This is a genomic window from Serratia sp. PL7, from assembly GCF_945957435.1.
In genome coordinates this window covers 1-53739 of record NZ_CAMFLB010000019.1, presented here as the reverse complement: position 1 = coordinate 53739, position 53739 = coordinate 1, and the positions used below count along the sequence as shown (strand labels likewise).

Annotated in this window: 67 protein-coding genes (1 of these 67 only partly in view); 44 read left to right on the top strand and 23 right to left on the bottom strand. The window is 56.1% G+C overall.

All coding sequences use genetic code 11. The features are described 5' to 3' along the window. The 6 genes from ugpB to N6G83_RS40485 all read left to right on the top strand — a co-directional run. Window positions 1–360 carry the final stretch of a sn-glycerol-3-phosphate ABC transporter substrate-binding protein UgpB gene (ugpB, locus tag N6G83_RS40510; protein WP_211136185.1) on the top strand. 960 nt of this gene lie to the left of the window's left edge, so the window shows 360 of its 1320 coding nt (coding positions 961–1320); the start codon falls outside the window, past its left edge; it ends in the stop codon at window positions 358–360. A 115-nt stretch (window positions 361–475) separates the two neighbouring features. Then, on the top strand, window positions 476–1363 hold the full coding sequence (gene ugpA / locus N6G83_RS40505) for a sn-glycerol-3-phosphate ABC transporter permease UgpA (protein ID WP_211136186.1): 888 nt from the start codon (window positions 476–478) through the stop codon (window positions 1361–1363). After that, complete coding sequence (gene ugpE, locus N6G83_RS40500; RefSeq protein WP_021181492.1) at window positions 1360–2205, top strand: sn-glycerol-3-phosphate ABC transporter permease UgpE; 846 nt, start codon at window positions 1360–1362, stop codon at window positions 2203–2205. The genes ugpA and ugpE overlap by 4 nt, the downstream gene beginning before the upstream one ends. Window positions 2206–2210: 5 nt before the next feature. Further along, window positions 2211–3284, top strand: a complete 1074-nt coding sequence (locus tag N6G83_RS40495) for a sn-glycerol-3-phosphate import ATP-binding protein UgpC (RefSeq protein ID WP_161712638.1) — start codon at window positions 2211–2213, stop codon at window positions 3282–3284. Next, window positions 3284–4021: a glycerophosphodiester phosphodiesterase gene (gene ugpQ, locus N6G83_RS40490; protein WP_024484626.1), complete on the top strand. Its 738-nt coding sequence runs from the start codon at window positions 3284–3286 to the stop codon at window positions 4019–4021. The genes N6G83_RS40495 and ugpQ overlap by 1 nt, the downstream gene beginning before the upstream one ends. Before the next feature lie 215 nt (window positions 4022–4236). Further along, window positions 4237–5193, top strand: coding sequence for an AEC family transporter (locus N6G83_RS40485; protein WP_211136187.1), 957 nt, complete (start codon window positions 4237–4239; stop codon window positions 5191–5193). Here N6G83_RS40485 and N6G83_RS40480 read toward each other — a convergent pair. Then, window positions 5183–5527 (bottom strand): hypothetical protein, encoded by a 345-nt coding sequence (locus tag N6G83_RS40480; protein WP_211136188.1) that lies wholly within the window; start codon window positions 5525–5527, stop codon window positions 5183–5185. The genes N6G83_RS40485 and N6G83_RS40480 overlap by 11 nt on opposite strands. Before the next feature lie 157 nt (window positions 5528–5684). On the opposite strand from N6G83_RS40480, the gene N6G83_RS40475 reads away from it, so the two are divergent. Further along, window positions 5685–6548 carry a carboxylate/amino acid/amine transporter gene (locus N6G83_RS40475; protein ID WP_024531204.1) on the top strand — a complete coding sequence of 288 codons (864 nt, stop codon included), beginning with the start codon at window positions 5685–5687 and terminating at the stop codon, window positions 6546–6548. Here N6G83_RS40475 and metR read toward each other — a convergent pair. Then, complete coding sequence (gene metR, locus N6G83_RS40470; RefSeq protein ID WP_024531203.1) at window positions 6545–7495, bottom strand: HTH-type transcriptional regulator MetR; 951 nt, start codon at window positions 7493–7495, stop codon at window positions 6545–6547. The two genes, N6G83_RS40475 and metR, sit on opposite strands and share 4 nt — an antisense overlap. Before the next feature lie 105 nt (window positions 7496–7600). Here metR and metE point away from each other — a divergent pair, with 105 nt between their 5' ends. Both metE and N6G83_RS40460 read left to right on the top strand, forming a co-directional pair. After that, a complete protein-coding gene (gene metE / locus N6G83_RS40465) occupies window positions 7601–9877 on the top strand; it encodes a 5-methyltetrahydropteroyltriglutamate--homocysteine S-methyltransferase (protein ID WP_199063216.1) in 2277 nt (758 codons plus the stop codon). Between the two features lie 124 nt (window positions 9878–10001). Further along, complete coding sequence (locus N6G83_RS40460; protein ID WP_211136190.1) at window positions 10002–10889, top strand: helix-turn-helix domain-containing protein; 888 nt, start codon at window positions 10002–10004, stop codon at window positions 10887–10889. A gap of 290 nt (window positions 10890–11179) precedes the next feature. Here the strand turns inward: N6G83_RS40460 and N6G83_RS40455 are convergent, their stop codons facing one another. From N6G83_RS40455 to N6G83_RS40385, 15 genes are all read right to left on the bottom strand, one after another. Then, window positions 11180–11524, bottom strand: coding sequence for a PTS fructose-like transporter subunit IIB (locus N6G83_RS40455; protein WP_021807973.1), 345 nt, complete (start codon window positions 11522–11524; stop codon window positions 11180–11182). 20 nt (window positions 11525–11544) lie between these two features. Next, window positions 11545–12399 (bottom strand): [formate-C-acetyltransferase]-activating enzyme, encoded by an 855-nt coding sequence (locus N6G83_RS40450; protein WP_260524154.1) that lies wholly within the window; start codon window positions 12397–12399, stop codon window positions 11545–11547. Window positions 12400–12539: 140 nt separating this feature from the next. Then, on the bottom strand, window positions 12540–12929 hold the full coding sequence (locus N6G83_RS40445; protein WP_032636363.1) for a Mor transcription activator family protein: 390 nt from the start codon (window positions 12927–12929) through the stop codon (window positions 12540–12542). After that, window positions 12926–13354 carry a gp16 family protein gene (locus tag N6G83_RS40440; protein ID WP_087816463.1) on the bottom strand — a complete coding sequence of 143 codons (429 nt, stop codon included), beginning with the start codon at window positions 13352–13354 and terminating at the stop codon, window positions 12926–12928. Before N6G83_RS40440 ends, N6G83_RS40445 begins: the two co-directional genes overlap by 4 nt. Further along, window positions 13344–13559: a hypothetical protein gene (locus tag N6G83_RS40435; RefSeq protein ID WP_087816464.1), complete on the bottom strand. Its 216-nt coding sequence runs from the start codon at window positions 13557–13559 to the stop codon at window positions 13344–13346. The genes N6G83_RS40440 and N6G83_RS40435 overlap by 11 nt, the downstream gene beginning before the upstream one ends. Beyond that, the gene (locus tag N6G83_RS40430; protein WP_087816465.1) at window positions 13556–14245 is read right to left on the bottom strand and encodes a DUF2786 domain-containing protein; all 690 of its coding nucleotides are present in this window, start codon (window positions 14243–14245) and stop codon (window positions 13556–13558) included. The genes N6G83_RS40435 and N6G83_RS40430 overlap by 4 nt, the downstream gene beginning before the upstream one ends. Then, window positions 14232–14528, bottom strand: a complete 297-nt coding sequence (locus N6G83_RS40425) for a hypothetical protein (protein WP_063924531.1) — start codon at window positions 14526–14528, stop codon at window positions 14232–14234. The genes N6G83_RS40430 and N6G83_RS40425 overlap by 14 nt, the downstream gene beginning before the upstream one ends. Then, on the bottom strand, window positions 14525–14713 hold the full coding sequence (locus N6G83_RS40420; RefSeq protein WP_087816466.1) for a hypothetical protein: 189 nt from the start codon (window positions 14711–14713) through the stop codon (window positions 14525–14527). Before N6G83_RS40420 ends, N6G83_RS40425 begins: the two co-directional genes overlap by 4 nt. Before the next feature lie 78 nt (window positions 14714–14791). Beyond that, window positions 14792–15403 carry a DUF3164 family protein gene (locus N6G83_RS40415; protein ID WP_087816467.1) on the bottom strand — a complete coding sequence of 204 codons (612 nt, stop codon included), beginning with the start codon at window positions 15401–15403 and terminating at the stop codon, window positions 14792–14794. 17 nt (window positions 15404–15420) lie between these two features. Further along, window positions 15421–15690: a hypothetical protein gene (locus N6G83_RS40410; RefSeq protein WP_063616857.1), complete on the bottom strand. Its 270-nt coding sequence runs from the start codon at window positions 15688–15690 to the stop codon at window positions 15421–15423. Between the two features lie 2 nt (window positions 15691–15692). Continuing rightward, window positions 15693–16859, bottom strand: coding sequence for an ExeA family protein (locus N6G83_RS40405; protein ID WP_087816468.1), 1167 nt, complete (start codon window positions 16857–16859; stop codon window positions 15693–15695). Window positions 16860–16869: 10 nt separating this feature from the next. Beyond that, entirely contained in the window at window positions 16870–18639 is a 1770-nt protein-coding gene (locus N6G83_RS40400; protein ID WP_087816469.1) for a DDE-type integrase/transposase/recombinase, read from the bottom strand. Window positions 18640–18643: 4 nt separating this feature from the next. Further along, window positions 18644–19555 carry a DUF3102 domain-containing protein gene (locus N6G83_RS40395; protein WP_087816470.1) on the bottom strand — a complete coding sequence of 304 codons (912 nt, stop codon included), beginning with the start codon at window positions 19553–19555 and terminating at the stop codon, window positions 18644–18646. Between the two features lie 9 nt (window positions 19556–19564). After that, window positions 19565–19870, bottom strand: coding sequence for a helix-turn-helix domain-containing protein (locus N6G83_RS40390; protein ID WP_087816471.1), 306 nt, complete (start codon window positions 19868–19870; stop codon window positions 19565–19567). Beyond that, a complete protein-coding gene (locus N6G83_RS40385) occupies window positions 19867–20091 on the bottom strand; it encodes a phage-associated protein, BcepMu gp16 family (RefSeq protein ID WP_032636378.1) in 225 nt (74 codons plus the stop codon). Before N6G83_RS40385 ends, N6G83_RS40390 begins: the two co-directional genes overlap by 4 nt. Window positions 20092–20179: 88 nt before the next feature. Between N6G83_RS40385 and N6G83_RS40380 the strand changes: the two genes are divergently transcribed. Together N6G83_RS40380 and N6G83_RS40375 are read left to right on the top strand one after the other, a co-directional pair. Then, on the top strand, window positions 20180–20590 hold the full coding sequence (locus N6G83_RS40380) for a helix-turn-helix domain-containing protein (RefSeq protein ID WP_087816472.1): 411 nt from the start codon (window positions 20180–20182) through the stop codon (window positions 20588–20590). A 41-nt stretch (window positions 20591–20631) separates the two neighbouring features. Further along, window positions 20632–21159, top strand: a complete 528-nt coding sequence (locus N6G83_RS40375) for a hypothetical protein (protein WP_244634486.1) — start codon at window positions 20632–20634, stop codon at window positions 21157–21159. A 49-nt stretch (window positions 21160–21208) separates the two neighbouring features. On the opposite strand, the gene N6G83_RS40370 is transcribed toward N6G83_RS40375, so the two are convergent. Then, entirely contained in the window at window positions 21209–21979 is a 771-nt protein-coding gene (locus N6G83_RS40370) for a DNA adenine methylase (RefSeq protein WP_087816474.1), read from the bottom strand. A gap of 238 nt (window positions 21980–22217) precedes the next feature. On the opposite strand from N6G83_RS40370, the gene N6G83_RS40365 reads away from it, so the two are divergent. After that, complete coding sequence (locus tag N6G83_RS40365) at window positions 22218–22790, top strand: DUF2441 domain-containing protein (protein WP_087816475.1); 573 nt, start codon at window positions 22218–22220, stop codon at window positions 22788–22790. 15 nt (window positions 22791–22805) lie between these two features. Here N6G83_RS40365 and N6G83_RS40360 read toward each other — a convergent pair whose 3' ends face one another. Beyond that, the gene (locus N6G83_RS40360) at window positions 22806–23063 is read right to left on the bottom strand and encodes a hypothetical protein (protein ID WP_087816476.1); all 258 of its coding nucleotides are present in this window, start codon (window positions 23061–23063) and stop codon (window positions 22806–22808) included. A 179-nt stretch (window positions 23064–23242) separates the two neighbouring features. Between N6G83_RS40360 and N6G83_RS40355 the strand changes: the two genes are divergently transcribed. The 30 genes from N6G83_RS40355 to N6G83_RS40205 all read left to right on the top strand — a co-directional run bounded on the left by N6G83_RS40355 (window position 23243) and on the right by N6G83_RS40205 (window position 46075). Next, window positions 23243–23593 (top strand): putative holin, encoded by a 351-nt coding sequence (locus N6G83_RS40355; RefSeq protein WP_087816477.1) that lies wholly within the window; start codon window positions 23243–23245, stop codon window positions 23591–23593. Between the two features lie 2 nt (window positions 23594–23595). Next, on the top strand, window positions 23596–24318 hold the full coding sequence (locus N6G83_RS40350; protein ID WP_087816478.1) for a transglycosylase SLT domain-containing protein: 723 nt from the start codon (window positions 23596–23598) through the stop codon (window positions 24316–24318). Next, a complete protein-coding gene (locus N6G83_RS40345) occupies window positions 24308–24961 on the top strand; it encodes a hypothetical protein (protein ID WP_087816479.1) in 654 nt (217 codons plus the stop codon). Before N6G83_RS40350 ends, N6G83_RS40345 begins: the two co-directional genes overlap by 11 nt. Then, entirely contained in the window at window positions 24958–25290 is a 333-nt protein-coding gene (locus N6G83_RS40340) for a hypothetical protein (RefSeq protein ID WP_087816480.1), read from the top strand. Before N6G83_RS40345 ends, N6G83_RS40340 begins: the two co-directional genes overlap by 4 nt. Continuing rightward, window positions 25283–25594, top strand: a complete 312-nt coding sequence (locus tag N6G83_RS40335; protein WP_032636386.1) for a hypothetical protein — start codon at window positions 25283–25285, stop codon at window positions 25592–25594. Before N6G83_RS40340 ends, N6G83_RS40335 begins: the two co-directional genes overlap by 8 nt. Continuing rightward, window positions 25594–26139, top strand: a complete 546-nt coding sequence (locus N6G83_RS40330) for a DUF3486 family protein (protein WP_032636387.1) — start codon at window positions 25594–25596, stop codon at window positions 26137–26139. Before N6G83_RS40335 ends, N6G83_RS40330 begins: the two co-directional genes overlap by 1 nt. Next, window positions 26136–27659: a hypothetical protein gene (locus N6G83_RS40325; RefSeq protein ID WP_260524148.1), complete on the top strand. Its 1524-nt coding sequence runs from the start codon at window positions 26136–26138 to the stop codon at window positions 27657–27659. The genes N6G83_RS40330 and N6G83_RS40325 overlap by 4 nt, the downstream gene beginning before the upstream one ends. Next, entirely contained in the window at window positions 27659–29158 is a 1500-nt protein-coding gene (locus N6G83_RS40320; RefSeq protein ID WP_087816482.1) for a DUF935 domain-containing protein, read from the top strand. The genes N6G83_RS40325 and N6G83_RS40320 overlap by 1 nt, the downstream gene beginning before the upstream one ends. After that, complete coding sequence (locus tag N6G83_RS40315; RefSeq protein WP_087816483.1) at window positions 29139–29960, top strand: phage minor head protein; 822 nt, start codon at window positions 29139–29141, stop codon at window positions 29958–29960. The genes N6G83_RS40320 and N6G83_RS40315 overlap by 20 nt, the downstream gene beginning before the upstream one ends. Before the next feature lie 2 nt (window positions 29961–29962). Beyond that, the gene (locus N6G83_RS40310; RefSeq protein WP_087816484.1) at window positions 29963–30421 is read left to right on the top strand and encodes a phage virion morphogenesis protein; all 459 of its coding nucleotides are present in this window, start codon (window positions 29963–29965) and stop codon (window positions 30419–30421) included. Between the two features lie 204 nt (window positions 30422–30625). Beyond that, on the top strand, window positions 30626–31723 hold the full coding sequence (locus N6G83_RS40305; RefSeq protein ID WP_087816485.1) for a peptidase: 1098 nt from the start codon (window positions 30626–30628) through the stop codon (window positions 31721–31723). 13 nt (window positions 31724–31736) lie between these two features. Continuing rightward, window positions 31737–32690 (top strand): hypothetical protein, encoded by a 954-nt coding sequence (locus tag N6G83_RS40300; protein WP_087816486.1) that lies wholly within the window; start codon window positions 31737–31739, stop codon window positions 32688–32690. Window positions 32691–32700: 10 nt separating this feature from the next. Next, entirely contained in the window at window positions 32701–33057 is a 357-nt protein-coding gene (locus tag N6G83_RS40295) for a DUF2190 family protein (protein WP_087816487.1), read from the top strand. A 1-nt stretch (window position 33058) separates the two neighbouring features. Then, a complete protein-coding gene (locus tag N6G83_RS40290; protein WP_039271488.1) occupies window positions 33059–33505 on the top strand; it encodes a gp436 family protein in 447 nt (148 codons plus the stop codon). Then, the gene (locus N6G83_RS40285; protein WP_087816488.1) at window positions 33505–33969 is read left to right on the top strand and encodes a Gp37 family protein; all 465 of its coding nucleotides are present in this window, start codon (window positions 33505–33507) and stop codon (window positions 33967–33969) included. Before N6G83_RS40290 ends, N6G83_RS40285 begins: the two co-directional genes overlap by 1 nt. After that, on the top strand, window positions 33969–34220 hold the full coding sequence (locus N6G83_RS40280; RefSeq protein WP_170930804.1) for a hypothetical protein: 252 nt from the start codon (window positions 33969–33971) through the stop codon (window positions 34218–34220). Before N6G83_RS40285 ends, N6G83_RS40280 begins: the two co-directional genes overlap by 1 nt. Next, entirely contained in the window at window positions 34210–35637 is a 1428-nt protein-coding gene (locus tag N6G83_RS40275; protein WP_087816490.1) for a phage tail sheath subtilisin-like domain-containing protein, read from the top strand. Before N6G83_RS40280 ends, N6G83_RS40275 begins: the two co-directional genes overlap by 11 nt. Then, the gene (locus tag N6G83_RS40270; RefSeq protein ID WP_164079462.1) at window positions 35634–36158 is read left to right on the top strand and encodes a phage major tail tube protein; all 525 of its coding nucleotides are present in this window, start codon (window positions 35634–35636) and stop codon (window positions 36156–36158) included. The genes N6G83_RS40275 and N6G83_RS40270 overlap by 4 nt, the downstream gene beginning before the upstream one ends. 2 nt (window positions 36159–36160) lie before the next feature. Continuing rightward, window positions 36161–36442, top strand: coding sequence for a hypothetical protein (locus N6G83_RS40265; protein ID WP_087816491.1), 282 nt, complete (start codon window positions 36161–36163; stop codon window positions 36440–36442). Window positions 36443–36540: 98 nt separating this feature from the next. Next, the gene (locus N6G83_RS40260) at window positions 36541–36861 is read left to right on the top strand and encodes a phage tail assembly protein (protein ID WP_063862466.1); all 321 of its coding nucleotides are present in this window, start codon (window positions 36541–36543) and stop codon (window positions 36859–36861) included. A 195-nt stretch (window positions 36862–37056) separates the two neighbouring features. Next, window positions 37057–39609: a phage tail tape measure protein gene (locus N6G83_RS40250; protein WP_087816493.1), complete on the top strand. Its 2553-nt coding sequence runs from the start codon at window positions 37057–37059 to the stop codon at window positions 39607–39609. After that, window positions 39609–40493, top strand: coding sequence for a phage tail protein (locus tag N6G83_RS40245; protein WP_087816494.1), 885 nt, complete (start codon window positions 39609–39611; stop codon window positions 40491–40493). The genes N6G83_RS40250 and N6G83_RS40245 overlap by 1 nt, the downstream gene beginning before the upstream one ends. After that, window positions 40493–40705, top strand: coding sequence for a tail protein X (locus tag N6G83_RS40240; RefSeq protein WP_170930805.1), 213 nt, complete (start codon window positions 40493–40495; stop codon window positions 40703–40705). Before N6G83_RS40245 ends, N6G83_RS40240 begins: the two co-directional genes overlap by 1 nt. Continuing rightward, a complete protein-coding gene (locus N6G83_RS40235) occupies window positions 40693–41865 on the top strand; it encodes a phage late control D family protein (RefSeq protein WP_087816496.1) in 1173 nt (390 codons plus the stop codon). The genes N6G83_RS40240 and N6G83_RS40235 overlap by 13 nt, the downstream gene beginning before the upstream one ends. Continuing rightward, window positions 41862–42458 (top strand): phage baseplate assembly protein V, encoded by a 597-nt coding sequence (locus tag N6G83_RS40230; protein ID WP_087816497.1) that lies wholly within the window; start codon window positions 41862–41864, stop codon window positions 42456–42458. The genes N6G83_RS40235 and N6G83_RS40230 overlap by 4 nt, the downstream gene beginning before the upstream one ends. A 55-nt stretch (window positions 42459–42513) precedes the next feature. Continuing rightward, window positions 42514–42861, top strand: coding sequence for a GPW/gp25 family protein (locus N6G83_RS40225; protein WP_063617137.1), 348 nt, complete (start codon window positions 42514–42516; stop codon window positions 42859–42861). Next, entirely contained in the window at window positions 42852–43955 is a 1104-nt protein-coding gene (locus tag N6G83_RS40220; protein WP_087816498.1) for a baseplate J/gp47 family protein, read from the top strand. Before N6G83_RS40225 ends, N6G83_RS40220 begins: the two co-directional genes overlap by 10 nt. Continuing rightward, a complete protein-coding gene (locus N6G83_RS40215; RefSeq protein ID WP_087816499.1) occupies window positions 43948–44526 on the top strand; it encodes a phage tail protein I in 579 nt (192 codons plus the stop codon). The genes N6G83_RS40220 and N6G83_RS40215 overlap by 8 nt, the downstream gene beginning before the upstream one ends. A 2-nt stretch (window positions 44527–44528) precedes the next feature. Continuing rightward, complete coding sequence (locus tag N6G83_RS40210; RefSeq protein WP_260524147.1) at window positions 44529–45674, top strand: phage tail protein; 1146 nt, start codon at window positions 44529–44531, stop codon at window positions 45672–45674. After that, window positions 45674–46075, top strand: coding sequence for a tail fiber assembly protein (locus tag N6G83_RS40205; protein ID WP_041866745.1), 402 nt, complete (start codon window positions 45674–45676; stop codon window positions 46073–46075). The genes N6G83_RS40210 and N6G83_RS40205 overlap by 1 nt, the downstream gene beginning before the upstream one ends. Before the next feature lie 15 nt (window positions 46076–46090). On the opposite strand, the gene N6G83_RS40200 is transcribed toward N6G83_RS40205, so the two are convergent. The 4 genes from N6G83_RS40200 to N6G83_RS40185 all read right to left on the bottom strand — a co-directional run bounded on the left by N6G83_RS40200 (window position 46091) and on the right by N6G83_RS40185 (window position 50057). Further along, window positions 46091–46267: a hypothetical protein gene (locus tag N6G83_RS40200; protein ID WP_260524146.1), complete on the bottom strand. Its 177-nt coding sequence runs from the start codon at window positions 46265–46267 to the stop codon at window positions 46091–46093. Continuing rightward, on the bottom strand, window positions 46233–48530 hold the full coding sequence (locus tag N6G83_RS40195; protein ID WP_211136780.1) for a formate C-acetyltransferase: 2298 nt from the start codon (window positions 48528–48530) through the stop codon (window positions 46233–46235). The genes N6G83_RS40200 and N6G83_RS40195 overlap by 35 nt, the downstream gene beginning before the upstream one ends. A gap of 68 nt (window positions 48531–48598) precedes the next feature. Then, complete coding sequence (locus N6G83_RS40190) at window positions 48599–48919, bottom strand: PTS fructose-like transporter subunit IIB (RefSeq protein WP_021181481.1); 321 nt, start codon at window positions 48917–48919, stop codon at window positions 48599–48601. A gap of 58 nt (window positions 48920–48977) precedes the next feature. Continuing rightward, entirely contained in the window at window positions 48978–50057 is a 1080-nt protein-coding gene (locus N6G83_RS40185) for a PTS fructose transporter subunit EIIC (protein ID WP_074032111.1), read from the bottom strand. Between the two features lie 360 nt (window positions 50058–50417). Here N6G83_RS40185 and ptsP point away from each other — a divergent pair, with 360 nt between their 5' ends. Further along, a complete protein-coding gene (ptsP, locus tag N6G83_RS40180) occupies window positions 50418–52919 on the top strand; it encodes a phosphoenolpyruvate--protein phosphotransferase (protein ID WP_074032112.1) in 2502 nt (833 codons plus the stop codon). Window positions 52920–52970: 51 nt separating this feature from the next. Further along, window positions 52971–53636, top strand: a complete 666-nt coding sequence (gene fsa, locus N6G83_RS40175) for a fructose-6-phosphate aldolase (protein ID WP_211136779.1) — start codon at window positions 52971–52973, stop codon at window positions 53634–53636. The last annotated feature ends 103 nt before the right edge of the window (window positions 53637–53739 follow it).

Genomic DNA, 53739 nt, shown 5'->3' with positions numbered 1-53739 from the left:
GCGACTTACAAAGGTGTGGCGGAATTCCTGCAATATCTGGCCCAGCCTGAGATTGCCGCCGAATGGCATCAAAAGACCGGCTACCTGCCGATCACCACTGCCGCCTATGAAATGACCAAGCAGCAGGGCTTCTACGACAAAAACCCAGGGGCCGATGTGGCCACCCGTCAGATGCTGAACAAGCCACCACTGGCGTTCACCAAAGGGCTGCGTCTGGGCAATATGCCGCAGATCCGTACCGTGGTGGATGAAGAACTGGAAAGCGTGTGGACCGACAAGAAAACCCCGCAGCAGGCGCTGGATGCCGCGGTACAGCGCGGTGACGTGTTGCTGCGCCGCTTCGAGGCTTCCACCAAGTAAGCGTCAGATTGGGCCATATTCGGCCAAACGACATCGATCCACTCCCTCTCCCTTTGGGCGAGGGTTGGGGTGAGGGGCTTATGCCGTCCCTCATCCCCATTTAACGGTTAACCCTATGTCATCATCCCGTCCCGGCTTCGCCTGTAGCTGGCTGCCCTATGTGTTGGTGCTGCCACAGTTGCTGATCACCGTCGTTTTCTTCCTGTGGCCTGCCGGCCAGGCGCTGTGGTACTCGGTACAAAGCGTCGATCCGTTCGGCCTTTCCAGCCAGTTTGTCGGGTTGGACAACTTTACACAGCTGTTCCAGGATCCGTATTACCTGGAGTCTTTCTACACCACGCTGTTGTTCAGCTTCCTGGTGGCCGGTGTTGGCCTGCTGGTATCGCTGTTCTTTGCCGCGCTGGTGGACTACGTGCTGCGCGGCAGCCGCTTCTATCAGACGTTGATGATCCTGCCTTATGCGGTTGCCCCTGCGGTAGCGGCGGTGCTGTGGATCTTCCTGTTCAGCCCCGGCATGGGTCTGATCACCCATGTGCTCGCCGGTTTCGGTTACGACTGGAACCATGCGCAAAACAGTGGCCAGGCGATGTTCCTGGTGGTGTTGGCATCGGTGTGGCAGCAGATCAGCTATAACTTCCTGTTTTTCCTGGCCGCATTGCAATCTATCCCGCGTTCCCTGGTGGAAGCGGCTGCGATCGACGGGGCAGGCCCGGTACGGCGTTTCTTCAACCTGGTGCTGCCGCTGATCACGCCGGTGAGCTTCTTCCTGCTGGTGGTCAACCTGGTGTATGCCTTCTTCGACACCTTCCCGGTGATCGACGCCGCTACCGGCGGTGGGCCGGTGCAGTCGACCACTACGCTGGTGTACAAAATCTATCGTGAAGGCTTTGCCGGTCTGGATCTGTCCAGCTCGGCGGCGCAGTCGGTGGTGCTGATGCTGTTGGTGATTGGCCTGACGGTGATCCAGTTCCGCTTTGTCGAACGTAAGGTGCGTTACCAATGATTGAGAACCGACGCGGGCTGGATATCTTCAGCCATACGATGCTGATTGTTGGCGTGCTGGTGGTGCTGTTTCCGCTGTATGTGGCCTTTGTGGCCGCCACGCTGGACGATCAGCAGGTGTTCCAGGTACCTATGACGCTGGTCCCTGGCGGACACTTGTGGGACAACATCCGCCATATCTGGCAGGGCGGTGTGGGCACCCTCAAGGTGCCGTTCTCGATGCTGCTGCTCAACAGCGTGATCATGGCGTTGGCGATCACCTGCGGCAAGATCGTGGTTTCGGTGCTGTCCGCCTATGCCATCGTCTATTTCCGTTTTCCGCTGCGCAGCCTGTTCTTCTGGCTGATATTCATGACGCTGATGCTGCCGGTCGAGGTGCGTATCTTCCCGACGGTGGAAGTGATCTCCAACCTCAACCTGTTGGACAGCTACACCGGCCTCACGCTGCCGCTGATGGCATCGGCCACGGCCACCTTCCTGCTGCGTCAGTTCTTTATGACCCTGCCGGATGAGCTGCTGGAGGCTGCCCGTATCGACGGTGCCGGGCCGATGCGCTTCTTTTGGGACATCGTACTGCCGCTGTCGAAAACCAATCTGGCGGCGCTGTTTGTCATCACCTTCATCTACGGCTGGAACCAGTACCTGTGGCCGATCCTGGTCACCAGTGACGCCTCGATGAGTACGGCGGTGGCAGGGATCCGCAGCATGATTTCCACCTCCGGGGCGCCGACCCAGTGGAATCAGGTGATGGCGGCAATGATGTTGACTTTGATCCCGCCGTTGGCGGTGGTTCTTCTGATGCAGCGCTGGTTTGTGCGCGGTCTGGTTGATAGCGAGAAGTAACGAATATGGCAGGTTTAAAACTACAGGCGGTCACCAAGTCTTACGACGGCAAAACGCCGGTGATCAAGCAGATCGATCTCGACGTGGCTGACGGTGAATTTATTGTGATGGTTGGCCCCTCCGGCTGTGGCAAATCGACGCTGCTGCGGATGGTGGCCGGACTGGAGCGCACCACCAGCGGTGATATCTATATTGATAGTCAGCGCGTGACCGATCTGGAACCGAAAGATCGCGGCATCGCCATGGTGTTCCAGAACTACGCGCTGTATCCGCATATGAGCGTGTACGACAATATGGCCTATGGCCTGAAAATCCGTGGTTTTGGCAAACAGCACATCCGTCAGCGGGTAGAAGAGGCGGCGCGTATTCTGGAGTTGGAACCACTGCTGCAACGCAAACCGCGTGAGCTTTCCGGCGGCCAGCGCCAGCGGGTGGCTATGGGGCGTGCGATTGTGCGCGAACCGGCGGTGTTTCTGTTTGATGAGCCGCTCTCCAATCTGGACGCTAAATTGCGTGTCCAGATGCGCCTGGAATTGCAGCAGCTGCATCGCCGGCTGAAAACCACCAGCCTGTATGTCACCCACGATCAGGTTGAAGCGATGACGCTGGCGCAGCGTGTGATCGTGATGAATAAAGGCGTAGCGGAGCAGATTGGTACGCCAAGTGAGGTTTATCAACGCCCGGCGACGCTGTTTGTCGCCAGCTTTATCGGCTCCCCGGCGATGAACTTGTTGCCTGGCACGCTGAGTGCGGACGGCAAACAACTGCAACTGGCCGGTGGTATGGCACTGGATCTGCCAGAGCCTCGGCCACAGTGGGGCGGACAGGAGTTGACGTTGGGTATCCGACCGGAGCATATTCAACTGAGTACGCGCGAGCAGGGCGGTATTCCGTTAGAGCTGCAAACGCTGGAGTTGCTCGGCGCCGATAACCTGGCACACGGGCAATGGGGGAGTTCAGGCGTGATCGTCCGCCTGAGCCATGAAACCCTGCCGCCTGCGGGCAGCATCCTGTATTTACAGCTGCCTGCGTCGGCGCTGCACTTTTTTGCTACCCATAGCGGAACACGGATGGATTGATGACTACAGCCTGGCCTTATCCCCATATTGTCGCCCATCGCGGCGGCGGTTCTCTGGCACCGGAAAATACCCTGGCCGCGATTGATGTCGGCGCGCGTCATGGCCACAAGATGATCGAGTTTGACGCCAAACTGGCGCAGGACGGGCAGATTTTCCTGCTGCATGATGACACGCTCGAACGCACTAGCAACGGCTGGGGCGTGGCGGGCGAACTGCCATGGGAAAAGCTGGTAGAACTGGATGCCGGCGACTGGTACAGCTCGGCCTTTAAAGGGGAGCGTTTGCCGCTGCTGTCGGACGTGGCGGAGCGCTGTAAGCAGCACGGCATGATGGCCAATATTGAAATCAAGCCAACCACCGGCAGCGACGAGGAAACCGGCCGGGTGGTGGCCTTTGCCGCCAGCATGTTGTGGCAAGGGCAAACCGATCCGCTGCTTTCTTCGTTCTCGGTGGAAGCCCTGGCGGCGGCACAGCAGACCGCCCCAGAACTGCCGCGCGGCCTTTTGCTGGACAAGTGGGATGACAATTGGCGTGAGCTGACCGAGCGCCTGGGCTGTGTCTCGCTGCATATTAATCATAAAGAACTGACCGCTGAACGTGTCGCGGCGCTAAAAGATGCCGGGCTGCGTATTCTGGTGTATACCGTCAATAAGCCGGAGCGGGCGCGTTTATTGTTGAATTGGGGCGTTGACTGTATTTGCACCGACCGGATAGATTTGATCGGCCCGGATTTTTAACCGGTTAATTGCTTGGATAAAGATCCTTAACCCCCTAAGGAGAGCGAACCGATCGAGTTCGCTGATATGCCCTACTTCCCGGAGGAGCAGAGGCTAGTCGAGTGCACGGGCTGGCCCCCTCGCCCTTTGGGAAAGGGCTGGGGTGAGGGGATATTTTACCAGACCAGAACATAGCGACGTCAGCCCGTTGCCGCCGCGCCATCGGAAGGGATACGATGCCTGCCTTTATTGTTTCGCTGTGGCACCAGATAGTGCTGTCTTTGCCGTTATTTGTGCTGATCGTGCTGGGATATGGCCTTATCCGCTGGGGAAAGTGGCCTGCTAGCATCACCGATGGCCTGACCCGCTTCGTGTTTTCCCTCGCCCTGCCCGCCATGCTGTTTCGCATGATGTGCGATTTCTCACAACGTCCGGCGGTGGATGCCCGCCTGCTGATCGCCTTCTTCGGCAGTTGCCTGATCGTCTTCGTGATCGGCCGCATTGCCGCACGGCGGCTCTTCAAGCTGGACGGCGTTTCGGGTTCGGTATTTGCTCTAGGCGGCATTTTCTCCAATAACGTCATGCTTGGCCTACCGATCGCCACGGTGATGCTGGGAGAGGAGGCCATCCCATCGGTGGCTCTGGTGCTGGTCTTTAACGGCCTGATTTTGTGGACGTTGGTGACCATCTCCATCGAATGGGCGCGTAATGGCTCCCCCACGCTGCAAGGATTTATCAAAACGGCGCGCAGCGTGCTGACCAATCCGCTGATTATCGGCATCCTGTCTGGCACGCTGTTCAGCCTGACCGGCCTGCCTCTGCCAGTGTTTGTCGATCAGCCGGTCAGCATGCTGGGTCAGGTGGCGGCTCCGCTGTCGCTAGTGGTACTCGGCATGGGGCTGGCGGAATACCGTATCAGCGAGGGCTGGCAACTGAGTAGCGGCATTTGCTTCCTCAAGCTGATCGTTCAGCCGATGGTGGTCTGGTTGCTGGCTTGGTCAATGGATTTACCCCCGATGGAGACCCGTGTGGTGGTACTGCTGGGATCAATGGCCGTGGGGGTAAATGTCTACCTGATGTCGCGGCAGTTCAACGTGCTGACCGGCCCTGCCGCTACCAGCCTGGTGATGTCCACCGCGCTGGCTGCGATCACCACCCCGTTAATCCTCACCATTATGGGGGTCAGGGTGTAGCCGGGAGCGGCGCCTGCGGTATTACCGGAGCAGTCTGGTTAAAGGGATTAACCGGCTGATTGCCGTTTTGCAGCATCTTGCCAGTGGTCATCTGTGGCTGCATCGGGTTGTTATTGCTGTTATAGGGCAGCATTTTGGGCTGGTTGGCCTTGAGTTGATAACTCTGCTGTTGGCGCTGCTCCATCTGCTGATTGTTCAGCATGCGCTGTTGTTGTGCCTGCTGGCTGCGCTGGTTAAGAAATTGCTGTTGCTGGCTGAGCGTAGTGACGCCGTTTTCTGCCACAGCCAACCAAGGCAGCCATAGCAGGGTGGTGATAATAAGGTGACGTTTCATATATATCTCCGGTTCTCTCCGTAGTCTTAAGCCTAACGTAGTCAGGCAAAATTGCTCGTTAGTTTATTTTGCACTCAGACGTAAACCTCCTTTGCGCCACATTGTTGTTCTGCTTCCGCTACAATCGCCCTTTCGGATCTTTTAGGGTGAACTTGTCGTGCTGCTTCTGGTTATTACCACCATTTTATGGGCATTTTCTTTTAGCCTGATCGGCGAATACCTGGCAGGCAATGTCGACAGCTGGTTCTCGGTGCTGATGCGCGTTGGGCTGGCGGCGCTGGTGTTTCTGCCGTTCCTGCGCTGGCGCAATATCAAGCTGAAAGTGATCCTGCTGTATATGCTGGTGGGCGCCTTCCAGCTTGGCATCATGTATCTGATCAGCTTCCGTGCCTTTATCTATCTGACCGTGTCGGAATTCCTGCTGTTTACGGTGCTTACGCCGCTGTATATCACGCTGATTTACGATCTGATCAGCGGCCGCCGTCTGCGTTGGGGCTATCTGTTCAGCGCGTTGCTGGCCGTGTTGGGGGCGGCGATTATCCGCTACCACCAATTGAGCGATCACTTCTGGTGGGGGTTGCTGCTGGTGCAGGCGGCGAATATCAGTTTCGCCATCGGCATGGTGGGTTACAAACGCCTGATGGAAGTGCACCCGCTGCCGCAGCATACCGCATTTTCCTGGTTCTATCTGGGCGCGGCGGCAGTAGCGGTGGTCGCCTGGTTCCTGTGGGGTAATCCGAACCAACTGCCAACCACCAACCTGCAATGGGGCATTTTGGTCTGGCTGGGCGTGGTGGCTTCCGGGCTGGGCTACTTTATGTGGAATTACGGGGCGACACAGGTGGATGCCGGTACGCTGGGCATCATGAACAATATGCATGTGCCCGCGGGCCTGCTGGTTAATTTTGCTGTTTGGCATCAGCAGCCGCACTGGGCCAGCTTTATTATCGGTGGCTCGGTGATTGTCGCTTCGCTATGGGTCCATCGCCGCTGGGTTGCGCCGAAAGCGGCTAGCCTCTAGCTCAAAGAGGCTAAGGATTGAGTGTCTGGCAGGCTGCCCATCGGCCTGGCGGCATCACGCACAAACGGGAGGTGATCGCAGGCGTGCTGACGTGCCGAACGGATAAAGGCTTCGGTGACCGTCTGGCGCTGCTCGCCGTCACGGGTGGCAGCATATAACCGGCTCCACAGGCCATCCCCGAGCGTCTTGGTGACCACCAGCCCCTGGCGCTCAAAACTCTCCACCACCCAGTGCGGTAACGCGGCGATCCCCATCCGGGCTGACACCATTTGAATCAATAACAGCGTGTTATCGACGTTTTTCAGCGCCGGGCTGACGCCTGCCGGTTGCAGGAAATGGCGCCAGATATCCAGCCGTTGGCGCTGCACCGGATAGATCATCAGCACTTCATCACTCAGGTCTGCCGGTTCAATGTGCGGCTTATTGGCCAGCGGGTGATCGGGGGCCAGGATCAGCCGGACTTCAAAGTCGAACATCGGCGAATAGTGCAGCCCGCTGCGCGGCAAGATATCCGAGGTCAACACCAGATCCAGTTCCCCTTGCTGCAAGGCAGGTTGCGGATCGAACGTCACGCCGGATTTGAAATCCATCACCACCTGCGGGAAATAGGAGCGGAAGTTGTCCAACGCCGGAGTCAGCCACTGAATACAGCTGTGGCATTCGATGGCGATGCGCAGCGTGGTTTGATGCGGCTCGTGGCAGGCTTGTAACGCCTGTTGGATCTGCGGCAATACCTGTTCTGCCAGTTGTAGCAGGATCTCCCCCTGAGCGGTAAAGCGCAGCGGCTGGCTTTTACGAACAAACAGCTTAAAGCCCAGACGCTGCTCCAGATCGCTGAACTGATGCGAAAGGGCTGACTGTGTCTGATGAAGCTGTGCGGCGGCGGCGGCCAGGGAGCCGGTATTACGCAGAGCCTGTAGGGTCCGTAAGTGTTTCAGTTCGATCATGAGAGTCCTTCACAGTGACAGTGAAAATATTGCGCTTGTGGATCATACAGTACCTGCGGATTATGGATGTGTAAACATCTGGACGGCTAAATGGGAAATATGACGATGACAATTCTAAATCACACACTGGGTTTTCCACGCGTTGGTCTGCGTCGTGAACTGAAAAAAGCGCAGGAAAGTTACTGGGCAGGTAATTCAACACAGGAAGAGCTGTTGGCGGTTGGCCGCGAGCTGCGCGCTCGTCACTGGCAACAACAACAGCAGGCCGGGGTGGATTTGGTGCCGGTTGGCGATTTCGCCTGGTACGATCACGTGCTGACCACCAGCCTGCTGCTGGGCAACGTCCCGGCGCGTCATCAAAACCAGGATGGCTCGATCGACCTCGATACCCTGTTCCGTATTGGCCGTGGCCGCGCACCCACCGGTGAACCTGCGGCGGCGGCGGAAATGACCAAATGGTTTAACACCAACTACCACTACATGGTGCCTGAGTTTACTCAAGGCCAGCAGTTCAAACTGGGCTGGACTCAATTGCTGGATGAAGTTGACGAAGCGTTAGCGCTGGGTCACAAAATCAAGCCGGTGCTGTTGGGCCCGGTAACCTATCTGTGGCTGGGCAAGGTGAAGGGTGAGCAGTTCGACCGCCTGTCGCTGCTGAACGATATCCTGCCGGTCTACCAGCAAGTGCTGGCTGAGCTGGCCAAACGCGGCATTGAGTGGGTACAGATCGACGAGCCTGCGCTGGTGCTGGAACTGCCTAACGCCTGGTTGGAGGCCTTTAAACCGGCTTATGCCGCGTTGCAAGGCCAGGTCAAACTGCTGCTGACCACCTATTTCGACAGCATTGGCCATAACCTAGACACCATCCGCGAACTGCCGGTGCAGGGGCTGCATGTGGATCTGGTCGCAGGCAAAGATGATGCCGCTGCCCTGAACAACGCGTTGCCGAAAGAGTGGGTACTGTCGCTTGGGGTGATCAATGGCCGTAACGTCTGGCGTGCCGATGTGAGCAGCTGGTTTGAACGCCTTCAGCCGCTGGTCGGTAGCCGCCCGCTGTGGATTGGCACCTCGTGCTCGCTGCTGCACAGCCCGATCGATCTGAGTGTGGAAAGCCGCCTGGACGAAGAAGTGAAAAGCTGGTTCGCCTTTGCACTGCAAAAATGTGCCGAGCTGGCGTTGTTGAGCTCAGCTCTGAATGCACCAGGGGCAGACAAACAAGCCAAACTGGATGCCTATAGCGCACCAATCCGCGCCCGCCGCCAATCCAGCCGTGTGCATAATGCACAGGTTGAAAAACGCTTGGCGGCTATCACTGCCAAAGACAGTGAACGTCAGCGCCCTTATGAGCAACGTGCCCAGGCTCAGCGCGATCGCTTTAATCTGCCTGCCTGGCCAACCACCACCATCGGCTCCTTCCCGCAGACCACCGAAATCCGCGGCCTGCGCCTGGACTTCAAGCAGGGCCGTCTGGATGGTAGCAACTACCGCACCAGCATCGGCGAACATATCAAGCAGGCTATCGCCGAGCAGGAACGCCTGGGGCTGGACGTGCTGGTGCACGGCGAAGCCGAGCGTAACGACATGGTGGAATACTTCGGCGAGAACCTGGACGGCTTCGTGTTTACCCAAAATGGTTGGGTACAGAGCTACGGTTCCCGCTGCGTGAAACCACCGGTGATTATTGGCGATATCAGCCGCCCGGAAGCCATCACCGTAGAGTGGGCCAAATTTGCTCAATCGCTGACCGACAAGCCGGTAAAAGGCATGTTGACCGGCCCGGTGACCATTCTTTGCTGGTCCTTCCCACGTGAAGATGTGACCCGTGAAGTGATCGCCAAGCAGATTGCGCTGGCACTGCGTGACGAAGTGGAAGACTTGGAGAAGGCCGGTATCGGTATCATCCAGATCGACGAGCCTGCACTGCGCGAAGGCCTGCCGTTACGCCAGTCCGATTGGGCCGCATACCTCGACTGGGCGGTGGATGCCTTCAAACTGAACGCCGCCGTGGCGCAGGACGATACCCAGATCCACACCCACATGTGTTATTGCGAGTTCAACGACATCATGGATTCTATCGCAGCGCTTGATGCCGACGTGATCACCATCGAAACCTCTCGTTCCGATATGGATCTGCTGGAAGCGTTCAAAGAGTTCGACTATCCGAACGAAATCGGGCCGGGCGTTTACGACATCCACTCGCCGAACGTGCCAAGCGTAGAATGGATCGAAGCGCTGCTGCGTAAAGCGGCGCAGAACATCCCGGCGGAACGCTTGTGGGTCAACCCAGACTGCGGCCTGAAAACCCGTGGCTGGCCAGAAACCCGCCAGTCGCTGGCTAACATGGTGCTGGCAGCTCAGCGTCTGCGTGACCAGGTTGTCTGATCCAAACACGATGTTTAACCAAGGGCGCTTCGGCGCCCTTTTCTTGTTCTACTCCCGCGTTTTCCTCGCCGCTATTGGTTATTATCAAGTTTCGTTGTCCACTTGGTTTGAAGGATTATTCCCGATGAAACACCCGCTGGTGGCCGTGTTGGCTCCGCTGCTCGATGATGGGCAGGGGATCCGGCAGGTTTATTTTGCCGGTAATCAACATCCGGCCCCGGAGCTGGCCTATCAGGTAGGCTTTCCACGTCTTGAGCTGGTGGTGGACGGGGAGCAGGAAATGGAGTGGGAGGGCAGCCAGGGAGCGCGGCAACAGCAGATACTGCTGCCGGGGGATGTGCTGTTTGTCCCGGCGCAAGGCTGGAACAGCCCGCGCTGGCAGCAACCGACGACTACGCTCAGCCTGCTGTTTGGCAAGCAGCAACTGGGCTATAGCCTGTTGGGCTGGGATGGGGAAAATACTCTACCGTTGGGTAAGGATAACGTGGCGCGCCGTGGCCCGCGCGTGGGGTCGTTTATGTTGCAGGCGCTTAACGAACTCTCCTGGCACCAGAGCGATCAGCCCACCGCGCGTTTCCTGGTGAAGGGCTTGCTTAGCCATGCGCTCGATCTGTTTGGCACCTCGGTGAGAACCGCCTCACGTAGTCAGGCGCTGTTTGATGCTGTGCGGAGTCACCTGGAGGAGCATTATCGCGAGCCGCTCACCCGTGAGTCGGTGGCCCAGGCATTTTATATCTCACCGAATTACCTTTCTCATCTGTTCCAGAAGGCCGGCGGCATCGGGTTTAACGAATATCTCAATCATGTGCGGCTGGAGCAGGCGAAGCACCTGCTTAAACGCTATGACATGAAGGTGAAAGAAGTGGCGCACGCCTGCGGGTTTGTCGACAGCAACTATTTCTGCCGCCTGTTTCGCAAGAACACCGAACGTTCCCCGTCGGAGTATCGCGGCCAGTATCACAGCGAGCTGTGCCCCTCACCCCAACCCTCTCCCACAGGGAGAGGGAGCTGATAGCCCCTGTTCTTTTGCAGGTAAAGAGGCCGTCTCAGCAAACGCAATCGTCCCCTCATCCAAGGTGAGCCACTATAATTTCAGAGATACTCGATCGGTCCCCGCATCCAAGGTGAATCACTATAATTTCAGAGATACTCGATCGGTCCCCGCATCCAAGGTGAATCACTATAATTTCAGAGATACTCGATGGGTCCCCGCATCCAAGGTGCATCACTATAATTTCAGAGATACTCGAACGGTTCCCTCTCCTTGGGGAGAGGGTTAGGGTGAGGGGGCTAACACAGCAGTTAAACCACGCGGATATGCGTTTCCTGGGGTGAAGCGGCGGCCTTGCGTACCGCACTGAGCGCCTTTTCTGGCGTGCGTAGAAAGGTGTTGATGCCGATCTGCACGCAGCGGTGATGTTCAAAACGCTCACTTTCCGCCAGCAGAATGTCGCTGATCAACAGCACCACGTCGGCCTGCGCCAGATCGTCCGCCGTCAGCGAATTTTCAATCCCCAATGCGCCCTGGGTTTCTACTTTGACCGGCCATTTCTCCTGCGCGCACAGTTTTTCCAGCCGCTCGGCAGCCATGTAGGTATGGGCGACCCCGCTGATACAGGCCGTTACCGCTACGAGTTTTATCGTCATGTCAGCCCCTTTGCTTCTGTTCAACCGCCAATGATCACTCGGTAACCTGCCTGTTGCGCCATCGCCTGCAAGGGAGCGATCTGTTGCTCTGTCGGGGCTGCTACGCCGCGCATGGCATATTCGCGCCCCAGCAGGGTATATTTCGCCTCGCCATACTGATGAAAAGGCAACAGGTGGATCTCTTGTAGCCCAAAAGGCGCCAGAAATGCCAGCACCTGCGCCATATTCTCCGTGCTCAAAGTGTAGCCGGGTATTAACGGCAGGCGTGGGATCAGGTTAACTCCGCGCTGCACCAGCGCAGTAAAGTTTGCCAGTACCCGTGGCAGATTGATGTTCAACTGATGTTTGGCGGCCTCGGCATCCATGATTTTCAGGTCGAACAGGATTTGATCGCAGTATTCTGCCAGGGCCAGCACTTGGGCCTGCGAGGCATCTCCGGCGGTTTCGACGGCGGTATTGATGCCCAACGCCTGCAAGCGCTGCAACAGCTGGGTGGCAAACTCGGCCTGCATCAGCACTTCTCCGCCGGAAAGCGTCACTCCGCCGCCGGAAGTGCGATAAAACACCTCATCCTTGAGGATTTGCTGTAACAACGCCTCCAGCGTGATGTTCTGCCCGATCAGTTCCATCGCCCCACTTGGGCACTCTTGTGCGTCGTTCAGGCAGGGCTGGCAGCGCAGGCATTTGGCCTCGCGGCGTACGCGGTGGATCTTGCCCGACATCGACTCCGGGTTGGCACACCAAGGGCAGCTATGTGGGCAGCCTTTGAAAAATACCACGGTGCGGATGCCGTGGCCGTCGTTCAGCGAATAACGCTGAATATTGAAGATCCGGGCCTGCGGCTCTGCGGGTGTTTGATTAGACTTGAGATAAATGACAGGGAGTTAGTGAGATAATTATGGGATGAACTGGGTCAACATGGGAAGAGACTGGATGGAATGTGCAATAACCTTACAGTATGTGAAAATCAGACCGGCCCGAAAAAAACAAGTTCGAACCAGCCTAGATTGTGATTTTACTCCCTTGTTCCGGCATCGTCATCAGGTTCACCATCAAACAGCTTACCCTGCATCCGATCCAGTTCTTCCCTTTTAACCCGTTTTACCACGCTGTAGATCCACTGTAGCGAAACGCCAAACTTGCGGGCCAGCTCGTGATGGTTGCGTCCGTCGAACTCCAGGAAGATTTCCCTGTCGCGCTGGCTGACCTTCCAGACCATGCCCATCGGGAAGTACACGTTCTGCCCGCCCCAGACCTGCATCATGCGGTTAGCGACTGCCTCGCCGATTTGGTCAGCCACTGCGATGTCAATTTCGATAATTTCACGCACCGTAGTAGCGGTATGCTGGGCAAGTTCAACCAGCAATTCAGGCCCTTTACTACGAAACTGGCTATGGTCGCTCATGTTCGTTTCCCCGTTGTCCGGTAATGCCACTTTTTGAGCTTCTCAATAACACTGCTGGCCTGTTCCGAGTTCAGCCAGCGCAACCCGTCAACACCGGTTTCCCGTTTCACCCAACGTGCCAGCGAGAGTTCAGAACTGTCACGGATAACGCCTGCAGCAGCCATATCCAGCCAGAGAGCGCGTATTTTGCGGGACTGTGGGTGGTCATCCAGCGCAATACCGGTTTTAGCGTTTCCGACAGGCTTAACCCTGAATCCTTTCTTTTTCATGGAATCCAGCACTTTGGTTAGCTGCGGAAGATCCATTCCTATGGTTGAAGCCGTACCGGTTAACCCCTGTAGCATCTGGCGGTAGGTATCTTCGTCCATCTTCAGGTCGCTGCGGGCAATATGGATGAGTTGAATAAGACGCTGTTTAGTCATCATCGCCACTCCCTCTACCTTCGCCACCGATATAATCGACATACAAAGGAAGCGCTACAGGCCAGCACAGGAACATAACGGCCCAACTAATCCAGTGCCTGGCACCGCTGTAGCGTGAGTAAAACCCTGAATGGCGGTGCAGCTCAGCAGTACACCACCCCACGAGCCCATACCAGAACAGGGCGCATACAATGGATTCAGCCATCATGAGCAACTCCTTAGCTTCCGCTGTTCCTGTCCGCTGACAGGCTGATGCAGGCGGACGTTTTCACCCTCTCTGTAACCGATGTGGCGGGACATGTCTGCGTCACGTGATTTCCCGGCCTCACGGCCCATGGTTGTACCTGATTCCGGGTATTTCTGCTCAAGCCAGATTTTCGCCAGCTCGCGTTCCTCTCGGGACATAGCAAATAAATGAACCTCGCTGCGCACGGCCAGTACCCAGCCTTCGGCAAATTTGTCACCACGGCTGGTTTTGGTTTTGTTCTTGATCCTTTTATTCTGCCGCCCGATATAGTTTTTACGTGCTGCTATTAATTGTCTGGCCAGTACCTCCCATGTGTATGAGGCCAGTTCCACGCGGTCTTTATTACCGTAAAAGCCAACGCTGGGTTTAAAACCAGAGTGAATAATAGACTTAACCCCAAATGCAACCTGGATAATATCCAGCAGGCCCAGCATATAGCGAGGGGGATTAACGCTGCCTGCGGCCCAGTAGCGACTGATGCTTTCATCGATATCACTGAGTGCAAGGTCATGCTGAGTAATATTGTATGCCTGCATCATCTTCTGGGCGCGTTGCAGGGCCAGTGCCGCTTCATGGGGGTTATCTGATTTGGCCAGCGCCAGCAGCTTTTTTAACTTCTCCAGTAACTTTTCATTATTCTGCGGCATAAGTCACCCCCAGACGTTCGGCGAGGCGTTCCAGCTTTTGCTGCTTATGATAGTCAATCATCAGGCCCATCCCGTTGAGGCGGAACTGTTCAATCATGATTTCAACGTCGGCCAGTTCGCCAGCCAGGTCAACTTCACTGCCCAGGCCATTCATGTTGCGGGCGGCAGCAGCGGCCAGTTCGGCGGCTTCTTCCATCAGCTTCAGCGCCTGTGCTTCAGGGCCGAAGGTTTTCAGGGCCAGGCTATAAATAGTGGAGCGGTTATATAATTTCATGCCTTTCATTTTTTCGCCTCGCAGGGGATGAACTCCATGGCAGGGACTTCCACGTAGTAATGCTGGCTGCAGTGAGGGCATACCAGCGTGACGAGAACCGTCGGGACACGGTATTTACCGGAGGTAATAACGCTGGCCTCGCTGAACTTCATGGTGGTGATACCTTTCTGGCAGTTGGTACATTTGATGGACATGTTTAATTCCTTAAAGCTGTTTTCGGCGTGCAGAAACCCACGACGCTGACGCCGAAATAAAAAGAAATTGAATTAAAATTAAATGGCAGCGATATCTAACGGGATATTAATTAGCTTCCCGTGTTTGTCTTTCTCCCGGAAATTAATATAGGTTTTGGACATAGCTACCTGCAGTGATTCCGATATCGCCTCCATCGCCCGGTTCCAGCGTTCGTCCTGAATTTTTACCCGGCGCAGGGAAAGAATACGCCCGGTATTAAGCTGGCCCTCTTTATCAACCTGGAAGGCGTCACCAATGATGGCCCGCAGGTTGGCGTTCGCGCCTTCAGACCACTCGGTAACGCACTCGTCAATCAGGTCTTTGGCGATCTGCAGCTCAGGCCCGAAAGTCAGGGTTTCCTGCACACGGATAGTGATTTGTTCACTGCCGTCAAAGCTGCTGAATGTTACGTTACCCTTAACCCCGCCACGTGTTCTGCCGTACTTCTCGGCCACGAGGTCAAGCCAGGCATAGCACTCATCAAAAGCACGCTGCTTGAAGTCGCTGAGGTCAGCACTTTTGACCTTAGCTGCCGCGACCTGCTCTTTGACAAAGGAATCCATCGCCAGATCGTAATCGGACACCTGCGTAACCGGCACCAGACGGCCTTTGCGGTCTTTCATATATTCGTCTTTGTTTATTTCGCTCATTTTTGTTCACCTTGTGGTTAATGTAATGATTCTGACCAGGTAATCCGGCAGCCATGCAACTCAAAGACGCCCTGACGAAAGCGGCCTGAACCGTCATGGCCAACATGGATATAACTTGCTTTCCCCTGTGCAAGCAGGCGGGCACAGTGGCCGTTTCTGGCGATGCGGATGACCGGCTTACTGCCTACAATCATGATGCTCTGAACGGTGCTGTTCATGGCGTTCAGCGCTGCGATGGCAGACTGCAAATGGTGCAGCTGCTGGTTGATGTCGGTGATGCATTTCATTGTTACACCCCTTTGACGACGTCGGCGTTAATCTGTGGAACCCCGATTTCAGCAGCCAGATTCATGGCGGCTATCACCAGGTTACTGACGGCCAGCGGATACAGCAGGCTGACCATGCTTTTACGGTTGCTGCCCAGATTGCTGAGGCGGGCACGAATGGCGTCCACCGCGCTGGCGTCCATAACATCGGCCAGCTGCTTACCGGCGCGTTGCAGCTTGAACGCCAGAAACTCTTCGAGGCTGTTGTCCAGTGGCAACAGTTCAACCACCTCGCAGCGCTGTACGACTTCACGTACCTCCATATTGCGTTCAGAAAGTTTGTCTGCCAGCTCCTGCTGGCCAATCAGCACGATGGACAGCAACCGTTTAAACCCGGACTCCAGCTCAAAGAAACGTTTGAGATGCTTTAAAGTTGGGATCGGTAGGCTGTGGGCTTCCTCAATCACCAGAACGTGGTTGAAACCCGCTGAGCAGCTGTCTTTCAGTACGCGGTGCAACTGACGAAAACGGGCGTCCTGACTGCGTTTGATATTCTCCAGCGGCGCGATGGTGCTGACGATGGCCTCGGCGATAGCCGCCGCCTTCAGGGTCTTCCCTTTCACGTCGTTGTCTTCCATGGCGATGATGTAGGGTTCAATGACCACCACTGGCGCATTCTCACGGTTGATGCGTTCAATCAGGTCGCGGCGCAGCGTGGATTTACCCGCGCCGGACTCACCGATAACCGCCATAAAGCCACCGTGGCGGGCAGTCTGGTAAAGCGCTTCACGCACATAGCGGATATCGGGTGTGGTGAACACATCCTCTGCGCCCTGCATGGCATCATCGGCAAACGGGTCACGGAATAGGCCAAACGCTTTTTTAGTTGCTGGAAATAACACCTGCTTTTTGAGTAACATGTTCTCTTCCTCACTGAGGTTGGTTTTATCGGTAGTGCCCGCTGTACGGGGCGTGACAGCGCCCTGTGCAGCATCAAAACTCTTCGCTGTATCAATCCCCTGACTTTCCAGATAAGACGCCAGACGCTGGCGCACCTCCTCAGGACTAGTGCGGGGCCACTCGTTATGGTTCACAATCTGGGCCAGCGTGGCCTCGGAAACGGCAACGGCTCTCGCCACCACCGCCTGCGGGATGCGGGCCTCTTTCAGTTGTTGCTTCAGTACCAGCATGTCTTCCTCCTCAGTTGCCGTTAACGATGCTGATAACGCTGCTGCGGGCCGGAGTGGTCAGGGTGACCATCACCTCATCCAGCGCAACTTCCGGTACGCCATCCGGGTACTGTGCCGCTAACTGGCGGTAGTGCTCCGGCGTCCACTTGTGCCCACTTGCTGTGAACTTCTCACGCAGTACCTTCGCGGCTTCAACGTGAGTCAAAGGGCGCTGCTCAACACGGGGGCTACGCACTTCAGAAGCCTGTCCACGGCGCGGCATATAAGTCGGCAGCGTGGTATCGTCAATATGTTTGTAAGGATCAAGCCTGCCGCCGAACGGCAGCGCTTTCGCTTTGCGCGCCGCTGCGGCATCAGTGGCGTTTTCCGTGCCGGTGACAAGCTGTTCAATCTCTTTTGCCGCTGTCTGCGCCGGGGTGTCCGCTACTGCCTTATGGCTTTCGCCAAAGACAGCCGCTTTCTCGGCAAAACCGAATTCATTCTTTTTCACTTCATCGACCAGGAAGAACATCTCGTGGCCATCTTCGCCAGTAAGCACCACTTGAGCGGCGTCGGTGCGCCATGGATTACGGGTAATCATCAGTTTCTCGCCTACCATGACGCCTGGCACTGCAGAGACGTCGTATTCGATACCCCGGAACGGTACGCGCAGTTTTGACGTCACCTTACGGCTTTCCGGCGCGGCTACGGCAAGTTCTCGACAGACCTCAACAGACGGCGCTTTCAGAAGTTGATCGGCGGTAATTTTCAGCCAGATATCCGTGCGTGTTTTACGGTGGCGGCTGTGAACTGCTGTGGCGTTAAAGTGGCTGCGCCATTTCACGGCCAGTGCGTTCAGCTCTTCCAGGCTGTTGACCGGCTGGAACTTCAATCCCGGCTCCAGCTTGCGTTCGATAATGTCGCGGGCTTTTTCCACCTGACCAGTCGCACGGGCGTTATGCGGCTTGTGCGCTATCAGGTTGATGCCCAGCGAGCGGCACATGTTTTTCGTCATACCGGCAGTGTTCGCCGAGCCGGGGTCGAGGTAGAGTATTTTCGGCACACCGTGCAGCACATCCGCGCCACTGCGTTCCTGCATCGCATTGATAAGAACGGAGCAGAGGTTCTCACCGGACTCAGCGCCCATCACGTACTCAACGTAAATCCAGCCGCTGGTATGGTCGGTAATCTCATAGCTCCACACGCGGTCACTGGCGATACGTGCGATGTTGGCAGGCTTGTTCTTGTAGAACTTCGCGCTGTCCATCACCTGCAATCCCTTGTGGCCGTTGCTCAGGTAGTAAAGCGTACAAAGCGACGCATCAATCTCCCAGACGTGGTTAGGATGCAGGCTGGCCATCTCCGAAGACGGTGCCGGAGCGTCCAGTTGTTCCGGGTGCAGGCCGTAGTTACGCAGGGCGCGGCTGACGGTGTCCTCGGACAGTGGGAAAAACTCACCGGTTTCTTCATCCGTTCTGCCTGCGGAGATAAAGCCGTTAGTGCGCAGGGTTTCTACCGCATCAGCAATAGAATACAGGCGCTTACCGTTCTTACGGGTGGCCTCACGCAGCGTGGCGGATATCAGCGCGGCTTCTTCGCGACTCAGGGCGCTGCGTCCGGCATCAACGCGCTTTTTACGTTTATCAGTCACAGATACCTCCTTCAGCTTGCGCAGTAGTGTGGCGCGGGAGAGGCCCAGTTCAGCGCAGGCTGCGTCATATACCGCACCGCGCTTTCCATGCCCCGCGTCACGTGCCGCGCGGGCAACAGAAACCAGTCGTTCAGTCAGGGCGGCGCTCATCGGTTTACGCCTCCTGCCGGTTAATCTCAGGTTCTGGCTCAGTCAGCCAGGCTGGAGCAGCGTTACCTGTCGGGGTATCTGGAAGGTCAAAGGTCGAACGAAGGCTGCGGGCGGCATATTCCAGCTCACAAACAAGCCCTGCCATAAAATCTTTTGGCGTATCAATCTGATTTTCTGCGCAATATGCGCACAGAGTTTCAAAGGCGCTGAACAGACGAACGGTGATGGCTGATTCCGCTTCGGTGGATAATGCTGTTACCTCAGCCCGCAGTTTCTTCACCTCTTCGTCAGGCTTGGGTGGCTGGATACGGGATTTTTTCTCCAGTTTGGTGGAGAGCGCGTCAATCTTCTCATTCTTGTCAGCGAGAACACGCTGCTGTGCTGAGTTGGTTTCGCGGGCTTCACGTAGGGACTGGCGTAACTCACGTACAGACATACGCTCAATATCGTCGAGCGTAGCCCCTACAATTGTCCCCCCATCAGCAAGAGCATCCAGCTCTTCGTCATCAAGCGTCATTAATTCATATAGTTTTCCCTTGCCCAAAGCGGACAACGTTGACCGTTTTGGCGTGGCATCACTGTTACCGAGAAATTTAACGCTGGCCTGCATCATTCGCCGTGCTACGCGAGGCTCTAAACCGAGTTCGCTCTCAAGAATATCAATGAAATCACCATGAGGTTCATTTTCTTTCAGAATAATCAGCCGCTTACCTGCTTCCAGCATCGCCTCAGCACTCTGAGCCATGTAAAAACGCGTCTCATGAATGATGCGGTCACGCTCATACGTCAGGCCATCACCAAACTGCTGCATAATTTCCAGACGATGTGCAGTCATAGCATTGAGATTTACATTAAGATCGCCCACTAGTGGCGCATCTTCTACTAATTCAGCGGGTTGTGATTTTGTGCGTGCCATTTCTACTCCTTAGCGGCTACCAGCCATAACGCGCTGGTTAATTTCATTGATACGATCCTGTGCTCGGTTCATCTCGTTGCTATATGCGATAGCAATCTGCAGAAGCTGGGTGCCAGGGGCAAAACGACCGCTATCAAGTTTTATAGCAAGCCCTTCTTCAATCAGGGTGTTCAATGCCCGGTTGATATTTGCCGGTGACTCACTAAGTGCTGAAGCTAATTCACCATTTGATACACCGTTCAAAGTGTGGCCACGCAGCGCTTTAAGAACTCGCAAGATGCGAGAGCCGGAACTGGAAATATTTGCTTTGCTCATGACGCCTCCTGAAGGATGCCCGGGGTAACTTCTTTGCCGATCACAACTGACAAATCACGCAGGATGCGATACGTCAGTCGCCCGCGAGGAAGTTCATTTTTGCCAGCCCAGCGGCTTACCGCTTGAGTGACTGTTCGTGGCTCATAGCCCGCGTTAAGCGCGAACTGGCGCAGGCTGCTGCCTCGTTCAACCAGTCGTGCTCGAACTTGTTGTTTGTTCATATGCACCGTGTTCCTGTTGGGTTATGATGTACTCTATTGGGTCTATTGTACGCACCCAATCGGGTATGTCAAATTGAGATATGATCAAATGAGTATAAAAGAGAGATTACGCGAAGCGATGGATTCTAAGAGCTTGACGATTAAGGCATTGTCTGACTTGTCAAAAATCCCATATCGCTCACTTCAAAACTATCTGCGTGGTGAAAGAGAACCTAACGCAGAAGCTCTTGTTGCGCTGAGTACTCATTTGGGTATATCAATAGATTGGTTACTTACTGGTATAGGGGAAGTTGTCGGGGCAGAGAAAATCCCCCCAGCTAATCAGGAGCAACATTTCAATCAGTCTGATCTGAAGTTATTGGAGCTGCTAAACCAACTGGAGCCAGAGGTGCGAAAAGAGTTGCTGCGAGGCGCTGAGGAAAAACAGCGAATGATTGATATGGAAAAACGGCTTAAGGAACTGTCCGAAGCGTTCGATAGATTAAAAAATACAGGTTAATCTGTTCCCATTAAGAACATTAAAGATATAAGGATATGACTATGCGCAAATTATTTTTACCGTTGGTATTTGTCTTAGCCGGGTGTGGAGATAATGCTGATCCTGCTGATACGTCCATCCCAGCTAAAGAGCACTCGGTTTTTAGCATTGAAACTGATAACTCTGTTGTAAACCGCGAACTACCTTTTATTCGCCAACAACTCCCCGGTTTAGACAAGTATGCGGGCAGTTTTGAAAAACTCGAAGTATCCGAGGACAGCGTACGCACGGTGACAACGGTTCAGTTTCATATCAAAGAAGAAAATAATATTCCAGTCGACTACATAGCCTCTGGTCATAATTGTTTTTTGTTCATATCAAATAATGTCCACGAAGTGAAAATATCTAAGTCAGCATGTCAGGCTGTTCTTTTCGATAAAAACGATGTTCCCGGAGGAGACCTTATCGTTAAACTTGATAAGGAAAATGTTCCGATGACAGATGATGGCAAGGCTCCACGAGAGGGATGCTTGAAAGTTTTTTCACCAAAGCCTGATAGTGATTCCTGGACGTGCCCGAGGCTGAATTAACTACTGAGGTGGTGCTGTAGATACGGCACCACCTTAACCGTTCTAACTTTTAAAAATTGCAAATCACCAATTCTTTCCGTGGCGTAGCCTTACCTGTGACTTTAAGGTTGTAGCTGATATCCACCGTCTGGATATTCAGGCCGTCGAATGCCTGCCGCATTTCTGGGATATCGTTCACCGAAATAATCATCTTTCCTTTGATACTACGCGCCAGTTCCGCCATGTGGTCATAGTTTTCCAGCCCAAACTCCACGCCATAGCCTTCCGTTCCCCAGTATGGTGGGTCGCAGTAAAACAGCGTATGGGGGCGGTCATAGCGCTTTATGCACTGTCGCCAGTCCAGATGTTCTATTAATGTTCTCGACAGACGCAGGTGTGCCATTGACAACTCTTCCTCGATGCGCAGTAGGTTAAAGCGCGGCGCACTGGTGGTGGAAGTACCGAAGGTGTGATCTGCTACCTTGCCGCCAAATGCCTGCTTCTGGAGGTAGTAGAACCGAGCTGCTCGCTGGATATCAGTCAGCGTTTCTTCCGGCGTATCCTGTAACCATTTGTAGATCTGGCGACTCACCAGTGCCCATTTAAACTGTCGGACGAACTCTTCCAGATGGTGTTTGACTACCCGGTATAAGTTCACCAGTTCCCCATTGATATCGTTGATAACTTCGGTCTTGCTGGGTGTCTTGAGAAAATACAGAGCAGCTGCGCCGCTGAATGGCTCTACATAACAGGTGTGAGCTGGGAAAAGCGGCAAAATATGTTTAGCCAGACGGCGTTTACCGCCGATCCATGGAACGATGGGCAAAGATTGTTCTTTCATTATCCGTAAGCCTTTTACAGTCAGTGAAAATATGGCAGGCTAGTCAGGTCTCGCGAGACTGACTGAACCCTGGTCGGCTCACAGCTGATACCTGTGGGTTGACGGCCAGTCCGGTGTTCGTGCACCGGGCTGGTCGTTCTTTCACTGTAAGGATGAGGCTTAGGGATACCCGCATGCTATTAATGCGGTTTAATGGATGCAGGAGCTGCTGCACTAAATTCAGGAAGGGTTTTCTGGTATGGCAAAGTATTACACGGCTGATTCTGCAAATGGCTTACGCCCGTTTTGCCAGATTATTCAGGGAAACTACGAACCTAAAAAGCAAGAGTTGGCAATCTTCCTCACTCAGATGTACCCAGATGGGCTGTCAAAGCATGGCCACAATTACCTTTATAATCCCGGCCCGCTTATGGATGAGAAGAACGGTGATGGCCAGGCATTATTAATTGGCTTGGTATTTGAGCTGGTTCGCCGTAGCCATTTCCCGGAGAAACCATCCCGCTACCAGTCGTTATTTGCCTGTCAGCACATCAGCGAAGTTAAAGAATTCAGAGAACAGCTGGCTGATGAGCGTGAGGAAGACGAGATCAGGACTGCACCTATCTATGAAGTATTCACCGACGAGGCTGTTCATTGTGGCGATATGAGGTTGCTAAGCGATGATTGCCCTGTGCTTGAATTGTATCGCCGGGCATACCTTTACTGGTCTGGAGAACCTGCTCCAGTCAGGGAAGGTAAGGAAGAAGAAAAGCCGTTCTGGGAACTGCTGATTCCTCTGCCTGTATTGATTGGTCGTCAGATATCGGAGTGAATAATATAAAAACTATCAGCTAGTTTGCCTCCTTTTTGTGTTGTCGCTAATGGTCAATTTTATTTGGCCGATAAGCATTCCATTCAGTTTGCTCTCAGGGAGCATTCGTGGCGTTTTCTCCACCTGCTCAAGCGCGGTTTGCATCTCTCTTATTGCCTCTGCAAGATTGTCAGCATTGACGCTGAGGGTGTAAATTTTTGCTGCAGTTTCATACTCATCGCAGGTGATCCCCATCAGACAGAGTGAGCTGGATTTAGCAGTTGCCGAAGTCATACGTTTTCCCTTCAAAGAAATATCTGTGGTTGTTGGCTAGTCAGGTATTGGTGCATCAGCCTTGTCGTTCTTTCAAAGTAATCATGCGTTTTGCCCCATCGCATCACTATTAACGCTGTTTAAAATCCATTCCCCCTGGCATTTGTGATGCTGTCTCCCACACAACAAGGAGACGCACCATGAAAAACCTGAAAAAATTCATTCCCCCTGTTAAAAAGCCCCGTCTCAGCGGCTGGCTGCTGACCTCAGTGCTGTTGCTCGGCACCATCGGTCTGGTATCGCCTCAGCAGCTGCCGGTGGTTGTCTACAAGCTGTCACTTATTACGCTGGCGGCTGTGCTGGGCTACTGGCTTGACCGTTCGTTGTTCCCTAAAGCCCGCCCCGGCCAGTACCTGAAGCATGATGAAACGCTGATGGCGTCTGGCCGTTACCCGGTACAGACCGGCCTCCACCTGGTCTTTTCTGCCGCATTGATCCGCCGTGCGCTGATAGTTGCAGCGGTCTGTCTGGCCGTGGCGACGGGGCTGTAACCATGAGCTGGCCTCAAATCACACTCATCATCCTGTTGGCCTTTGGTCTGGGCGTGACCGCCATTAAGCATGGCGAACCACGCAACGACAGGCATAGCTTCTGGTGGCAACTTGCTGGCAACCTGGTGATCGCCTGGCTGCTCTGGTGCGGTGGTTTCTTCAGCCAGGCCAGAGCAGCACAGCCACCGCAGGCGGCCCTGCAGTACCGCGCCGATGTGATCCGCAATGCGCGGCTTGAATGGGGAATGTCAGCGCCGGTGGCAGACTTCGCCGCACAGCTGCATCAGGAGAGCGGCTGGCGACCCGATGCCGTATCGCCGGTGGGTGCTCAGGGGATGGCACAGTTTATGCCCGCCACCGCCGACTGGATTAGCCAGCTGGTACCGGGCCTGAACAGCCGTGAGCCGTTTAATCCGGCATGGGCCATCCGGGCGCTGGTCAGCTATGACCGCTGGCTATGGCAGCGCGTCAGCGCCGCCAATAGCTGCGAGCGGATGGCCATGACCCTGTCGGGCTACAACGGCGGACTTGGCTGGGTACAGCGTGATAAGCGTCTGGCCGTGCAAAACGGGCTGGACGGTACCCGCTGGTTTGAGCATGTCGCCACGGTGAATGCCGGGCGCAGTGCCGCCAACTGGCGGGAAAACCGTCACTACCCGCAGCGCATCCTGCACGAACTGGCCCCGCGCTATCTCACCTGGGGAGGCGGCAGCTGTGTGGACTAGCCTGATAAAAAAACTGCCGTGGCGCGGAATGTTAATCGCGCTTGCCTTAGTCGGGGCGTTGTATGGCCTGTACCACTGGGGTTATCGCGGTGGACACAATGATGCAAAACGCGACGGGGATGCGGCGTTGATGACGCTGCAGTCAGCATTCGATACTTATAAAACAGAACAGACAACACTTGAGAACGCTGCGCTGCGGGCCTGGGCAAAGCGTTATCAGGAACAGGTTGCAGCCGGGCATCAGGCAGAGGCCGATTACCTTGAGCAGGTATCGCTGCTTGAAAACCAGAACCAACAACTTAAAGAGAAAATTGATGATGTCACACAGCGCTGGATTGATGAAAAAGGCAAGAGTCATCCCATTGAGTGCGTGTTTACTCGCGGCTTCGTGCGCCAGTACAACGCCGCGCTCGGATATGCCGACGCATCCGTCGACACCGGTCATGCAGGCAGCGCTACCACCGCTATCCCCGGTGCTGTCAAAGCGTCCGGGCAACCTGAAGCCGCTGACGCCGGGCTACGCAACTCAGGCGTCTCCCAGCGTGACGTCCTCGCCAACATCATCGACAACGCCAGACAGTGCCGCGTCTGGCGCAGCCAGATAAACGGGCTGCTGGACGAACGAGAAGGATTAGAAAAATGACGTTGCAGGTTGAATTCTGGACGGTGGTGGGCTTCCTCATCACCTTCATGAGCTTTGTCGGCGGTATGGCCAAGTGGCTTTTCAGTAAAGCTGAGGAGCGTCAGGCGGCGCGATTTGCCTCGCTTGAGCAGTCGCTGCAGCAGTCCGCCTCCAACTGGGGCGAGCTGGAAAAAGAGTTTATGCGCTTCCGGGCTGAACTGCCCCTCAACTACGTCCGTCGCGAGGATTATATCCGGGGGCAGACGGTCATCGAGGCCAAGCTGGACGCACTCTACAACAAACTGGAAGTGGTACAACAGTACCGTCATACAGGAGGTCACCATGGTTGATATCGCCCGCGTGCGCCGGGAATCCCTGCGCTGGAGTCTGCTGGTCGCTCTGAACAAAACCCGCCCGTACACCGCCAGCGAAACGCTGTTGCTGGATGTGTCCCGCGCCATCTACCCGGACACCACCCATCTTGAGCTGCGTCGTGAGCTGGACTATCTGGCTGACCGCAAGATGGTTGATCTGGAGAAGAAGCCCTCTGGTGACTGGTTTGCCGACCTGACCCGCCTCGGCGTTGACCTGGTGGAATATACCGTTGAATGCGGCCCCGGCATTGCCCGCCCGGAAAAGTACTGGAGTGAATGATGGCCAGACGCAGCACGATAGATAAGCTGCCGGAAAACGTGCGGCGCTGGCTTGAGCGGGCGCTGAATGAATCCGGCTTCAGTGGCTATTCCGAGCTGGAATCCCTGCTGCGCGAGCAGGGTTACGTCATCAGCAAATCTGCTATCCATCGCTATGGCCAGAAGATTGAGCGCCGCTATGGTGCCATCCGTGCGGCCACCGAAGCGGCCCGTATGCTGACCGAAGGTGCGGCTGACGATCAGGATGCGCGTTCAGAGGCCGTCATCGCCCTGATCCAAACCGAGCTGTTCGAGAGCATCGTCCAGTTGCAGGAAGCGGAAGAAGGCGAAGTCGACCCTAAAGAGCGCGTGGCGCTGCTGTCGAAGGTGGCAAAGAACGTGGCCACGCTGTCCCGCGCCTCCGTCAACCTGAAGAAATTTCAGAGCGAAGTCCGTGACCGCGCCCGGCTGGCGGCGGGTAACGCCGAGAAGATTGCCCGCAAGGGTGGCCTGTCTGCTGATGCCGTACAGGCGCTACGACGTGAAATTCTGGGGATTGCCACATGAGTCAGCTTGCTCCCGTTCTGCCTGATACCTCGGCACTGGATGTGCCAGCCGTTCTTATGCCTTACCAGCAGCGCTGGGTGGCTGATACTTCCCCCCTTAAGGTGATTGAGAAGAGTCGCCGTACCGGTATTACCTGGGCAGAGGCGTCCGATAACGTGCTGACCGCAGCCTCTTCAGCACCTGCCGGTGGCATGAACGTCTACTACATTGCCTACAACCAGGACATGACCGTCGAGTATATCCAGGCCTGCGCCATGTGGGCGCGGGCCTTCAACTACGCCGCCAGCGAGATTGAAGAAGGTTTCTGGGAAGAGGACGAAGACGACAAGCACATCAAGACCTACACCATCAAGTTTCCCGACTCCGGCTTCCGCGTTGTCGCGCTCTCCAGTCGCCCGTCTAACCTGCGTGGCCGTCAGGGCATCATCGTGATTGATGAGGCTGCGTTTCATGAGCAACTGGACGAACTGCTGAAAGCAGCGCTGGCGATGCTTATCTGGGGCGGTAAGGTGCGCGTTATCTCCACCCATGACGGTGACGACAACCCGTTCAATACGCTCATTGGCGATATCCGTGCCGGACGTCAAGGGGGCAGCGTACAGCGAATAGCCTTCAAAGAGGCCGTTGCGCAGGGTTTGTTTCACCGTGTCTGCCTGCGAACCGGGAAGGAATGGACGCAGGACGCTGAACAGGCGTGGATGGCGTCGGTGTACAAGTTCTACGGCACCGGCGCATCCGAAGAGCTTGACTGTATCCCGGCCAATGGCGGCGGCGCCTGGCTGTCCCGCGCCCTGATTGAGTCCCGTATGTCACCCGATACGCCGGTGCTGCGCCTGACCTGCCCTGAGGGCTACGAGCTGAAGCCCGACGCTGAGCGCTTCAGTGATACACAGGACTGGCTGGATGAGAATCTGAAGCCGCTGCTGGAGGCGATCCCCGCTGATGCCCGCTCGTTTTTAGGGCGTGACTTTGGCCGCAGCGGTGACCTGTCGGTGGACTATCCACTGCTGCAGGAGAAGAACCTGGTACGCCGCGTCCCGTTCGTGATGGAGCTGCGTAATGTGCCGTTCAAGCAGCAGGAACAAATCACCTGGTACCTGATGGACGGCCTGCCAAACCTGATGGGTGCTGCACTTGATGCCCGTGGTAACGGGTCTTACCTCGCCGAATACGCCATGCAGCGCTACGGCTCCAGCCGCGTGAAACAGGTCATGCCCACCGAGAGCTGGTACCGCGAGCATATGCCACCGGTTAAGGCGGCGCTGGAGGATGGCAACCTGATTGATTTGCCGAAGGATGAAGACACGCTGGACGACCTGCGGGCCGTTCAGGTGGTTAACGGCGTTCCCCGCGTACCGGAACAACGGTCAAAAGCGAAGTCGGACAGTGGCAAACGCCACGGGGACTCGGCTATCTCGCTGGCGCTGGCGTACTTTGCCAGCCGTGAAATTAACAAAGGGCCGGTGAAGGCAAGCTCACGCCGTCGTCGCCAGTCGGCCCGTATGCTGGAGGGTTACTGATGGCGCGTGGACTCTGGGTTTCACCCAATGAATTTGTCAGCTTTGCCGAGCCGAATAAGACGCTAACGGAGCAGATTGCGTCACGCAGCCGCTCCATCGACTTCTTCGGTCTGGGGATGTATCTGCCCAATCCCGATCCTATTCTCAAATCACAGGGCCGGGATATTCGCATCTATCGCGAGCTGCGCACCGACCCGCTGGTTGGTGGCTGTATCCGCAGGCGTAAAGCGGCGGTCAAGTCGCTGGAGCGTGGCCTTGAGCGTGGTCATGCTCCGGAGCGGGTGTTCAGCTTTATTAACGACATGCTCGACGACCTTGATATCTCCCGCATCATAGGCGAGATGACTGATGCCGTGCTCTACGGATATCAGCCCTGCGAAATCATGTGGGGCCGTTCGGTTAAGTCCTGGGCGGTCACCGACATCGTGGGTAAACCACCCGAGTGGTTCCAGTTCGACAACGACAACCTGCTGCGCTTCCGGGCAAAAGACGCCGGGCTGGAGGGCGAACCCGTACCGATGAATAAGTTCGTGGTACCGCGTCAGGATGCGACCTATGACAACCCGTATGGCTTCCCCGACCTGTCGATGTGCTTCTGGCCTGTGACGTTCAAGAAAGGCGGGATGAAGTTCTGGGTGCGCTTTGCTGAGAAATTCGGATCGCCGTGGGTTATCGGCAAGCATCCACGTGGTACGGCACAGGGTGAGATTGACCTGCTACTGGACTCGATGGAAGCGATGGTCGAAGACGCCGTGGCGGCTATTCCTGACGACTCTTCCATTGAAATTAAAGAGGCCGCAGGCAAAGCCGACAGCAGCGATATTTACCAGAATCTGATTACGCTCGCCCGCAGTGAAATCTCTATTGCCCTGCTGGGGCAGAACCAGACCACCGAGGCGAACAGCAACCGAGCCTCGGCGCAGGCGGGTCTCGAAGTCACCAGCGATATTCGCGATGCCGACGCCGAAATCGTCGAAAGCGCGGTGAATCAGGTGATACGCCATGTGGTCGCGCTGAACTTTGGTGACGTGGCCAATCCCGTCTGGCGCATGTGGGAACAGGGAACGGTCGATGATTTGCAGGCCAGCCGCGATGAGAAACTTTGCCGCGCCGGTGTCGTCTTCACCCCGCAATACTTCAAGCGCGAATATCAGCTGCAGGACGGCGATATTGATGAGACGCCACCCTCAGAACGCCAGAACAACAACGCACTACCGCTGGCGTTCGCCGAAGCGATTGATGCCGACATTCAGGCGCAGCAGGATCTGGATGATGCGCTGGATATTCTGATGAACGGCGGCTCGTTAAACGGCGTGCTTGAGCCTGTACTGGCACCGTTGTTTAAGCAGGTTGAAGACGGCGTTAACCCCTCGGAGCTGCTGGGGGCGCTGGCCGAACTGTACCCGCAGATGAACGCGGATGACCTGCAGGAGCGGCTGACCCGTATCCTGTTTGTTTCAACACTCTGGGGGCGTCTGCATGAGCGTGACCACGGCTGAACTGGCGTACAGCATGACGTTGCCCCCGAAGCGGGCTATCAGTTACCTGAAATCAAAAGGGTATAAAATCACCTGGGACTGGGAGGAGATGTGGCAGGAGGCGCATGCCCGCGCGTTCACCGTGGCCAAAGTCACCCGCCTCGATATTCTGGAGGATATCCGAAGCGCCCTGCAGAAGGCGCTGGAAGAGGGGAAGACAGACCGCTGGTTCCGAAAGGAGCTGGAGCCGGAGCTGCAACGCAAGGGGTGGTGGGGGCCGCGTGACACCACCGACCCGGTAACGGGTGAACCGGTGACTATCCAGCAGGGTAGCCCGTGGCGGCTCGACACCATCTTTCGCACCAATATGTCGGTACTCTACAGCGCCGGGCGCTGGGCCGAACAGATGGAGAACGTCGACGACAGACCGTACTGGATGTACACCGGCATCAACGACAGCCATACCCGCAAGAGCCACCTGATGCTGCACGGTCTGGTGCTGCGCTATGATGACCCGTTCTGGCAGGCGTTCTACCCGCCGAACGGCTGGCGCTGCCGCTGCGGCGTGATTGCCCTGAGTGCAGCAGATGTCCGTGCCCGTGGTCTGAAAGTAGCGGATTCCGGTACCGCCATGGGCTGGGAGCTGAAGCTGGTGTCGGAGAAAACCGGCGAGATGCAAAACGTCGCCACCTTCAACACCGGTACCACGAAGGTGGCCACCGACGTCGGCTGGTCTTATGCACCGGGGGCGGCATACCGTCCTGACCTTGCCCGCTATCAGGGCACGCTACAAACGCTGGCACAGCAGGAATTGAGAGGATAACGATGGCTTCCGATAATCTGGTCAACATCACCATTAACGATGAGTCCCTGCGCCGGAGTCTGCGGGCGCTGGATTTAGCCGCCACAGACCTGGAGCCTGCGATGCGTAAGATCGCCGGAACCCTGCTGACGGAAACGCAGTTTAACTTTCTGGATGGGGGCCGTCCGGGATGGATGCCCTCGCTCGCCGCACAGGATCGTGATGGCCAGACACTGCAGCTCACCGGGCGACTGATGGGGTCAGTATCAACAGACCATGACGACAGGCAGGCAGCGGTTGGCACTAACGTCGTTTATGGGCCGATTCACCAGTTCGGTGGTAAAACGGGGCGCAATGAGTCCGTTGAGCTTCCGGCCCGCCCGTTCCTGCCGCTGACAGGGGACGGTGAGCTGCAGCCGGATGTGGTTATTCCCATCCTCGATACGATTGTGCGTCATCTTGAATCTGCGGCCCGTCGCTGATGTTAACCCTCCGGGACGGGCGATTTACCGCGTTACCCGCCCCGGAGCCTTTATAAAGGTTTACAGCCCCCTCGTTTACGGTTTTAATCGCTCCTGCTTCCCTCTCTCTGTCTTATCCCCCCTTATTTTTTCTAAAGCAGATTAAAAGCGCTCTTCGCGGCTTTTCCACAAACTGTCTCCGACAACATCATGCGGGGCAGCAAAATGTCAGCCATTCATATTTTTAAAGCCGGTACTCATACCGACATGCACGGCACGAAACTGCCGTTCACGCAAAGCGACCTTGCCGCCTGCGTAAAAGCCTACGATCCGTCCGTCCATGAAGCACCACTCGTTATAGGCCACCCCAAAACGGAAGACCCGGCGTGGGGCTGGGTGAAATCCCTGTCACTTAGCGGCGCTGACCTGCTGGCTGAGCCTGAACAACTTGACCCGCAGTTTGCCGAGCTGGTAGGCAACGGGCGCTTCAAGAAAGTCTCAGCCTCGTTCTATCTCCCGGACTCACCCAGCAACCCGAAACCTGGCACGCTTTACCTGCGTCACGTCGGTTTTCTGGGGGCACAGCCTCCCTCTATTAAGGGGCTGAAGCAGGTGTCATTTGGTGAGTCAGAAGAAGGCGTCGTCGAGTTTGCCGACTGGGGCGATATCACCAATGCCTCTCTCTGGGGTCGGCTGCGTGACTTTCTGATCGGCCAGTTCGGGCTGGATGAAACCGACAAGGTACTTCCGTCATGGCAGGTGGATTCCCTGCGTGAAGAAGCGTACCGCGATCCAGTGAAAGCCGTGCCGGACTTCAGCGAACCAAACCCTAACCCTCAACAAGAGAATGACGCGATGACCAAAGAAGAAATTGAAGCCCTTCAGGCGGAAAACACCCGCCTGAAGGCAGATGCCACCCAGCGAGCTGCGCTGGATGCGAAGAATAAGCAGGAGAAACTCCATGCTGACAACGTTTCCTACGCTGAGAAGCTGGTCAGCGGCGGTCAACTGGCCCCGGCAGCGAAGCCCGTTGTTGTTGCCATTCTGGATGCGGTCTCTGCTGGTGATAAGCCGGTGGAATTTGCCGAAGGAGATATCTGCACACCGCTCGCCACGGCGTTTAAGACGCTGCTGGATGGCGCTGCACCAGTGCTGAACTTTAGCGAACACGCGACCAAAGACCGTGTGGATACCGGTATTTCAACGTCTTCAGCAGAGTTTGCCGAAGCCGACCCAGAGCGTCTGGCGCTGCATCAGAAAGCGCTCGACCTGTCGAAAAAAGAAGGCATCAGCTATGACGCTGCTGTCTCACGCTGCCTGTAATTAAGGAGAGAGCATGTCTGATTATTTAAAGGGTAAGCGCGTCGTTGACCCGGTGCTGACCAGCATCGCACGCGGCTATAAAAATGCGGCCTTCATCGGCGAGCGCATCTTCCCGATTGTCGAGACCGATAAAGAAGGTGTGACAGTACCGACCTTCGGCAAAACGGCATTCGTTGAGTTCGAAACCCAGCGTGCCGTAGGGGCTGACAGTAACGTTCTGGTGCGTGAGAAAACCGGGAGCCTTGACCTGGTACTTAATGAACACGATCTGGCCGCGCCGGTGGACTATCGCGAAAAAGCCGAGTCAATGTTCAACGAAGAATCCAAGGCCATTCGCCGCGTAACGAACGGCGTCAACCTGAAGCGCGAACTGTATGCCGCCCGCCTGGCTCAGGATCCGAAAGTTTATGTCCAGGGGAGCGTCAAAGCCCTGGCCGCAGCTGAGCGTTGGGTTGGCGGTAAAGGTGACCCGATTGGCATTATCGAAGCCGGTATCGAAGCCGTGCGTAACAAAACGGGCCTGCGCCCGAACCTGATGACCATGGGGGCCAGCGTGATGTCCCTGCTGAAGTTCCACCCGGCCATTCAGGCGGCGATTGGGGCTAACGAGCGCAAACGCATCACCCTTGAAATCCTGAAAGACCTTTTCCAGCTGGACGACGTGGTGGTCGGCGAGCCGGTCTCCATGGCCTCCATGAAGGATGCCCAAGATAAGGACAAAACGCCGTCCGATATCTGGGCCGACAACCTGATGCTGCATTACGTCGGCAAGCCCCAGCCAGGTACCACCAGTGCCGATGAGAATGAACCGTCGTTCGGCTACACCCTGCGCCGTAAAGGCATGCCAGTTGCCGATAAGTACGATGGCGCAGGCGGCAAGGTGAATTACTGCCGCTATACCGATATCTACAAAGTCGCCGTGGTCGGTGGCGATGCCGGGTATCTCATCAGCAACATCGTGAAATAAGGGGACGATAATGAGCGCAACTCAACAGGTCATTCTGACCACCACCGTGATGGCAAGCGCGGCTCTCACGCAGCAGCGCTTTGTCGGGGCCGATAATGGCCCCTGTCAGGCCGGGGCCGTCGCGCTCGGTGTGGCAGAGGTAGACGCCGCTGCCGGTGATTTAACGCCGGTCAACGTACTGGGTATTGTTGCCGTCGAAGCGGGTGCTGCGATTGCCAGAGGACTTAACGTCCAGTCGGATGCCAATGCCTGCGCCGTTCCCCAGACAGCAGCCACGGAAGATGCCCCTGCGGGGATTTCAGCCGGGATTGCGCTGGATGAGGCGCTGGCCGAAGGCGACGTTATCCGCATCCTGCGCGGGGTGTGACATGTACTGCACCCTGGCGGATTTACAGGAGCAAGTGCCTGAGTCAACGCTGATTCAGCTCACTAACGAGGTCGTGGATTTTGACACTCCCGCCACGGTGAATGTGACGGTTGTGGACAGCTGTATTCGCTACGCCGGGGAGTTGATTGATGCGCACCTTCGTGGCCGCTATACCCTGCCGCTGGCAGAAGTGCCTACCGTTCTGCGGGATATTGCCATCACGCTGGTGCGTTACCGCCTGTATGTCCGTCGTCCTGAAGGTGATCTGCCTGACACCGTCAAGGACGACAACAAAGAGGCCCGGCGTCAGCTTGAGGCTATCCGCGACGGGAAACTGACGCTGGGGTTGCAGTCCACTCAGAAAGATGTGCCTGAGTCCGGTGAAATCCGGGCACGGGCACGTCGGCCCACCTTTGGCGGGCGCGACGGCTTACTGGAGAAATACTGATGAACGTTCTGCCCGTCCTCGATGCTGTGCTGGCCCGGCTACGCGAGAAGCTGCCACAGTTACAGGTGGAATACTTCCCGGAAAAACCGTCTGAATACCGCCTCAATCATCCTGTCGGCGCACTGCTGCTAAGTTATGCCGGGTCGCGTTTCGACAAACCGAATGATATCGGCGCGGTGATCCAGCCTCAGACGGTTCAGCTCTGCGTCACGGTGGTCTTCCGCCAGCTCAACGGCAAAAGAGGTGCGATTGACGTTCTGGATGCAGTCCGTCGCATTCTCGGTGGTTACACCCCGCCGAACTGCCGCCGCCGTATCTGGCTCACCCGTGAGGTGTTTATCGGTGAGACCAAGGGGCTGTGGCAGTACGCCCTCGACTTTGCAACTGAAAGCGTCTTTATCGAAGACAGCGATTTACCGTCCGGCCCGCTGTTAACCGAAGTGAACTATGAGGAAAGCGAGTGATGAAAGAATACCGCTATTCCGGCCCGGCCAGCGGCGTCACGCTGTCGGACGGAACCGAAATCCTGCTCTGGCCGGGGAAGAACGTCTCCCTGCCGGAGGAGCATGATTATGTGAAGGTACTAGTGGCGCTGAAGCACCTGACGCCTGTACCTGAAGAAACCAAACCCGCCAGCACACCCGCGCCTCAGTTACCAAAGCGCAGAAACGGTGGCGACAGCGATGTGAAAGCGGAGGACACCCATGTCAGCTAACTATCTGCACGGCGTCGAAACCATTGAGGTTGAAAACGGTGCCCGCCCGGTTAAGACGGTGAAGTCTGCCGTTATTGGCCTGATTGGTACCGCCCCGATGGGTGACGTCAATACGCTGGTGCAGTGCCTGTCTGAGAAGGATGCGGCGGCATTTGGCAGCCAGATTACCGGCTTTACCATCCCGCAGGCTCTGGATGCCATCTACGACCACGGCGCAGGCACCGTTCTGGTCATTAACGTGCTTGATCCGGCGGTACATAAAACTGCTGTGACCGATGAAGATGTGACGTTCGATAAAGCAACGGGCAAAGCGCAACTGGCCAATCCGGTGGTCGCGCAGCTGGTGCTGAAACCGGACAGCGATGGCCAGCCTTATGTCGAGGGTGAAGACTACTCGCTCAATGCGCAGACCGGCGTGATCACCAGTCTCGGAAAAAGTATTGCGGCAGGCGCAACCGCGACGGCCAGCTATAACTATGCTGACCCGACCAAAGTCACCCCGGCTGATATCATCGGGGCTGTTAACGCTGCGGGCAACCGTACCGGCATGAAGCTGCTTAATGACAGCTTCAACCTGTTTGGCTACTTCGCCAAAATCCTGATTGCTCCTGTGTTCTGCACCCAGAACAGCGTCTCGGTGGAGCTTATTGCCATGGCTGAAAAGCTGGGGGCGGTGACCTACATCGACGCGCCAATTGGCACCACCTTTGCGCAGGCGCTGACGGGGCGTGGCCCGGAAGGCACCATCAACTTCAACACCAGCTCCGACCGTGTCCGCCTGTGTTATCCGCACGTCAAGGTGTACGACGCGGCCACCAACAGCGAACGGCTGGAGCCGCTGAGCCAGCGTGCTGCAGGTTTGCGTGCCAAAGTTGACCTGGATAAGGGTTACTGGTGGTCTTCATCCAACCAGGAAATCATGGGTATCACCGGCGTGGAGCGCCAGCTGTCGGCGATGATTGACGACCCGCAGAGCGAGGTGAACCTGCTTAACGAACAGGGCATCACCACGGTCTTCAGCAGCTACGGCAGCGGTCTGCGTCTGTGGGGCAACCGCACTGCCGCGTGGCCAACGGTGACCCATATGCGCAACTTTGAGAACGTTCGCCGCACCGGTGATGTTATCAACGAGTCCCTGCGCTATTTCAGCCAGCAGTACATCGATATGCCCATCACCCAGGCGCTGATTGATGCGCTGACGGAATCGGTCAACGCCTATGGTCGTAAGCTGATTGGCGACGGTGCGCTGCTGGGCTTTAAATGCTGGTTCGACCCGGCCCGTAACGAAGAGACGGAACTGGCCGCCGGTCACCTGTTACTGAGCTACAAATACACGCCGCCACCGCCGCTGGAGCGCCTGACATTTGAGACCGAGATCACCTCGGAATACCTGTTAACCCTGAAGGGGAATAGCTGATGGCAAAGATTGAGATCAACCGCATCACCAATGCCAACATCTATCTCGATGGCGCTAACCTGCTGGGCCGGGCCGAGGAGGTCAAACTCCCTGACGTGTCCATGACCATGCAGGAGCACAAAGCGCTGGGGATGGTGGGCAAGGTGGAACTCCCGGCAGGCTTCGACAAAATGGAAGGCGAGATCAAGTGGAATAGCTTCTATCGCGACGCGATGTTGTCTGCCGCTAATCCGTATAAATCGCTGGCGCTGCAGTGCCGCTCCAGCGTCCAGCGCTACAGTTCGCAGGGGCTAATTGACGAAATCCCGCTGGTCACCTTCCTGACGATCATGTTCAAGAAGAACCCGCTGGGGACGTTCAAACAGCACGAGAACGCCGAGTTCTCCAGTAGCTTCACCTGCACGTACATCAAGCAGGTGCTGGATGGTGAAGAGCTGCTGGAGCTGGACTATCTGGCCAACATCTTCCGCGTCGGCGGCGTTGACCAGTTGACCGACTACCGCATTAACATCGGGGGCTGACGGTGACCGTCGAGATTGAAGATAAAGGCGAGAACTGTGGTTCGATTGGCATGGGGAATGGCACCTGGTTTACCATCCTCGATATTCCGGGGGTGGAAAACCTTTTTAATACCCGTAAAACCAATGTTCCGATTGACTGTACCCGTTCAAAGGCCCGCAAGCTGGCTGATTTGATTGAAGCCTGGACGCCACCCGACCACTGGTTCACTGGCATCGGTAAAGCCGAAGGAAAGGCACTTCTCATTGCGTTCCTGCGCAACTGCAAGGGTTTTCGCACTCACTGATATCACAGGGGCTTCGGCCCCTTTCTTCTTAATCCCCTTTAATATCTGTCGCACTCCTTACCGGACATACTGCTCTGAACTTACACAGGAGCACGAACATGTCACAAACCAAATCTGAAGCCGAACTCTTTATTCTGAAATACCCTTTCACCACAGCGGCGGGTGAATCAATCCCCCAGCTCACCCTTAAACGCCTGACGGTTAAAGACCTCAAGCAGGTTAAAAAAGTCCACAAAGACCCGAATGACTGGGATGAACCACTGATTTCCCGCAGCACCGGTCTGCTTCCTGAAGACCTGGATAATATGGATTTAGCGGATTATCTGGATCTACAGAAACGATTTCAGCAAATCACTGGGCTGGGCAAGAGCAACGAAGACGCTGATGCAGGCGCAGGGGCTACTGGCGAGGTGGTTTAGGTTTCAGCCGGGGGAGATTGATGCCCTCGATACTGACGATCTGGAAATGTGGCTGGATCAGGCTGAAGAGCAAATCAAAAGCGAGTACGGCGACAATCAGTAGTTCTCCAGCCCCGGGCAGCCGCACTTCGCGGCTGTTCTTTATGGTTCCCCACCATTTCCCTCCTGTCTTTTTGCTTTCAGAGGATAACCACCGTGGCCAGTGAATTTTCAGTCGGCGTCATCATTGGCGGCATTGTCGGAAGCAGCTTTCGCTCTGCCGTCAGCGGAACCCGACGCGCCCTTGACTCTCTCGGCGATACGTCACGCCGCCTTCAGGAGCGTCAGAACGCTTTAACCCGTGCAACAGAACGCTATGGTCAGTTGGGTTCTTCCCGGATGCAACGCCTCAACAGCGATCTGCTGCGCGTGAGTCGCACAATGGAGCAGATTGAGCGCCAGCAGCGCCGTCTGTCGGCGGTATCGGCCACCAGTGATGCGCTTAAATCCAACCGTATGGCGCTCTATGGTCAGGGGGCAGAGACTTACGGTATCGCCCGAACGCTGGGCGCACCGGTCATGGCCTCTGTCAAACAATATTCATCGTTTGAATCCCAGCTACGCGATATCAGTGTCACCGGCGATCTGGATTCAAGGCAGGAACAGGCCATCGGTACTGCCATTCGTCGGGCATCCCTGCAGGTCAATCAGCTTCAGGAATCTCTGCTGGGCGGCGTTGGCCAACTGGTTGCCGATGGCATGAATCCGCAGCAGGCAGCGACCTTTGCCGGGATGCTCGGTAAAGCGGCCACGGCCACCAAAGCGGATATGACTGATCTCGCCAAAATGACCTATGCCTTTAGTGATGCGCTGAAAATTACCGATGCCAAAGAGCTGGAGCAGGCGTTTGGGATTGCGGCAACCGGGGCTAAGCTCGGCTCTTTTGAGCTGAAGGATATGGCGAAGGCGCTGCCGGGTATGGCCAAAGCCTTCGCTGCACGTGGTATTTACGGTAAGGACGCCATAACCCAGATCGTCGCCAGTCTGGAAGTGGGTAAAGGCAGCGGCTCAGCGGAAGAAGCCGTCACCAATATGTCCAACTGGCTGGCGGCAATGGGACGCGGAGATACCACGCAGAAATACGCTAAGGCTGGCGTGGATTACCAAGGGTCAATGCAAAATTATGTTGCCCAGGGTCTCTCTCAATATGAAGCCTCTCTGATGATTGCCAATCGATTTATCGACGGTAAAGGCAAAGCATTCGTACAACAATGGAAAGCTGCAGGCTCAAGAGGTGATCAGGAAGGCCAGCAAAAGCTGATGGAGTCCTTCGGGCTGGCGGAAGTCTTTACTGATATTCAGACCGTCAACCATCTGCTGTCGATGCGTCAGGGCTGGGATAAATACCAGTCTAACAAGCAGGAAATGAATACGCCTTCGGCAATGGCTACTCTGGACAAGGATGCAGCGAAACAGAATGATACGCTCGAAGGGCGCTGGCGCAGAACACAGATTGGCTTTAACGACTCGGCTATCAGCATCGGTGAATCATTACGCCCGGCGTTGATCCAGTTAGGGGAAACGTTCATCCCAATAATGAACAGCGCTGGAAAATGGATCGCGGCTAATCCACAACTCGTGAGCGGTACGATTCAGGTAATCGGAGCATTACTTGCGTTCAAGATGGCCACCATCGGCCTCAAGCTCGGACTGAATCTTCTTATTTCCCCTTTCGTCAATGTCTGGAAAAACGCCGTGCTCCTGCGGGCCAACTGGTTGCGGCTATCGCTCGCGCTGGGTGAAGGCGGCAAACTCCGCTGGCTGGTGACCGGCTTCAGCGCTGTTGCCAAAGGGGCCGGAACGCTGGCCAGTGTGCTCGGTGGAGGATTGGTTCGCGGCCTGATGCTTGCGGGCCGAGCCGTTCTCTTCATTGGTCGGGCGCTGATGATGAATCCCATTGGACTAATCATCACTGGCGTAGCCATGGCCGCTTATCTGATCTACCGCTACTGGGGGCCAATTTCTGCTTTCTTTAAGCGAATGTGGGCGCAGGTAACCTCTGCGTTCACTAACGCCTGGAGTGGTATCAAGTCGGCATGGAATGGCGTATCAGGCTGGTTTACTGGTTTGTGGGGTAATGTTAAAGCAGCTTTCAACGGTGGGATCATCGGGGTCAGCAAACTTATTCTTAACTGGTCTCCATTAGGCTTGTTCTATAAAGCCTTTGCGGGGGTCATGAGTTGGTTTGGCGTCGATATGCCGAAAAACTTTACTGACTTCGGCAGCAATCTTATCAGCGGCCTCGTTAACGGTATCGGTAATAAACTGTCTGCAGCCAAAGACACCATCGTTAACTTCGGCAACTCCATTTCGGGCTGGTTTAAAGAAACCCTGGGTATTCACTCTCCGAGCCGCGTATTTATGGGCTTTGGCGACAATATAGGCCAGGGGGCCGCTATCGGTCTGCAGCGTACCACGCCGCTGGCCGCGCTCGCTGGTCAGCGTCTCGCCACGGAAATGACACCGGATGTTCCCCGCATCCCGTCGCCGGAAATCATGGCAGCGGGTTATTCAGGTCGTGGCGCAGCTGCTGCCGGTGGCAGAGCATCTGGTGGTATTCAGGTCAGCTTTAACCCTCAGTTTTTCCTCAATGGCAAAGAAACCGCAGCGCCTGCCGGGCTGACCGGCGCACTGAATATGAGCCTGCATGAGCTGGAGAAAATGCTGGAGCGCCTGCTGGCTCAGCAACAACGCAGGAGGTACGAATAATGTTTGCGGTACTGGGTGATATTGAGTTTGAGCTGATTACCTACTGGGACGGCTTCGAGGCCACATTCGGCGTCGATTATGCCGAACATGCCCGAATCGAAGGAAAGCCCGGCCTGCAGTTCGTCGGCGATAAGCTGGACGAAATCCAGATAAGCCTGGTCTTCCATCAGCATTATTGTGTACCCGACGTGGAGCTGGCACGACTGCGAACGGCAATGAAAGCCCATCAGGCGCTGGCGCTGATCTTCGGGAATGGCGACTATCGTGGCTGGTTCGTCATTACCGATGTGACCGCGACCAGCGAACAGACCGACAGCACCGGCAACGTGCTGGCTGTCAATGCGACTGCATCGCTGCGGGAGTATATCGGCGACCCGAAGAACCCGCTGCAGCCACCTGCAATACGCACGCAGGTTCCCGGTGTCGGGGCGGTCTCCGGTGCCGTACCTTCTCCTTCCGGGGTGGCGCAGTACGTTCGCGACGGCGTCAATTATGCCAAACAGGCGCAGTCCGTTCTCCAGACCACCATCAGCGCCGTTCGGGTGGCGCAGAAGATGAAGGATAACCCCGCCGTCGCGCTGACCCGCGTGCCGGGGCTGATGAGCGGTCTGGGCAACGTGTCCGGGGCGTTAGGTCAAAGCGTTCCGGCATTTAATGCGCTCTCGGAATCCATGCCCGAAGCCATCAGTCTGGCCAGAGCCGCCAGTGATGCGGCCACGTATGTGCAGCAGGCGCAGTCTTCGCTGAGCGGCGTAGACGGCAGCAACATCGCAGCGTCGCTTGATGCCGTCTCTGGTCAGCTGAATTCAGCCAGTACCACCTTCACCCGCATGTCGCCGGGGTTAAGCACCATGGCAGCCAAAATTCTGGCGAGGAGTGTGTGATGTTTCTTGAACATGTCACCCGAGACGGGGAGCGCTGGGACTCTCTCGCATGGCAGTACTATGGCGACCCGCTGGGCTATCCCCGGATTATCGCCGCTAACCCGCATGTGGCCATCACGCCTGTGCTGCCCTCCGGGTTGTTGCTATTGATTCCGGTTATCGAGGCTACCGATGCCAGTACAGAAGAGGATATTGCCCCATGGCTGAGGTAAACAGCACCACACAGGCTGCATCAGCGTTGACCGGCGTCAGCGATGTTCTGAGTCCGGTGTTCACCCTGTGGTATCTGCAGAAGAACATCACTAACGATATCGCACCTTATGTCACCCGGGTGACTTACAGCGACTACATCAAAAGCGAGTCCGATACCATTGAGGTAGAGCTGGACGACACCGATGGTCGGTGGCTGGATAAGTGGTATCCGGGTAAGGGTGACACACTGACGCTGAAAATGGGTTATCAGGGGGAGAAGTTGCTGTCCTGCGGTACGTTCTCGATAGACGAGATCGAAGTGAGTTCGCCTGCGTCCGTTGTCGCTATCCGGGGCGTGGCCACATCGGTTAACAACGCCTTACGAACTAAATCCAGTCGCGGCTTTGAGAGCACCACGCTGGCAGCCATTGCCGGACGTATCGCCAAAAAGCATGAGCTGAAGCTGGTTGGCAGCATTGAGTCCATCAAAATTGACCGCGTAACGCAGTACGCTGAAACGGACGTTGGCTTCCTGCGGCGGCTGGCAAGTGAGTATGGTTATGCGGTGAAAGTTGTCAGCGACCAGCTGATTTTCTCTCATCTGGCCACGCTGCGTGGTCAGGAGCCGGTCAAGCAACTGAAACCGCAGGATGTGGCCCGCTTTTCCCTGCGCGACACCATCAACCGGGTCTACAAGTCTGCGAAGGTAAAACACCAGAAGAGCAGCAGCAAAAAGCTGATCGTCTACGAGGCTGACGGTGGCACCAGCGAAAGCGATAAACAGGCCAAAGGCGGCAAAATCACCAGCTCCGACTCACTGAAGGTTAACAGCCGCGTCAGCGACCCTGACAGCGCAAAAATCAAGGCGGACTCTGCGCTGGCAAGCCATAACGAATATCAGCAGAGCGGCTCCCTGACGTTAATGGGCACGCCACAACTGACAGCAGGCAACAAAATTGAACTGGTGGGTTTTGGTCAGTTATCCGGGCAATGGCTGATAACTACTGCCCGCCATGCGTTTGACCGCAACAGCGGTTATGTGACGGAACTGGACGTGGCGCGGGGGCCGGTGACTCAGGGCAAGGCGAAAAAAGGCAACAAGACCGGCAAGACCCAGACGCTTACCGTCTACAAACCGGACGGCAGCACCTCAACGGTAATAAAGGAGAAGAAAAAATGACAGGTGTAACTCTGCAGACTGGAACAGTCAGCGCTGTCGATGCTGATGGAGTGAAAGCCCGCGTCCGGTTGCCGGAGTGCGACAATATGCGCACCAACTGGCTTGACGTCCTGCAGCGCAATACTCAGAACAACAAAGATTACTGGCTCCCGGATGTGGGAGAGCAGGTCAAAGTGCTGCTGGACGAAAATGGCGAGGATGGTGTTATTCTCGGCGCAGTCTATTCAGACGTCGATAAACCATCGTTCAGCGACAAGAACGTTCGCGGTACCAAATTCAGCGACGGCGCTGAGTTCAGCTACAATCGCGCTTCGCATACGCTCACTATCCGGGGAGGCATCGAGCATATGGTTATCGAATGTAGCGCTGACGTGATGGTGAAAACGCAAAAAGCCACGATTGATGCACCTCAGACCGAAGTGACCGGTGACATGCTGGTCAGGGGTAAACTGACTTATGAGGGTGGCATGGCAGGCTCTGGCGGCGAAGGTGCTGCTGCGACAATTAAGGGCAACGTCGAGATTGAAGGGAACGCACACTCAACCGGCAGCATGCTGTCAGACGGTGATAACTCTAACCACCACTCCCACTGAATCTTCTTAAACGCCTTTAATATCGGCATTCCCTCTCAGGGGCAATACTGCCCCTATGAAAACAACCTCCGTATTCTGGCAACCGGCCCTGCAGGCCCCCGGCGAAATCGTCCAGGGGCTGGATGATATCTGGCAGGCCATCCAAATCATCCTGCGTACTCCTCGCGGCAGCGACCCGCATCGCCCGGAGTTCGGCAGCAATCTGCACCTTTATATCGACTGGCCTATCGACCGTGCTATCCCACATGTGGTGCGCGAGTCCGTCGATGCCATTCGGCGCTGGGAGCCTCGCTGCCAGCTTATGTCGGTCAAACCCGCCGTTGACGGCGAACATCTTACGCTCCGGGTGAGCTGGAAAGGCTCAGACGGACAGACCCGGACTCAGGAGCTGCTATGGCGCTGACAGAACCCGACTTTATTGAACGCGACGCCGATAAAATCACGGCTGAAATGATTGCGCAGTACGAAGCCGCAACAGGTAAAACGCTGTATCCCGCTCAGGCCGAGCGCCTGCTGATTGACCTGTGGGCATACCGCGAAATGCTTGTCAGAGTAGCGGCGCAGGAAGCGGCCAAACAGAATCTGGTCGCCTTTGCCCGTGAGCCGATGATTGATTATCTCGGTGAGCTGGTAGGTGTTTACCGTCTGGCCGCGCAGCCTGCCTCCATCCCACTCCAGTTCTCCGTGGATGAGGCGCTGGATATTGATGTGCTGATTCCGGCTGGCACCCGCGTCAGTGCCTCCGACAGCATTATTTTTTCCACCGATACGGACGTGGTTCTGAAGGCCGGGTTGCTGCTGGTCAACACCGCGGCCACCTGTACCGAACCGGGCGTCGCTGGCAACGGATGGCAACCTGCGCAGGTCAGTCAGTTGCTCGATGAGATTGATAACGTTGACCTGCAGGTGACCAATCTGGCGGCCAGTTCTGGCGGCTCAGAACAGGAAGACAACGACAGGCTGCGCGAGCGCATCAAACTGGCCCCAGAGTCATTCACCAACGCCGGAAGCCGTATGGCATACCGCTTTCATGCCATGCAGGCCCATCCCAACATCGTCGATGTTGCCGTGCTTTCCCCGGTTCCCGGCACCGTAGAGCTGTATCCGCTGCTCAGCACCGGCCTGCCTGACGACAGCATCCTCACGCTGGTTGAGAGCTTTTGCTCTGATGAGAAAGTCAGGCCGCTCACTGATACCGTCCGGGCTAAATCCCCTGTACAGGCTGATTACATCATTGAAGCCAACATCACGATCTACCGTGACCAGGATGCCAACTCGATAAAAGACGCTGCCAACAGCGCCATACAGAACTGGGTGGCATCCCGTACCGCCACGCTGGGGCGCGATATTGTTCCCAGTCAGATTATCAGCGTGCTGTCCGTCTCCGGGGTGTACCAGGTCGAACTGGTGACACCGGCACTGCGGGTGGTGGCGGAAAACGAATGGGCAAACTGTACGGCGATCACTCTTAACATGACCGGGATGTCCGATGGCTGAGCCGCTGCAACTTCCGCCACCGCTTGAGGGCGATATCAGCCTCAGGGCGCTGGGCAGACTGGCAGGTCGGCTGGACAGTATCGACCTGAGCATACTGATGGTCTACCTGGTCGATATTGTCGACAGCTCCGCGCTGCCATGGCTGGGCGAGCAGTTCTCGCTGTTCGGCGATGGCTGGGAGTTGGCCGAGTCGGATGATGTGCGTCGCACGCTTATCAAATCCGCCATCGAACTGCACCGCTATAAAGGGACACCGTGGTCAATCAGGGAAATTATCCGCCGTTTCGGCTTCGGTGAAGTGGATCTTATTGAAGGCACAGGTCAGATCGGCTACGACGGCAAACACACTTACAACGGGCTTTTTGTCCACGGAGATGCGGAAGCGTGGGCGGTTTATCGCGTCATTCTTCAACAGCCCATCACTAACGATCAGGCAGCGTTGTTACGCCAGACGCTCGCAGCATTTGCTCCGGCACGCTGCCATCTGGCAAGCCTGGAGTATCAGTCTGTCGCTATTCGCTACAACAACACCGTCAACTATGACGGCAGCTATAACCACGGGAGCAGTTAATTATGGCAAACCTACCTGAAACCCCGCAATGGGAAGAAGGCGTCTATCAGATTGAGGTATCTGACCCGGTTCTTGGCGGGCCTGATGGGATTTCTAATCGTCAGGCTAAACAGCTGGCCAGCCGCACGTCATACCTTAAGCAGAAGGTCGAAAAAGGCGGAACAGACCTTGCTTCACACATCGCTGCAGCTGACCCACACACGCAGTACGCGCCGAAGGCCAGCCCAATATTCACCGGCACGCCGACAGCCCCCACACCTGCTGCTAGCGACAACAGTAAAAAACTGGTGACAACAGAGTTTGTGGCAAGAGCAATTGCGGCTCTTGCTGGCACAGCACCAGAGACACTGGATACGCTGAAAGAACTGGCGGACGCCCTGGGAAACGATCCGAACTTTGCGACCACGGTGCTGAACAAGCTGGCGGAGAAGCTGGCCAAAGACCAGAACGGCGCGGACATTCCTGACCCGGCGCTCTTTGTCAAAAACCTTGGTTTAGGAGATGGTAGCTATGTGGGTCGATTGATTGGTTCGCCAAAGGTGTTTAAATCGTCAGGGACATACACACCAACCAAAGGAACAAAGTACGCGATTGCTGAGGTTCAAGGAGCTGGTGGAGGAGGCGGTAATGCTACCGGGAACACAACAACATCGGCATTTGGTACATCGGGAGGGGCTGGGGCATACGCGCTATCGTTTTTCGCCATTACATCAGGCACAGCATCCATTGTTGTTGGGGCTGGAGGTGTTCCATCAGGTAATGGGGGAACATCATCATTTAGTGGCTTTAACAATACGATCATAGCTGCAGGTGGGAATGGTGGCACCAGTAACATTGGTAGCGGAGGAATGACATCAAACGTTCACGCCAGAGGTTCTGACGGAGGAACCGCATCGGGAGGAACGATTATTAATGGTAAAGGCGGCGCGGGAGCTGCGTCATTTATTTTGTCTGGCACACCCTCTGGTGGTATAGGAGGGGATTCTCACTTCTCCGGAGGCGCTTTAGGCGCGGGTGCTCAAGGTGGCGCAGGTCAGAATGCTATATTGGGCGCTGGCGGTTCCGGTGCAACCGTTTTTATGGCAAATGCTACCTACAACGGCGGTTCTGGCGGTGATGGCATTGTTATCATCTGGGAGTATGCATAATGTCTAAATATGCTTTGGTTAAGAAAGGTTTTGTGGAAAATGTGGTTGAGTGGGATGGGAAAGGCGATCTGTTCCCTGAATTTGTTTGTGTGAATGTTGACGCCATAACTACAGGCCCAGGGTGGTCGTATGATGGGAAAAAGTTCACCCCACCTCCCGAACCAGATAAGACGCACGAACAATGGGTAGTAGAAGCTAACCAGCATAGAAATGCGCTGTTAGCGCAAGCTGATGACGTTACTGCTTACTGGAGAGCAGAACTCGCTCTTGGCATTATCACCGATGAAGACAAAGCCAGTTTGATACTCTGGCTGACCTATATTAAAAAATTACAAGCTGTTGATACCAGCACTGCGCCAGAGATGAATTGGCCTACGCCTCCGGCTGAAAGGGCCAGTTAATCTCACGGTGGATGTTTATAGGAAGTAGAACACACTAATATTGTAATTCTTTTGCACATATTGAAACGCCGCAGCGATACCATTTATCTCACGGAAATGGGCGCATTTATCGCGCGGCGCATCAGGTGTTGCCCGGGAAAACCCGGGCGTGATCAGGTTACAGTTGATGCGCTGTACGGCGGATGATGTCATCCTGGATCTCCTTCGACAGCTCCACGAAGAATGCGCTATAGCCGGCAACACGCACCACCAGCCCGGCGAAGTCCTGTGGCCTGGCCTGCGCTTCCTTCAGCGTTTCGGCATTCACCACGTTGAACTGCACGTGCTGTAGCTTGAGCTTGGTAAAGGCTCCGAGGAAGTCTGCCAACTTGTTCAGCCCTTGCTGACCTTCCAGCGTGCTTGGGGTGAATTTTACGTTCAGCAGCGTACCGTTGGAGAGCAGGTAGTTATCCAGCTTGCTCACCGATTTGAGTACCGCCGTCGGCCCCTGGCCATCCTGGCCGAGCATGGGTGATAGCCCACCATCCGCCAGTTGTTCCCCCGCATAGCGCCCGTCTGGCGTAGCACCCACCACCGCACCCAATGGCACGTGGGCAGAAACGGTATAAGAGCCGGGGGTAAATTGGCCGCCACGCGGGTTACGGTACTGTTCCACCTCTTTGCAGTAAAATCGCAGCAGATCGGCGCTGATCAGGTCAACTTCGTCGATATCATTGCCGTATTTGTCAAAGCGGTTAATCAGCCGTGCGCGGATCTTTTCCCCTTCCGGCGTGGCGAAGTTGGCCTTCAGCGTGGCCAGCAGTTCATCAAAGCTCAGGCGCTGTTGATCGAACACCAGGCCTTTCAGGGCAAACAGCGAATCGCTCAGGTTGGCGATGCCGATGCCTTGTACCCCGGAGAAGTTGTAGCGTGCGCCGCCTTCGGTGATGTCTTTGCCGTGTTGCAGGCAGTCATCGATAAAGGAAGACAGCAGCGGCACCGGTGCCCAGTCGCGGTGGCCGATATCGCAGATGTTGCTGCCTTCGGCCATCAGCCGAACGTAATGGCGAATTTTTTCGCGAATTTGATCCAGCAATTGCGGATAGGTGAGGCTAGCGTTGCCTTCGTTATCCAGCAGCGTCAGCTCCATCACTTTCAGCAGGTTGAACATGGCAATGTCGTGCAGGCCGTAGGTACGCCCTGGGATCGACAGCTCAACACAGCCCACCACCGCATAATCGCGCGCATCTTCCAGTGAGACACCACGGTTCAGGAATGCTGGCACCACCACTTCATCGTTAAAGATTTGCGGAATACCGGTGCCGAGGCGGATGGTTTCGGCGGTTTTCAGCAGGAATGGCCGATCGATAAACTCATTGACCCGCACGCCCAGGTTCGGCTGTGGCAGGCGGATATTCTGGTACGCATCCAGGCACAGGAACGACAGCACGTTTACCGCGCTGCGGCCGGTTTCCGTCAAGCCGCCCAGCAAGATGGTGTAGCCGGTAGGGAAACCCGCGAAATAACGTGCGCTGGAGGTGGAGCGCAGTAGCACGATGTCGTTGCATTTCACCCACAGGCTTTCCAGCAACTCCTTCAGGAAGGCCGGATCCTGCCCCTGATTGAGGGAGGCTTGATAAAACGGCAGCATGTACTGATCGAAGCGGCCCAGCGACAGTGAGCTGGCGTTGGATTCATACTGCAAAATGATGTTCATATACCAGAACAGCTGGCACGCCTGGTAGAAATCCTGCGGCTTGTGGTGGGCGTTGTGGCTGGAGATCTCGGCGATGCGCAGCAGCTCGGCGCGGCGAGTCTCATCGCTGCATTGCTCCGCCATTTGGCGTGCCAGGCTGGCATAGCGCAGGATATGGCGCTGTGAGGCTTGTAACAGCAACAATGCTGCGGCATAGAACGCGTTGTCTGGCTGCTGCTGCGCATGGCTTTGCAGTTCGGCTAGCAGGCTATCCAGGCCGTTATTCAGCAGGCGCGGGTAATCGATGATGATATGCCCCTGGCCCTTGTCCGTCTGGTTGACGCTGAAAATCTGGGTCTGGGTGGCGGTTTTAACCTCCTCTGACATCTGGCCGTTGATGAAATCCTTCATCGAACGCTTTTCCCAATAAGGGTAAAGCTGCTCGCGATACACCTGTTTGTCCGCTTCGGAAATGGCAAAGCGATCCTGCGGACGCGTTGGGAAAGCATCCAGCTCTTTCAGCAGCCAGTAAGGGTCCATCTCTGGCGACACGATCCCGGCACGCGGCTTCACCGTACGGTTACCGGCAATCAGCTCATCTTCCCGCAGGGTGATTGCTACGTGATCAAGAATATAGGCGGTTGCCTTGGCACGGCGGATGATGGTCGGTTCTCCCTCGGTCTGCCGGTGGCTGGCGGTATAGAGCAGTGCGCGCTCGAGTGAAATTTCGCGCGGGGCGGAGAACAGGGCGGCTTTTAGACGTTCGATCCGGGAGAGCATCACATTTTCCTTTTGTGCGGTAATGGGGGCGGGAAAACCCGGCACGTCGTGCCGGGCTGGCTGTGCGGTTAGGCCTTTTGCGCTAAGTGGGCGGCAATCTTCTCCATGATGGCATCGGCACGTTTTACCGCATCGCTGATGGCCACGCGCACCACGGTTTTCCCTTTAAAGCGTTCTTCAAACTTGATGCCAATATCCTTGGTCAGGATCACCACGTCGGCGGCGGCCACGTCTTCGGCCGTCAGCTCGTTTTCCAGGCCGATGGAGCCTTGGGTTTCCACCTTGCACTGCCAGCCTTGGGCTTTGGCGGAACGCTCGATGGCCTCGGCAGCCATGTAGGTATGGGCAACGCCAGATGGGCAAGCGGTTACAGCGATAATCATGGTCATATTCAATTCCTCAACGTTATCCGTCGTCTCTCAAGACGCAGCCTGAGAGCGTATTTATTCAGTTAATTTCGAAATCCAGATCCAGATCGTTTTCCTGTGCGGCCTTGGTGGCCTGTTTCTTGGCGGCAAAGCTTTTCAGCAGGTTAACCAGCAGGGCGGTGACCACCATGCCCACCAGCAGCGCGGCTACGTAACCCAGCTTGCCTTCAACTACCGGCAGCACAATCAGACCACCCCAACCGGCGTAGCACTGTGCACCCACCAACGCGGCGGTCACGGCGGCGCAGGCAGAACCGATCATGATGGAGGGGATCACGCGCAGCGGATCGGCGGCGGCGAACGGGATAGCCCCTTCAGTAACGCCGACGCAGCCCATCAGCAGCGCGGCTTTACCCGCTTCGCGCTCTTCCGGGGTGTAGTATTTGCGGCCAATCAGCGTGGCGAATCCCAGGCCGAGCGGCGGGGTGGCGATGGCAACGGCCGCGATGGCGACCACCGAGTACACGCCCTGAGCAACGCAGATCAGCATAAAGGCGTAGGCCACCTTGTTAACCGGGCCACCCATGTCAAACGCCAACATCAGGCCCATGATGATGGCCAGCACCACGATGCTGCCCTGCTGCATACCTTGTAGCCAGTGGGTCAGGCCGTTGGTCAGTGCACCAACCGGTTCGCCCAGGCCCCACATCATGATGCCTGCGGTAAGCAGGGTGCCGATGATGGGGATCACGAAGATCGGCATCACCGAGCGCAGGATCTTCGGCACCGGGATCTTCTTGAGGTAGAAAACAATAATGCCGCCCAGCAGGCCAGCGATGATCGCCCCGAAGAAGCCAGCCCCGAAGGACGCGCCCACCCAGGCCCCAATCGCCGAGGGAGCCAGCGCGGAGCGATCCGAGATGGAGTAGCCGATATAGGCCGCCAGGAAAGGCACCATCAACGTCAATCCGGCCACGCCGATATCGAACAGTTTTTTCAGGTTAGGGTCCGTCGCCGCATCGGGGACTGCCCCTTTGCCATACAGCATCACGGAGATGGCCAGCAAAATGCCACCGGCGACCACAAACGGGATCATATGGGAGACGCCGGTCATCAAGTGCTGGCGCGTGTTTCTTAGAATATTGAGTAGCTCTTTCATCGTTCACTCCCTGGCCGCGACCAGCGTGCTTCTGAGATAAAACCACCGGGGAATGACCCCTGATGGATAAAGGTTGTTGGCTATCACAATAGGCATCTGGCGGTACTATCAACAGTGGATAAAATTGCCATTTACTGGATTTTTGTATTGTCAGGAGAAAAGTGCGATCTAACTCAAAGTGTGCGACAGAATAAACCGGGCTTGTGGAAACGGGCTTTGTGAGCGGTATCGCATTTATGCCGTCAGGATACATTTGTCCAGTGTTTGACATTTTTATCCGATAGCCCTGGGCCGCGCTGCGCTTTTATCCTTGTGGCAAACCGGTGTTGTTCACCGCTGCTTTGGTATGAGGAAAGAGTGATGGCGAAAATAGTGACGTTTACCTGCGTGCTGCCCAACGGGGTACATGCCCGCCCAGCCAGCCATATCGAAACCCTGTGCAACGGTTTCCGTTCCCGCGTTGAATGGCACAACTCACGTAGCGGCCTGCGTGGCGACGGTAAAAGCGTGTTGTCACTGATCGGTACCGATACTTTGCTGGGCGATGAATGCCGCATCACCATCGAAGGGGAAGATGAACAGGCGGCGTTTGAGCGCCTGAGCCAGTTTATCCAACATGAATTTCCGCACTGCGACGAAGCACTGCCGCAAGTGGATGACCAGGCGGAGCAGGAACCTATCCCGCAGTCTCTGGCTAACCTGAACCCAACGCTGGTGCGCGCTCGCTCCGTCAACCAAGGCACCGCTAATGGCAAACTGGTGCATCTGGCGCGGGTGGATTTAAACGCCCTGACGTTGCCGCCTACGCAATCTGTTGAGCAGGAGCAGCAGCAACTGGCCGAAGGGTTGACGCGCTTTGGCAAGGCGCTGGATCTGCAACTGATGGGCGGTAACGGCACCACCACGGCGGTGCTGGAAGCACATCGCTCCTTGCTGCGTGACGGCGCATTCCGCCAGCACCTGCTTGATGGTGTGCTGGCAGGGGAAAGCTGTGCCGCCGCCATTGTGGCCACTGCAGCCCACTTCAGCCAGCAACTGGCACAGTCTGCCAGTGCCTATCTGCGCGAGCGTGAACTGGATATTCGTGATGTCAGCTTCCAGTTGTTACAGCAAATTTATGGCGAGCAGCGCTTCCCGGCGCAACAGGCGCTAAGTGTAGACAGCATTTGCATCACCGATGAGCTGACCCCGAGCCAATTCCTGGAGCTGGACAAGCGTTATTTGAAAGGCCTGCTGCTGGGCAGCGGCGGTAGCACCTCGCATACGGTGATCCTGGCTCGCTCCTTTAACATTCCAACTCTGGTTGGCGTCGATGCCGCCGCAATGCTGCCATATTTGAATCAATCGGTGCAGATCGACGGCGATCTTGGGCTGGTGGCTTGCGATCTCAGCGAACCGGTTCGTCGTTACTATCAGCAGGAGCAGTGGCTGAGCGAGCAGATCCGCAGCCAGCAAAGCGCCTATCTCGATCAACCGGGGCGCACGGCCGACGGTGTGCGGATGGAAGTTGCCGCCAATATCGCCCATGCGGTAGAAGCAGAGGCGGCCTTCAGCAACGGTGCAGAGGCAGTAGGCCTGTTCCGTACCGAAATGCTGTATATGGATCGCCTGACTGCGCCTTCCGAAGATGAGCTTTACAACATTTACTGTCAGGCAGTGGAAGCCGCCGCAGGCAAGACGATCATCGTGCGCACCATGGATATCGGTGGCGACAAGCCGGTGGATTATCTGAACATCCCGGCCGAAAACAACCCGTTCCTTGGTTACCGGGCGGTGCGTATCTATCAGGAGTTTCTGCCGCTATTTCGTACCCAGTTGCGCTCGATCCTGCGCGCTTCGGCACACGGTCCGCTGAAGATCATGATCCCGATGATCTCCTCGATGGAAGAGATCTTGTGGGTGAAAGATCAACTGGCCGAAGTGAAGCAATCGCTGCGTGCCGGGCAGATCCCGTTCGACGAAAAAATCCCGCTCGGCATCATGCTGGAAGTGCCTTCGGTGCTGTTTATCATCGACCAGTGCTGTGAGGAGATCGACTTCTTCAGTATCGGCAGCAACGACCTGACGCAGTACCTGCTGGCGGTGGATCGTGATAATGCCAAGGTCATCAAGCACTACAACAGCCTGAACCCAGCGTTCCTGCGTGGGTTAGATCATGCCGTGCGTGAAGTGCACCGCCACGGTAAATGGATCGGCCTGTGTGGCGAGCTGGGAGCGAAAGGTTCTGTGTTGCCACTGCTAGTGGGGATGGGGCTGGATGAGATCAGCATGAGCGCGCCTTCCATTGCCGCCACCAAAACCCGCCTGGCCAAGTTGGATAGCCGCGAATGCCGTTTACTGCTCAACCGGGCCATGGCCTGCCGTACGTCGCTGGAAGTTGAGCACCTGCTGGCCCAGTTCCGCATGGAGCAAAGCGATGCGCCGCTGATCACGCCGGACTGCATTGCCCTGGGGGCCGATTGGCGTAGCAAAGAAGAGGTGATCAAAGGGATGGCGGATAACCTGCTGCTGGCCGGACGCTGCCGTTACCCACGTAATCTTGCCGCCGATTTGTGGGCGCGTGAGGCGGTATTCTCCACCGGGCTGGGCTTTGGTTTTGCCATTCCGCATACCAAATCTGAACATATTGAACAGTCCACCATCAGCGTGGCCAAGCTGGCGCAGCCGGTTGTCTGGGGGGACGAAGAGGCACAGTTCGTGATCATGCTGACCCTTAATAAACATGCCGCCGGGGACCAGCATATGCGGATTTTCTCCAAGCTGGCGCGGCGCATCATGCATGAAGGTTTCCGTGACGCACTGGTGAACGCAGTGTCTGCCCAACAGGTAGAAGCGTTGCTGAAACAAGAGCTTGAACTGTAATCCATTTTTGGGCGCTGCGGCGCCCTTCATTTTTAGCCTTGAGGAGCAACTATGGAACTCTATCTGGATACTGCCGACATCAATGCGGTGAAACGCCTGGCACGTGTGTTGCCGTTGCAAGGGGTGACAACTAACCCGAGCATTGTGGCTGCGTCACGCACGTCGCTATGGGAAGTGCTGCCTGCTTTACGCGATATCATCGGTGGCGAAGGAAAATTGTTTGCCCAGGTGATGGCGGCCACGGCCGAGCAGATGGTTGAAGAGGCGGTGATGCTTCACCGGCGTGTTCCTGGCCTGGTGGTGAAAGTGCCGGTGACGGGGGAAGGGCTGGTAGCGATCAAAATCCTGAGCGGCATGGCTGTTCCAACGTTGGGGACGGCGGTGTATGGGGCGGCGCAGGGGCTGCTTTCTGTCTTGGCAGGGGCGGAGTACGTGGCGCCTTACGTCAACCGCGTGGATGCCCAGGGCGGCAATGGTATTGCTACCGTGCAGGAGTTGCAGCACTTGTTAGAACTGCACGCTCCGCAGGCCAAGGTGCTGGCCGCCAGCTTCAAGACTCCGCGTCAGGCGTTGGAGTGCCTGTTGGCAGGTTGTGAAGCTATTACCTTGCCGGTAGATGTCGCAGAGCAGTTGATCAGCGCCCCGGCGGTGCAGGTGGCGGTTGAGAAGTTCGAGCACGATTGGCACGGTGCGTTTGGCACTTTGTCACTGAACTAAGAGAAGATGCCCCTCACCCTAGCCCTCTCCCACAGGGAGAGGGGACCGAAAGTGCCACCACAGTTTGATTATGGTTTTCGTCCTCGGCATCAATCCTGCTACA

What these genes read in the sequence shown, in the direction of transcription:
- N6G83_RS40285 (WP_087816488.1), top strand. Translation starts at nt 33,505, where the DNA reads ATGAACGTTCTGCCCGTCCTCGATGCTGTGCTGGCCCGGCTACGCGAG.
- N6G83_RS40315 (WP_087816483.1), top strand. Translation starts at nt 29,139, where the DNA reads ATGAGCGTGACCACGGCTGAACTGGCGTACAGCATGACGTTGCCCCCG.
- N6G83_RS40230 (WP_087816497.1), top strand. Translation starts at nt 41,862, where the DNA reads ATGACAGGTGTAACTCTGCAGACTGGAACAGTCAGCGCTGTCGATGCT.
- N6G83_RS40365 (WP_087816475.1), top strand. Translation starts at nt 22,218, where the DNA reads ATGGCAAAGTATTACACGGCTGATTCTGCAAATGGCTTACGCCCGTTT.
- N6G83_RS40395 (WP_087816470.1), bottom strand. Translation starts at nt 19,555, where the DNA reads ATGGCACGCACAAAATCACAACCCGCTGAATTAGTAGAAGATGCGCCA.
- N6G83_RS40340 (WP_087816480.1), top strand. Translation starts at nt 24,958, where the DNA reads ATGACGTTGCAGGTTGAATTCTGGACGGTGGTGGGCTTCCTCATCACC.
- metE (WP_199063216.1), top strand. Translation starts at nt 7,601, where the DNA reads ATGACAATTCTAAATCACACACTGGGTTTTCCACGCGTTGGTCTGCGT.
- N6G83_RS40305 (WP_087816485.1), top strand. Translation starts at nt 30,626, where the DNA reads ATGTCAGCCATTCATATTTTTAAAGCCGGTACTCATACCGACATGCAC.
- N6G83_RS40220 (WP_087816498.1), top strand. Translation starts at nt 42,852, where the DNA reads ATGGCGCTGACAGAACCCGACTTTATTGAACGCGACGCCGATAAAATC.
- N6G83_RS40325 (WP_260524148.1), top strand. Translation starts at nt 26,136, where the DNA reads ATGAGTCAGCTTGCTCCCGTTCTGCCTGATACCTCGGCACTGGATGTG.
- ugpQ (WP_024484626.1), top strand. Translation starts at nt 3,284, where the DNA reads ATGACTACAGCCTGGCCTTATCCCCATATTGTCGCCCATCGCGGCGGC.
- N6G83_RS40425 (WP_063924531.1), bottom strand. Translation starts at nt 14,528, where the DNA reads ATGAAAGGCATGAAATTATATAACCGCTCCACTATTTATAGCCTGGCC.
- N6G83_RS40385 (WP_032636378.1), bottom strand. Translation starts at nt 20,091, where the DNA reads ATGAACAAACAACAAGTTCGAGCACGACTGGTTGAACGAGGCAGCAGC.
- metR (WP_024531203.1), bottom strand. Translation starts at nt 7,495, where the DNA reads ATGATCGAACTGAAACACTTACGGACCCTACAGGCTCTGCGTAATACC.
- N6G83_RS40235 (WP_087816496.1), top strand. Translation starts at nt 40,693, where the DNA reads ATGGCTGAGGTAAACAGCACCACACAGGCTGCATCAGCGTTGACCGGC.
- N6G83_RS40375 (WP_244634486.1), top strand. Translation starts at nt 20,632, where the DNA reads ATGCGCAAATTATTTTTACCGTTGGTATTTGTCTTAGCCGGGTGTGGA.
- N6G83_RS40240 (WP_170930805.1), top strand. Translation starts at nt 40,493, where the DNA reads ATGTTTCTTGAACATGTCACCCGAGACGGGGAGCGCTGGGACTCTCTC.
- N6G83_RS40405 (WP_087816468.1), bottom strand. Translation starts at nt 16,859, where the DNA reads ATGCTGGTACTGAAGCAACAACTGAAAGAGGCCCGCATCCCGCAGGCG.
- N6G83_RS40185 (WP_074032111.1), bottom strand. Translation starts at nt 50,057, where the DNA reads ATGAAAGAGCTACTCAATATTCTAAGAAACACGCGCCAGCACTTGATG.
- N6G83_RS40200 (WP_260524146.1), bottom strand. Translation starts at nt 46,267, where the DNA reads ATGACATCATCCGCCGTACAGCGCATCAACTGTAACCTGATCACGCCC.
- N6G83_RS40190 (WP_021181481.1), bottom strand. Translation starts at nt 48,919, where the DNA reads ATGACCATGATTATCGCTGTAACCGCTTGCCCATCTGGCGTTGCCCAT.
- N6G83_RS40225 (WP_063617137.1), top strand. Translation starts at nt 42,514, where the DNA reads ATGAAAACAACCTCCGTATTCTGGCAACCGGCCCTGCAGGCCCCCGGC.
- N6G83_RS40215 (WP_087816499.1), top strand. Translation starts at nt 43,948, where the DNA reads ATGGCTGAGCCGCTGCAACTTCCGCCACCGCTTGAGGGCGATATCAGC.
- N6G83_RS40435 (WP_087816464.1), bottom strand. Translation starts at nt 13,559, where the DNA reads ATGATGGCTGAATCCATTGTATGCGCCCTGTTCTGGTATGGGCTCGTG.
- N6G83_RS40445 (WP_032636363.1), bottom strand. Translation starts at nt 12,929, where the DNA reads ATGAGCGACCATAGCCAGTTTCGTAGTAAAGGGCCTGAATTGCTGGTT.
- N6G83_RS40455 (WP_021807973.1), bottom strand. Translation starts at nt 11,524, where the DNA reads ATGACGATAAAACTCGTAGCGGTAACGGCCTGTATCAGCGGGGTCGCC.
- N6G83_RS40295 (WP_087816487.1), top strand. Translation starts at nt 32,701, where the DNA reads ATGAGCGCAACTCAACAGGTCATTCTGACCACCACCGTGATGGCAAGC.
- N6G83_RS40360 (WP_087816476.1), bottom strand. Translation starts at nt 23,063, where the DNA reads ATGACTTCGGCAACTGCTAAATCCAGCTCACTCTGTCTGATGGGGATC.
- N6G83_RS40320 (WP_087816482.1), top strand. Translation starts at nt 27,659, where the DNA reads ATGGCGCGTGGACTCTGGGTTTCACCCAATGAATTTGTCAGCTTTGCC.
- N6G83_RS40460 (WP_211136190.1), top strand. Translation starts at nt 10,002, where the DNA reads ATGAAACACCCGCTGGTGGCCGTGTTGGCTCCGCTGCTCGATGATGGG.
- N6G83_RS40430 (WP_087816465.1), bottom strand. Translation starts at nt 14,245, where the DNA reads ATGCCGCAGAATAATGAAAAGTTACTGGAGAAGTTAAAAAAGCTGCTG.
- N6G83_RS40205 (WP_041866745.1), top strand. Translation starts at nt 45,674, where the DNA reads ATGTCTAAATATGCTTTGGTTAAGAAAGGTTTTGTGGAAAATGTGGTT.
- N6G83_RS40370 (WP_087816474.1), bottom strand. Translation starts at nt 21,979, where the DNA reads ATGAAAGAACAATCTTTGCCCATCGTTCCATGGATCGGCGGTAAACGC.
- N6G83_RS40300 (WP_087816486.1), top strand. Translation starts at nt 31,737, where the DNA reads ATGTCTGATTATTTAAAGGGTAAGCGCGTCGTTGACCCGGTGCTGACC.
- ptsP (WP_074032112.1), top strand. Translation starts at nt 50,418, where the DNA reads ATGGCGAAAATAGTGACGTTTACCTGCGTGCTGCCCAACGGGGTACAT.
- ugpE (WP_021181492.1), top strand. Translation starts at nt 1,360, where the DNA reads ATGATTGAGAACCGACGCGGGCTGGATATCTTCAGCCATACGATGCTG.
- N6G83_RS40440 (WP_087816463.1), bottom strand. Translation starts at nt 13,354, where the DNA reads ATGATGACTAAACAGCGTCTTATTCAACTCATCCATATTGCCCGCAGC.
- N6G83_RS40400 (WP_087816469.1), bottom strand. Translation starts at nt 18,639, where the DNA reads ATGAGCGCCGCCCTGACTGAACGACTGGTTTCTGTTGCCCGCGCGGCA.
- N6G83_RS40335 (WP_032636386.1), top strand. Translation starts at nt 25,283, where the DNA reads ATGGTTGATATCGCCCGCGTGCGCCGGGAATCCCTGCGCTGGAGTCTG.
- N6G83_RS40260 (WP_063862466.1), top strand. Translation starts at nt 36,541, where the DNA reads ATGTCACAAACCAAATCTGAAGCCGAACTCTTTATTCTGAAATACCCT.
- N6G83_RS40380 (WP_087816472.1), top strand. Translation starts at nt 20,180, where the DNA reads ATGAGTATAAAAGAGAGATTACGCGAAGCGATGGATTCTAAGAGCTTG.
- N6G83_RS40390 (WP_087816471.1), bottom strand. Translation starts at nt 19,870, where the DNA reads ATGAGCAAAGCAAATATTTCCAGTTCCGGCTCTCGCATCTTGCGAGTT.
- N6G83_RS40290 (WP_039271488.1), top strand. Translation starts at nt 33,059, where the DNA reads ATGTACTGCACCCTGGCGGATTTACAGGAGCAAGTGCCTGAGTCAACG.
- N6G83_RS40415 (WP_087816467.1), bottom strand. Translation starts at nt 15,403, where the DNA reads ATGAGCGAAATAAACAAAGACGAATATATGAAAGACCGCAAAGGCCGT.
- N6G83_RS40280 (WP_170930804.1), top strand. Translation starts at nt 33,969, where the DNA reads ATGAAAGAATACCGCTATTCCGGCCCGGCCAGCGGCGTCACGCTGTCG.
- N6G83_RS40350 (WP_087816478.1), top strand. Translation starts at nt 23,596, where the DNA reads ATGAGCTGGCCTCAAATCACACTCATCATCCTGTTGGCCTTTGGTCTG.
- N6G83_RS40195 (WP_211136780.1), bottom strand. Translation starts at nt 48,530, where the DNA reads ATGCTCTCCCGGATCGAACGTCTAAAAGCCGCCCTGTTCTCCGCCCCG.
- N6G83_RS40420 (WP_087816466.1), bottom strand. Translation starts at nt 14,713, where the DNA reads ATGTCCATCAAATGTACCAACTGCCAGAAAGGTATCACCACCATGAAG.
- N6G83_RS40210 (WP_260524147.1), top strand. Translation starts at nt 44,529, where the DNA reads ATGGCAAACCTACCTGAAACCCCGCAATGGGAAGAAGGCGTCTATCAG.
- N6G83_RS40480 (WP_211136188.1), bottom strand. Translation starts at nt 5,527, where the DNA reads ATGAAACGTCACCTTATTATCACCACCCTGCTATGGCTGCCTTGGTTG.
- ugpA (WP_211136186.1), top strand. Translation starts at nt 476, where the DNA reads ATGTCATCATCCCGTCCCGGCTTCGCCTGTAGCTGGCTGCCCTATGTG.
- N6G83_RS40275 (WP_087816490.1), top strand. Translation starts at nt 34,210, where the DNA reads ATGTCAGCTAACTATCTGCACGGCGTCGAAACCATTGAGGTTGAAAAC.
- N6G83_RS40310 (WP_087816484.1), top strand. Translation starts at nt 29,963, where the DNA reads ATGGCTTCCGATAATCTGGTCAACATCACCATTAACGATGAGTCCCTG.
- N6G83_RS40355 (WP_087816477.1), top strand. Translation starts at nt 23,243, where the DNA reads ATGAAAAACCTGAAAAAATTCATTCCCCCTGTTAAAAAGCCCCGTCTC.
- N6G83_RS40495 (WP_161712638.1), top strand. Translation starts at nt 2,211, where the DNA reads ATGGCAGGTTTAAAACTACAGGCGGTCACCAAGTCTTACGACGGCAAA.
- N6G83_RS40485 (WP_211136187.1), top strand. Translation starts at nt 4,237, where the DNA reads ATGCCTGCCTTTATTGTTTCGCTGTGGCACCAGATAGTGCTGTCTTTG.
- N6G83_RS40410 (WP_063616857.1), bottom strand. Translation starts at nt 15,690, where the DNA reads ATGAAATGCATCACCGACATCAACCAGCAGCTGCACCATTTGCAGTCT.
- N6G83_RS40245 (WP_087816494.1), top strand. Translation starts at nt 39,609, where the DNA reads ATGTTTGCGGTACTGGGTGATATTGAGTTTGAGCTGATTACCTACTGG.
- fsa (WP_211136779.1), top strand. Translation starts at nt 52,971, where the DNA reads ATGGAACTCTATCTGGATACTGCCGACATCAATGCGGTGAAACGCCTG.
- N6G83_RS40330 (WP_032636387.1), top strand. Translation starts at nt 25,594, where the DNA reads ATGGCCAGACGCAGCACGATAGATAAGCTGCCGGAAAACGTGCGGCGC.